Below are 56,430 nucleotides of genomic sequence, written 5' to 3'. Positions count from 1 at the left end.
TTCGGCAGCTACGCCGAATATCTCCACCGTGCCGCACGCGGCGTTGACGACCGCCCGGTGCGCGCCGATCGCGCCAGCAAGTCGGTGGGGGCGGAACGCACCTTCGACACCAACCTCACCGATCCGGCCGCGATCGACGCCGGGCTGGCGCGCGTCGCGGAGGCGGCCTGGGTGCGGATCGACCGGCACGCGACGCGCGGCCGCACCGTCACGCTGAAGCTGCGCCGCGCCGATTTCCAGACGATTACCCGCGCCCGCTCGCTCGCCGCCCCGGTCGTGGACCAGGCGCAGTTCCTCGACATTGGGCGCGCGCTGCTCGCCCCGCTGCTGCCGGTGATGGGAGGTATCCGGCTGCTGGGGCTGACGCTGTCGGGGATCGTCGCGGATGGTGAAGCGGTTCAGCCGACGCTGCCGCTGGGTTGACGCCGGCGCGGCACATCGAAAGGACGATGCGCATGAAACCCCCGATCGGCCCCGCCACCCGCCTGTGCATGTCGCTCGCCGCGCGCCCCGGCACCTTCGGCTCGCGCTTCCACAACCATCTCTACGCCGCGCTGGGGCTGGATTACGTGTACAAGGCGTTCACGACCACCGACCTGCCCGGCGCGATCACCGGCATCCGCGCACTGGGCATCCGCGGCTGCGCGGTGTCGATGCCGTTCAAGGAAGACGTGATCCCGCTGCTCGACGGCCTCGATCCGTCCGCCGCGGCGATCGACAGCGTCAATACGATCGTCAACGAAGACGGCGTTCTGCTGGGCTACAATACCGATTACACCGCCGTGCGCACGCTGACGGAGGCGCTCGATGCGGATCGCACCGCGCCGTTCCTGCTGCGCGGCAGCGGCGGCATGGCGAAGGCGGTGGCGACCGCGCTGGTCGATGCGCGCTTCACCAACGGCACGATCGCGGCGCGCAACCGGGCGAAGGGCGCGGCGCTGGCCGATCGCCTCGGCCTGGCACATGTCGCCGATCCGGCGGGGTTGGAGGCGGCGATGCTGGTCAACGTCACCCCGCTGGGGATGACCGGCGCGGACGCCGACGCGCTCGCCTTCACTCCCGATCAGATCGCGGCGGCCTCGGTCGTCGTCGATGTGGTCGCCAAACCCGTCGAAACCCCGCTGCTGCGTGCCGCGCGCGCTGCGGGCAAGACGGTGGTGACCGGCGCCGCGATCGCCAAATTGCAGGCGCTGGAGCAATTCGTCCTCTACACCGGCGTCACCCCCGACGACGAACAGGTCGCTGCCGCGGAGGCCTTCGCGCTGGCCGGTTGAGGGGTCACGCCGCCAGTGCGTGCTCCATCGGTGCGGCGGCCAGCGTCAGCGTCGCGGTTGCGCCCTGCCCCGGCCCGGCGCTGTCCAGCCGCAGCGATCCGTCCATCGCCGCCATCGAATTGGCGCACCAGTGCAGCCCCAGCCCGCCCGACTTGTGCGCGCGCGTCGAAAAGCCGCGCTGGAACAATGTCGCGCCGATCGCCGGATCGAACCCCTCGCCGTCGTCGGTGATGCGCAATTCCACCGTGTCGCCGCGCTCGGCCAGCGTGACCGTAATCGTGCCGCGCGCACGCCCCGAGGCGGCGATCGCCTCCGCGGCATTGGCGAACAGATTGCCGATCACCTGGCTCAGGATCACGCGATTGGCGCGCACCGCGCACGGCGTCGCCGGATAGCTGAACGCGATGTCCCCGCCCCCGCCCCCCGCACCCGCACCCGCACCCGCACCCGCACCCGCACCCGCACCCGCACCCGCACCCGCACCCGCGGCATAACGCGCGATCGCGGCATTCTGCGCGACGATCGCGGTCAGGTCGCACGGCGCCAGATGCGGGCGCTCATGCGCGGCCGCCTGCTGCGCGCCGATGATGTCCAGGACATGGCGCAGCGCGGTGCGGCCGATCGTCATCCGCGCCGCGTGGCCCCCGCGCGCTTCCTCCAGCGCGGTCACCGCCTGCGCGACGAACGCCGCCAGCCGCGCGCGCCGCTCCGCGGGCACGTCCTCCGCTAGTTCGCGCACCGCGCGCAGCACCGTCGCCGCGTCGACCGGCGCGCCGCGCGCATCGTCGTGGCTCAACACCGCGCTGACCGGCGACAGGGCGTTGCGGACATTGTGCATCACCGCCACCGCGCTTTCCGACCGGCCCAGCGCGAAGCTCTGCACCTCGTTCTGCTCGCGCAGGTCGTGCAGCTGGCGCAGCATCGCGTTGAAACTGCGCCCCAGCGCGCCGATCTCGTCGCGGCGGCCGTCGTCGCGCAGCGGCGCCAGCGATCCGCTGGCGCGCACCCGCTCCATATGCCGCTCGACCAGCGCCAGCGGGGCCAGCACCTGTTCGCCGATCATCCGGCGCAGCATCGTCAGCACCAGCAGCAGCAGCAGCACCGATCCCGCGATCGCCAGCAACAGGAGCCGGCGGCCCAGCGTGGTGATGTCGCGCGCCACGCCGAAGCGCACCCGCGCCACCGTGCGCCCGTCCGGTCCGGCCACCGCCACCGCGGCGGCCGGCGTACCGGGCGCGTCGTGGCGGGTATCGATCGTCACCGCCGCGCCCAGCCGGGCCGACAACCGCGCCGCGGTCAGCCGCCGCGCGATCACCACCTGCCCGCGCGCCGCGCCGCTGCCGTCGGCGCGCCGCACCGGGGCGATGCCCACCGCCACCACCGCGTCACCCATCCGCAGGTAGAAGCCGCGCCCCCCGCCGCGCGGCGCGACCGTCGCCAGCATCCGCGCCCAATCAGGCCGCCCCTGCGTGCGCAGCAGCCGGACGCCCCCGTCCGCGGCGATCACCGCCACGGCATCGGCATCCGTCCCGGCCGGCATAGCGGCGGGAAGCGCGCCGTGTGCGGCCCCCGGCGCCAGCGCGCGGTAAAGGGTGTCGGAACGGCCGCGATCCTGCGCGCCATGCTCCATCTGCTCCGCCAGATCGTCCAGCGCGGCGCGGACATGCGCGGCCTGCGTCTGCGTCGCCTGCCGCTCCAGCGTGCCGAAGCTGGGCACCAGCACGCTCGCCAGCAGCAGCGCGGCGCCCAGCGCGCCCGCGACGCCGACCGCGGTCAGCATCAGCACCAGCTTGGCGCCCAGCGACGCGGGCGCACGCCACGCGCGCACCGCCGCGCCCGCCATCAGCCCTGCGTCCCCGTCGCCACCGGGCGCACCGGCGACAGCCAGCGGCGATGCGCCAGGTCGAGCGCCGCCTCCGGCGTGACGGGGCGCGAGAAATGATAGCCCTGCAGATGGCTGGCGCCTGCGACGCGCAGCAGGTCGACCTGCGCGCGCGTCTCGACGCCCTCGGCGATCACCCCCAGACCCAGCGACTGCGCCAGATGGATGATCGAGCGCACGATCGCCATCGATTCGCGCTCGCGCGGCATCCCGTCGATGAAGCTGCGGTCGATCTTCAGCACGTCCAGCGCGAAGGTGCGGATGTTGTAGAGCGACGAATAGCCGGTGCCGAAATCGTCCAGCGCGATGCGGAACCCCAGCGCGCGCAACCGGTCCAGCGTCTCGGCCGCGCGATCGGCATCGTCGAAGATCGCGGTTTCGGTGATCTCGATCTGCACCCGTTCGGGCGCGATGCCGGCGGCCGCCACCTTCTGCGCGATATCGTCGACGAAATGCGGCCGGCGGAACTGCCGAGGGCTGAAATTGACCGACACATATTGCCCCGGCCATGTCGCAAGCGCCGCCAGGCTGCGCTCCAGCACCCAGTCGCCCAGCTCGTGGATCAGGTTGGTCTCCTCGGCGATCGGGACGAACACCGCCGGGCTGATCGGGCCGTGGTCCTCGGTCTGCCAGCGCAGCAGCGCCTCGAATCCGACGATCTCGTGCCGCGCACCGGTGACGATCGGCTGGTAGACCATCGACAGTTCGTCGCGCGCGATCGCCTGCGACAGCCCGGTCTCGATCCGGCGGCGCAGGCGGACGTCCTCGTCCAGCCGCGCGTCGAACGCGCAGGCACGGCCGCGCCCCTGCCGCTTGGCCTCGTACAGCGCCAGGTCGGCACGGCGCAGCAGGTCGCCCGGATCGCCGCGCCCCTCGGCCACCACCAGCCCGATCGACGCGGCCCCCTCGACGCAATGGCCGTAGATGGTCAGCGGGGTCGCGCAGGCCGCCACCAGCCGTTCCGCGACGGCCAGCGCCGCGCCCTGGTCGTCGGCCTCGAACAGCAGCCCGAATTCGTCGCCGCCCAGCCGCGCGACCATCCCGCCCGCCGGAATCCGCTCGTTCAGGATCGCGCAGATTTCGCGCAGCAATGCGTCGCCCGCCATATGACCCAGCGTGTCGTTGACCGCCTTGAACCGGTCGAGGTCCATCATCGCCACCGCGAACCCGGCCCCGCCCGCGCGCACCCGGTCGGCCAGCGCGCGCTGGAACGCGAATCGGTTGGGCGCGCCGGTCAGCGTGTCGTGGCTGGCGATGTGCAGCGCGCGGCTTTCCTTGGCGGCCAGTTCGATCGCCTGCTGTTCCAGCAGCAGTACGTGATGCGCCAGCGATGCGCGCGCCGCCGCCAGCGCGCGGTCGGTTTCCCACCGCTTGCCCAGCGCGGTCGCGGTCTGCACCACCTCGGCCACCTCGAACGGCTTGGCGATGTAGAAGATCTTGTCCGCCGGCCCCGCCACGCGGCTGATCTCCACCGGAGAGAAATCGGAATAGCCGGTAACGATCACCAGGTTGATGTCGGGGTCCAGCGCGCGGATGCGCCGCGCGGTCTCGCGCCCGTCGATGCCCGGCGGCATCCGGATGTCGATGAAGGCGACCTGGAACGGCGCGCCCGCCGCCACCGCCTGCTCGACCGCCGCCACCGCGTCCAGCCCCTGGACGTGATAGCTGACGTCGAACGCCGGCGGCGCGTCCTGCGCATCGCGCGCGGCGCGGTCCGCGAACAGGTCCGCGGCCATCGCCGACAACGCCCCTTGCGCCCCGGGCGTCGGCGCGAAGCTCAGCCGGTAGCTTTCATGGACCAGCGGCTCGTCGTCCACGATCAAGATGCGCATGTGTCCGCCGGCCCTCGCTACCACGGCCATGCGCCCCCCGCGCGGCCGGATGAACAGGGGGTAAGCGAGGAGGGTTAAGCGGACGTTAGCGAAGGAACTTGGCTCCAAAATGGAGCCGATCGATGCGTATCACCCTGAAAAATGGTGACAATAGACCAAAGTCTAAAGCGAATGGTAACGGGTGTTGACCCATTGTCGCGGTGAGAGGTGATCATGCCGCAACCCGACGAAGACAGCCGCATCGCGACGCTGAAGAATTATTCTGTGCTCGACACGCCGGCCGATCCCGTCATGGACCAGCTGGTACGGGACATCGCCGCCACGTTCCGCGTGCGCAGGGCAGTCATCTCGTTCATCGACGAACACCGCCAGTGGTACAAGGCGCGGGTCGGCGTCGCGGTCGATCACGTGCCGCGCGCCATGTCCTTCTGCACGCACAGCATCGCCACCGATGCGGTGACGGTGGTGCCCGATGCGCGGCTCGACCCGCGGTTCTGCGACAATCCCTTCGTCACCGATGGCGACGGCGTGCGCTTCTACGCCGCCGCGCCGATCAAGACGCTCAACCGCGCGCGGATCGGCACCGTCTGCGTGTTCGATAGCATGCCGCGCGACGGCCTCACCTCCCTGGAGACGCTGCGCCTGTCGGGCTATGCCGCGCGCGTCGCCGAGATTCTGGAACAGGACCGCGCCCGCGCGCGGGCGTCGGCGCCTCCCGCCCGCTGACCGGCCCGCCGATCGGTCTTGCGTCAGCCCGCGGCGATCGCCGCGGCGGAGCGCCGGTCCGCCAGCGCCATCTGTCCCAGCACCACCGCGCCCAGCGGCCCGGCATTGCCGCCCAGCGCCGCGGGCACGATGAACGTGTCCATGTCGGCGACCGCAGGCAGCGCGACATAGCCGTTGAGCGACGCCGCCGTCGCCGCGCGCAGCCGCGGCAGCAGGTGCGGATTGCCCACCATCACCCCGCCGCCCAGCACGATCCGCCGCGGCACGCCGGTCAGCGTCAGCGTCGCGAACAGCGTCGTCAGCGCGTGGACCACCGTGTCCCAGGCGGGATGGTCATGGGGCAGGTCCTCGCCCTTGATCCCGGTACGCGCCGCGATCGCGGGGCCGGACGCCAGCCCCTCCACGCACGCGCCGTGGAACGGGCACGCCCCCGGCCAGTCGTCGCCGGGCAGCCGCGGCGGGCGGATGTGCCCGAATTCGGAATGGGTCAGCCCGTCGACCGGGCGCCCATGCGCGATCATCCCCGCGCCCACGCCGGTGCCGACCGTGACATAGGCGAGCTCGCCCAGCCCGCGCCCCGCGCCCCAGCGCGCCTCCGCCATCGCCGCGCCGACGACATCGCTGTGGAACCCCACCGGCACCCCGTACCGCGCGCCCAGGCGGCGGGCGACGTCGGTATGCGCCCAGCCTGGCTTCGGCGTGGAGGTAATCTTGCCGTAATCGGCCGATTCGGGATCGATCGACACCGGGCCGAAACTGGCGATGCCGATGGCGGCGACCCCGCGCCAGCCGTCCAGCGCCGCTTCCAGCGCGGGCAGCGTCTCGTCAGGGTGGGTGGTCGGAACGCGGACCTCCTCCAGGATGCGATCCGGCCCGCTGGACAGGATCGCGATACACTTGGTCCCGCCCAGTTCCACCCCGGCGATCAGCGGCGCCTCTCCCGTCGTCGTCGTGGACACTCAGTCTTCCTCCTGCGCGGCAGCGTCGATCCGCCGCAGCATCTGCGTGAATTGTTCCAGCTCGGCGGCATCGAACCGGCCGAAGATGCGGCGCTCCAGCTCGATCGCCTTTGGCGCGATCTGCGCATACAGCGCCTGCCCCGCCTCGCTCAGCATCAGGTGGTGCGATCGCCGGTCGGCATGGTTGGGGCTGCGTTCCAGTAGCCCGCGCGCGGTCAGCGCGATCGCGGCGCGGCTGACCGTCACCTTGTCCATCCGGCTGCGCTCGCCCAGCTGCGCCTGGGTGATCGGCGCATGTTCGGCGATCAGCGCGATCAGCCGCCACTCCGGGATCGTCAGCCCGAACAGCGCGTCATAGGCGCGCGCGATCCGGTCGCTGACGCGGTTCGACGTGACCGACAACAGGTACGGCACGAAACGGTCGAGATGCAGGCGATCGGCCATGGGGGGCGAACCGCTATCACGAGTGGACGCGCAGCGGAACCGCCCCCGCAATGTTGCATTAAGATGACGTCGGGCAGATAGGTTCCTGCTGACCAGACGGAGGAGGCGATGGCGCGGGTTCACGCGAACGGGATCGAGATCGAGTATGAGGAAACCGGGCCGAAGGACGGGCCGGCGATGCTGCTCGTCATGGGTCTGGGCGCGCAGCTCGTGCGGTGGCCGCTGTCGATGGTGGAGGCGCTGGCCGAGCGCGGCTATCGCGTCATCCGCTTCGACAACCGCGACGTCGGCCTGTCGACGAAACTGGACGATGCCGGCGTCCCCAACATCATGTGGACCGCGATGCAGCGCCAGTTCGGGCGCGCGCCGGCGGTCCCCTATACGCTGACCGACATGGCCGCCGACACCGTCGGGCTGATGGATGCGCTGTCGATTCCGCGCGCGCATGTCGTCGGGGCGTCGATGGGCGGCATGATCGCGCAGCTGATCGCTGCCGGCTGGCGCGACCGCGTCGACACGCTCACCTCGATCATGTCGACCACGGGCCACCCGACCTGCTCGCGCCCGACGATGCGCACCACCGCGCTGTTGCTGCGCCATCCGCGTGGCGACGATCTGGAGGCGATCGTCGCGCACGGGACGCTGGCGGGCCGCGCGGTCGGCGGACGCTTCCCGATCGAGGATCGGCTGATGGCCGATCGCATCCGCAGCGAAACGCTGCGCAATCGCTGCCCCGGCGGCTTCGTTCGCCAGATGGCGGCGATCATCGCCGATGGCGATCGCACCGCGCGGCTGCGCACGATCACCACGCCGACGCTGGTGATCCATGGCACGGACGATCCCCTGGTGCCGTGCACCGGCGGGCGCCAGACCGCGCAGGCGATCCCCGGCGCGCGACTGATGGAGATCGACGGCATGGGCCACACCCTGCCGCCGCCGCTGATCGCGCCGATCGTCGATGCGATCGACACCCACGCCCGCTGCGCGCACGCTGCGCCGGTGGCACGCGCGGCGTGAGCGCGCCGGCGATCCGTCTTGATATCGTCTCCGACATCGTCTGCCCGTGGTGCGCGATCGGGCTGGCCGCGGTGGAACAGGCGATCGAGCGGCTGGACGGCGCGGCGGACGTGACGCTCGCCTTCCACCCGCTCGAGCTCAACCCCGGCCTGCCACCGGAGGGGGAGAAGATCGCCGACAATCTCGCGCGCAAATATGGCGCCGGCCCCGATCAGGCGCGCGCCGCCGGCGACCGGATCCGCACCGCCGCCGCCGAACTGGGCGTCGACATGCGCGGCCGGTCGGATCGGCTCTACGATACGTTCGATGCGCACCGCCTGCTCCATTGGGCGGGGACGATCGGCGACCAGCTGCCGCTCAAGAAGGCGCTGCTCGCGCGTTATTTCGCGGAAGGACAGAATGTGTCCGATCCCGACGTGCTGGCCGGTGCCGCCGCCGATGCCGGCCTGGATGCCGATGAAGCGCGCGCGGTGCTGGCCGACGGGCGCTTCGCCGGGGACGTGCGCGCCGCCGAACGTTACTGGCGCGACGAAGGCGTGCTGTCGGTGCCGACGCTGATCCTCGACGGCCGTTATGCCATCCCCGGCGCACAGAGCGTCGAGCGGCTGGAACGCGCGTTGCGACGCCGCATGACCGACGCCTGATCCCCCTTGCGGCATCGCCACGCGGCACGCCATGATCGGCACGCCGCGCCGATCCGACCGCGCGTCCTGGGGGACAAGATGACCATCAGCCGCTTTCTGATCGCCGCGCTGTGCGCGACCTGCCTCGTTCCCACCGCCGCCATCCCCGCCCCCGCCCCCGCCCCCGCCCCAACCCCCGCGCCGCTGTCGGAGGACGAACGCCCGGCGCAGCTGCGACCCGTTCCCGCCCCCGACGCCGACTTCACGCGCCGTACCGTCGAGATACCGATGCGCGACGGCGTGACGCTTCACACGGTCATCCTCATCCCCAATGGCGCGAAGGACGCGGGCATCCTGCTGACCCGCACCCCCTATGATGCGGAGGGGCTGACCCGCCATGCCGACAGCGGGCGGATGGCCAGCGTGCTGCAAGGGTATGACAATGCCGCCGACGTGATCGCGGCGGGCGGCTATATCCGCGTGGTGCAGGACGTGCGGGGCAAATACGGCTCGGGCGGCACGTACATGATGAACCGCGCGCTCGCCGGATCGATCGCCAATCCCACGGCGGTCGATCACGCCACCGACACGTACGACACGATCGACTGGCTGGTGAAGAACCTGCCGCAGTCGAACGGGCGCGTGGGAATGATCGGCATCAGCTACGACGGCTTCACGACGCTGATGGGGCTGGTGAACGCCCATCCCGCGCTGAAGGTCGCGGTCCCGATGAACCCGATGGTCGACGGCTGGCGCGGCGACGACTGGTTCCACAACGGCGCCTTCCGCCTCAACAGCCTGCCCTATTTCTTCAATCAGGAGGCATCGCGCGACGGCAGCGCGAAATGGCAATCCTCCACCTATGACGAATATGACGTGCAGATGCGTGCCGGCTCGGCGGGTCGGCTGGCGCTCGCGCACGGACTGGACCAGGTCGGCTTCTGGTGGAAGGTCGCCTCGCACCCGGCCTACGACAGCTTCTGGCACGATCAGGCGATGGACGAGGTGCTGGCGCTGCGCGGGTCCGACGTGCCGACCATGCTGGTCCACAGCCTGTGGGATCAGGAGGATATCTACGGCGCGATGGCGGTCTATCGCGCGCTGCGGACGAAACCGGCGATGCACGGCAAGCTGTTCCTGTCGATCGGGCCGTGGTTCCACGGGCAGGCGATCGGCGAAGGCAGCCGGCTCGGCGCGATCGACTGGGACGCCGACACCGCCAAGCAATGGCGCCGCGACGTGCTGGCCCCGTTCCTGGCGCATTACCTGAAGGATGCGGCGATGGACGTCGCGCCCATCACCGCCTTCCAGAGCGGGACCAACCGCTGGCAACGGCTCGCCGCATGGCCCACCGAGGAAGGGCGCACGCGGCTGTACCTGCGTCCGGGTATGACGCTGGGCTTCGATGCCGCGCCGGGGAAGGACGTCGCCGATTACGTCTCCGACCCCACCGTGCCGGTCACCTATCAACCGCGCCCGGTCCCCGCGCTCGGCTATGGCGACAACAATCCGTGGCCGACGTGGCTGACCGGGGACCAGCGCGCGGTGTCGGGGCGCCCCGACGTCCTCACCTTCACCGGCCCGGTCCTGACGCAGCCGCTGGCGATCGCGGGCGCGCCGGTCGTCCACCTCACCGCCGCGACCACCGGCACCGACAGCGACTGGGTGGTCAAGCTGATCGACGTCTATCCCGACGAAGTCCCCGAGAAGCCCGCGATGGGCGGCTATCAGCTGGCGGTGGCGATGGACATCTTCCGCGGCCGCTACCGTGAATCGCTGGCACAGCCGCGCGCGATCACGCCGGGCCGCGCGCTGCCCTATACGTTCGCGCTGCCGACCGCGAACCACGTCTTCCTGCCCGGCCACCGCATCATGGTGCAGGTCCAGTCCAGCTGGTTCCCGCTGTACGACCGCAACCCGCAGACGTTCGTGCCGAACATCTTCTTCGCCCGCCCCGGCGACTATCGGAAGGCGACGCAAAGCGTCACCATCGCCGGCGCGCAGGCCAGCTACATCAGCCTGCCGGTGGCGCCGGACTAACCTACCGTAGAATTGAGGCGTTTCGTTTCCGCAACATTTTTTCTTTTGTTTTCTGTATTTTAGCCTTTGGTAGAAACGCCGGCCGGCGCGCATTTCGTGGTTACGCCCGGTTAACCGCGCTGCGCTTTTTCGCTCGTGCACGACAATCCCGTCGTCCGGACGAATGCCTTGCGGTTCTCCCTCCCCCTCCCCCTGGCCGTCTCGGGCGCGCTTGTCGTGTCGCCCGCGGTGCGTGCGCAAAACGCCACGCCCGCGGGCACCGTCATCACCAACGTCGCGCGGCTGAACGTCGCCGCGCCGGACGGCAGCACGGCGCCCCCCATCGTCAGCAACAGCGTGTCGCTCACCCTGGCACAGCTGGTCGACGTGGCCGTCACCGCCGCGCTGGCGTCGCAGCCGGTCGTTCCCGATACCGCGGTGGCGGTCGCCTTCGACGTCACCAACACCGGAAATGCCGACGACGACTTCGCGCTGTCGGTCACGGTCGATGCCGCGCGCGCCACCTACATCGGCATCTCCGCCGACGGCGCGGACGGCGCCGCGCTCGCCACCCCGGCCGTGCGGCTGCGCGCGGGTGAGCGGCGGCGGGTCCACGTCCTGCTCGGCCCGGTCGCGGCGGGCGATCCGCTGCCGGTGCGCCTTGGCGCCGTCGCGCAAAGCGCCAGTGGCACGCCCGGTGCGGTAAGGCCCGGGGCCGGGCCGAACGGCGCCGATCTGGTCGTCGGCAGCGGCGGCGCGCGCGCGGAGGCGGTGACACTGCTCGGCACCGATGCCGCCGCCGCCACCGACGCCGCGACGCTGGCGAAATCGCAATCGGTGCGCGCACCCGACGGGTCGACGCGCGCGGTTCCCGGCGCGGTCGTCACCTATCGTCTCGTCGCCCGCTTCACCGCGCCGGCGCTCGCCGCGCTGGTGGAGGACGCGGTGCCCCCCGGCACACGCTACGTCGCCGGCAGCCTCAGCGTCGATGCGCGCGCGGTCTCCGATGCCGACGACGACGATGCCGGCCGGTTCGACGGCACGGCGATCCACGTGGCGCTCGGCGACGTGCCCGCCGCCGCCACCCGCACCATCCGGTTCCAGGTCACGATCCAGTGAGGAGTTGCGTCATGTTCCGTTCCCCCTTCCCGCTCACAGCGGTCGCGCTCGCCGCGGTCGCGCTGCCCGCCGCCGCCGCCGCGGCGCCCGGTCCGCTCCAGATCAGCTCGCGCGTGATGGTCGAAACCAGGGCGCGCGCCGCCGACGGCACCACCCGCCTCGCGCTGGCGCCCGCACGCCGTGTCGTGCCGGGCGACCGCGTTACCGTCGTGCTGGCCTATCGCAACACCGGCGCACAGCCGCTGGCGGGCGTCACGCTCGACAATCCCATCCCTCGCGGGCTGGTCTATCGCGCGCCCGCGCCCGGATCGGCCGCACCGGCGGTATCGCTCGACGGGCGTCGCTACGCCGCGCTGGATCAGCTGCGCGTCGCGCTTCCCGGCGGCGGCACCCGCGCCGCCCTTCCCGATGATGTCACCCACGTACGGTGGCGCCTCGACCGCCCGTTGACGGCCGGCGGTGGGGGTGAATTCGCGTTCCAGGCCGTCCTCCACTGATCCCCTCGACTTCGTCACGCACCGAAAAAGGAAGGATAACCACGTCATGTTCGTGAAAAGGGCGCTCGCCGTCATGTTGGCGGGCACCGGTACGCTCGCGCTCGCCACGGCGGCGCAGGCGCAAAGCGCCGCGTCCGAAACCACCGCCGGCACGTCGATCAGCAACACCGCATCGGCGACCTACACCGTCAACGGCGCACCGCAGACCGCGACGTCGACCACCGCGACGTTCGTGGTCGACCGGAAAGTGAACTTCACCGTCGTCACCACGCAGACCGGCTTCACGCAGGTCAACCTGGGGCAGCAGGACGCGGTCACCACCTTCCGCGTCACCAACCTGACCAACGGGGTACAGGATTTCCTGCTCGATCCCGATCAGCAGAACATCTCGGTCGGGATCCTGCCGGGGACCGACAATTTCGACCTGACGAACCTGCGCGCGTTCGTCGATTCGAACAACAACGGCATCTACGATCCGGGCGTCGATACCGCGACCTGGATCGACGAACTGGCCCCCGATGCCAGCGTGACGGTGTTTATCGTCGGCAACGTCCCCAACCAGGCCGGGGCACAGCTGGCGTTCGATTCGCTGCACGTCACCGCCGCCGCCGGCGGCTCGACGGCGGTGAAGGGCACCGCGCTGGTGGCCACCGACCTCAACCTCGGCAATGCCGACAATACGGTCGACATCGTCTTCGCCGACGATGACAGCGACGGACTGCTGTACCTGGGCGACGTCGCACGCAACGGCCAGGGCCGCGCCTATGCCGGCTATCAGGTCGTCACCACCAACGTCGCGCTCAGCGTGATGAAATCGGTGCGCGTGCTCGACGACGGAGTGAACACCCTCAATCCGAAGGCGATACCCGGCGCCACGCTGGAATATTGCCTGCGGGTAGTGAATGCCACGCTGACGACACCGGCCGATGCGGTGACGCTGACCGATATCGTGCCGACGCACACCACCTACGTCCCCGGTTCGATCTCGATCGGCACGCCGGGCGTGCTGGGCATCGCCTGTGTCGCCAGCGGCTCGCCCGAGGATGACGACGCCGACGACAGCGGCGACAGCGACGGTGCCATCGCCAACTACGATGCCGGAACGAAGACGCTCACCGCGCGGCTTGATCGCGTGGCCGGCGGCGGGAGCACCGCGGTCTCGTTCAAGGTCAAGATCGACTAATCCACCCTCTTGTCCGGGAGCAGCGCCCCTCCGGCGTGCGGGTTCGCCCGCGCGCCGGGGATCGACCCGTCATGCCCATCGTCCGCCGCCTTTCGCTGGCGCTTGCCGCCGCCCTTGCGATGCTGGTCGTCGCCCCCGCCCGTGCCGACGATGTCGCGCGCGTCACCAACGTCGCCACGCTGTCGCTCGGGGCGCCCGATGCACGGGTGCAGGTGCGTTCGAACGCCGTGACGCTCGACGTCGACCGGACGAAGCACCCGACGACGCTCGGCTTTCGGTTGCTGCCACCCGGCTATGCGCTCTTGGGCGAACGCTGCGAAACGACGCCCGCGCTGCGCTACATTCCCGCGCCGATCGACGCCGATACGCTGTCGCGCGCCGCCCCGGTCGCGGCGCTAGACCGGCGCACGCCGGTGATCCTGGTGCTCGACAATCCCGGCAGCAACCACGACCCCGCGGTGCGCGAAGGCGCGACGATCCACATGACCACCGATGGCTATGACGGCCCGGTGACGCTGCTCGAAACCGGGCCCGACACCGGCAGTTTCGCCGGCGGCGTGTCGTTGGGCGGCAACGATCCGGCGGCCGAGGCGTGCGACGTGGCCCTCGAACGCGGCGGGCGGATGCGGCTCTCGTTCACCGAGGACCCGTACAGCTTCGGCTCGGTCGCCGAAATGCTGATCGACCCCGCCGGCGAGATCTTCGATTCGGTCACCGGCACGCCGGTCGATGGCGCGCAGGTGACCCTGCTCGACGAAGGCGGCCACCCCGCCACCGTCTTCGGCGACGACGGCGTCAGCCGCTACCCGGCCACCGTCACCAGCGGCGGAACCGTGCGAGACGCCTCGGGCCGCACCTACGTCCAGCCCCCCGGCCGCTATCGATTCCCGCTCGTGGCCCCCGGGCGCTACCATCTGCACGTGGAGCCGCCCGCCGGCTATACCGCGCCGTCCACCCGCTCCCCAAACGATCTGGCGCCGTTGCGCAATCCGGGGGGACGAGCGTTCATCATCAACGATGCCTCGTTCGGCGGCACCTTCGTCCTGAGCAAGCCGGACCCCTTCTACGCCGACGTGCCGGTCGACCGTGCCGGCCCGTCCGCGCTGCTGCTCACCAAGACGGCATCGGTGCGCGAGGCATCGCCCGGCGACATCGTGCAATATCGCGTCACTCTGGCCAATCGCACCGCCGTCGACGCGCGCAACGTGCGGGTCACCGACCTGCTGCCCCTCGGGCTGCGCTATCAGCCCGGCTCGACGCGTGGGGCGGACGAACCGCGCGTCGCCGCCGACGGGCGCACGCTGTCGTTCGCGATACCCGTGCTGCGCGCACGCGCCACCATCGGCCTTCGCTACGTCGTCACCGTCACCCCCGGCGCGCCGCCGGGGGAAGCGGTCAACCGCGTGCTGGCATCGGGCAGCGCCGGTGCGACCGGTAACGAGGCGGCCGCCTCCGTCCGGCTGCGCCCGCTGCTGTTCAGCGACGGCTTTACCGTGATCGGCCGCGTGACCGAGGGGGCGTGCGGCGATCCGGCGCGCCGTCGCAAGGGTGTGGCGGGCGTGCGCATCCTGCTGGAGGACGGCACCTTCGTCGTCACCGACCGCGACGGCCTGTACCACCTCGAGGGCATCCGCCCCGGCCGCCACGTCGTCCAGCTCGATCGCCACGGCATTCCCGCCACGCACCGCGCGGTCGCGTGCGATGCCGATACCCGCGCGGCGGGCGACGCGCTGTCCCGCTTCGTGGACAGCGACGGCGGGCTGCTGAAGCGGGTCGATTTTCAGCTGGCGCCGACCGGTCGCACGGCGGATGCCGCCACGGCGCTGCCGATCGCCGTCGCGCCCGATGCGATCGCCGCGGGCAATCGCGACTGGTTCGAGGGCCAGGCGCCGGGCGTCGCCATGCTGTTCCCGCTGGCCGACCACAATCCCCGCGCCCCCGCGGTGCGCGTCGTGTTCAAGCATCTGTCGGAACAGCGCGTCGCGCTGACGGTGAACGGCGTACAGAGCGATCCCGTCGCGTTCGACGGGACGGAGGCGCGCGCCACCGGCGTCGCGATCTCGCGCTGGAGCGGCATTGCGCTGGCGGACGGCGACAACCGGATCGAGGCGCGCGTGCTCGCCGCCGACGGCGCGGTCGTCACCGTCATCACGCGCATCGTCCATTCCTCGGGCACGCCGGCACATGCCGTCGCGGTGCCGCAGGCCAGCCGCCTCATCGCCGACGGCGTCACCCGCCCGCTGGTCGCGGTGCGGCTGACCGATCGTGCCGGCCGCCCGGTGCGCGCGGGCACCAGCGTGCCCGTGCGGGTGGAGGCGCCCTATGCCCCCGCGCTCGACGTCGCGCTCGACCAGCGCCGCCGCGCGACCGCCGCCTCGCCGGCCTCGCCCGCCGCCCCCGCCCCCGCCCCCGTCCCCGCCCCGATCGCGCGTGTCGTCGGCGACGACGGCATCGCCTTCATCGAACTGCAACCCACGACGCAGGCGGGCGCGGTACGCGCCACCGTCACGCTGGCGGATGCGCAGGCGTCGCACGACGAACCGGTCCGCGCGTGGCTGGCCCCCGGCGCCGCGGGCTGGACGATCGTCGGCTTCGGCGCGGGCACGATCGGGCATGACATCCTGTCGCGTCGCGGCACGGTGCTGCCCGCCGATCGCGATGGCACGATCCTGGACGGCCAGCTCGCGCTCTATGCGAAGGGGCGGATCAAGGGGTCATGGCTCGCCACCATCGCCTATGACAGCAAGCGGACGCGCGATCGCACCCGCGGGCTGCTCGGCACGATCGACCCGGATCGCTATTACACCGTCTACGGCGATGCCACGCGCCAGGGCTATGACGCCGCCACCGCGGGCAAGCTGTACCTGCGACTGGAACGGCGCGAGGTCGTGGCGCTGCTCGGCGATTACGAAACCGGGCTGCGCGACACGCAGCTGGGCCGCTACAGCCGCACGCTGACCGGCGCGAAGATCGCCTATGAGGGCGACCGCGTCACCGTCACCGCCTTCACCGCGCATACCGACGAACTGTATGGCCGCGACGAGATCCAGGGCAACGGCCTGTCCGGTCCCTATCGCCTGTCGGCGCGCGACATCGTGCCCAATAGCGACCGGCTGCGGATCGAGGTGCGCGACCGGCTGCGCCCCGAACTGATCGTGTCGTCCACGCCGATGACGCGGCATATCGACTATGACATCGATCCGCTCGCCGGGACGATCCGCTTCCGCCAGCCGGTGCTGGGCCGCGACGCAGGCCGCAATCCGGTCTTCATCGTGGTCGACTACGAAAGCTGGGGCAGCGTCCGCAAGGCGGTGGGGGGCGCCCGCGCGGCGGTGCGGATCGCGCGCGGCGCGGTCGAACTGGGCGCCACCGCGCTGCGCGACCGGACGGTCGGCGATGCGGCGCTGCTGGCGGTCGACGCGCGCGCGCGCCTGTCGGCCGACACGCAGCTGCGCGCGGAGGCCGCGACCGGCGGCGCGCACGGACTGCGCGCCGGCACCGCCTGGCTTGCGGAGGCGGAGCATCACGGCCCCGCGCTCGACCTGACGGCCTATGCGCGCCAGCAGGACGCCGGGTTCGGCCTGGGCCAGCAGAATGCGGTCGAACGCGGCACGCGCAAGATCGGGCTGGACGGGCGGCTGGCGCTGACCGACCGGCTGTCGCTGACCGGCACCGCCTGGCACCAGCAGCAGTTGCTGGACGGCGCGTCGCGCGTCGCCGGCGATGCGCGCCTCGAATGGCAGCGTGCGCACGGCACGCTGTTCGCGGGCGCCCAGCTGGCGCGGGATCGCGGGCTGGCGGGCGGCGTGGATCGTTCCTCGCGCCTGCTGACGCTGGGCGGCACGCAGGCGCTGGCCGGCGATCGCATCACGCTGGAAGCGCAGACGCAGGTCGCGCCGGACGGCGCAAAGGCGAGCGTCGATTTCCCGATCCGCCATCAACTGACCGCCGGCTGGCGCGTGGGCCCGGGCATCCGGCTGATCGGCGGCTATGAGATCGCGGAAGGCCGCGGCTTCACCGCGCAGACCGCGCAGATCGGCTTCGACGTCGCGCCCTGGACGGGGGCGAAATGGACCAGCACGCTGAACCGCCAGGCGGCGATGCGGCCGGTCGGCGGGGAGAACGGCCAGCGCACCTATGCGCAATACGGCCTCAACCAGTCGCTGCCGATCGGCCGGCGCTGGACCATCGACGCGACGCTCGACGCCAGCAGCACGCTGCGCGGACAGCTGCCGGCCGGGGCGGCGATCAACGCCTTCCACCCGGTGGCGGCCGGCGGGTCGCTGGCGCAGGACGGCGCGAACGACGATCATGCGGCGGTGACGCTGGGCGCGGCCTATCGCGCGGATCGCTGGTCGTGGAACGGCCGCGCCGAATATCGCACCAGCGACAGCAACACCCGCTACGGCCTGACCACCAACGTCCTGCGCGCGCTGGGCGAAGGGCGCACGCTGGCGTCCGCAGTGCGCGGCTATGCGGTGCGCGATCGCGACGGCGCGCTCGCCCTGTCGCTCAGCGCCGACGTCGCGCTGGCGTGGCGCCCGCTCGACAGCGACTGGTCGGTGCTGGAACGGCTGCAACTGCGCCACGAACGCGCCGATCCGGGCTTCACCGATCGCAACGTGCTGGGCGTACCGGCGTTCGCGGGCGGCTATCAGGCGACGCTGCGCGCGATCAACAATCTGGCGCTCCACTATCGCTCCGGGCCGGAGGGTGAGGGCCATGGCTGGGACGCGACGCTGTATCACGGGCTGAAATGGGTGCGCGGCAGCTTCGACGCGGACGATTACACCGGGCTGACCGATGCGATCGGCGTCGACGTGCGGCGCGATCTGGGGCGACGCGTCGACATCGGGGCGCAGGCGTCGGTGCAGCACGGCTGGACCAACCGCACCGTCGCGTTCAGCGCGGGGCCGACGCTCGGCCTGTCGCCGGCGCGCGACGTGTGGATCACCGCCGGCTACAATATCGCCGGCTATCGCGACCGCGACTTCGCGCAGGATCGCTATACGCGAAAGGGGGCATTCGTGACGCTGCGGATGAAATTCGATCCCGATACGCTCGCCGGTGCCGGACGGATGCTGGGGATCGGGCGATGACGGCCGCCCGGATGCTCCCCGTCGCCCTGGCGGCGATGCTGGCCGGCGCGCCCGCCGCCGCCGATCCGCTGGTCCTGACCAAAAGCGTGACGACCGTGTCCGATCCGCTCGGCAACGCCGTGCCGCGCGCACTGCCCGGTTCGGTCGCCGACTATCGCACGCTCGCCAGCAATCCGCTCGCCAATCTCGCGCGGCCGGTGCGCAGCGTGGTGCTGGTCGAGCCCCTGCCCGCCAACGTCATCCTCTACGTCCGCGATCTGGCGGGCGCGGGCAAGGGACCGATCGAGTTCGCCGACGGCAGCCTGCTGGGCACCGGCCTGGTATCGAGCGGCCTGTCACTGTCCTATTCCGCCGCCGCGCCCGCCGGCGACGGGCTCGAATTCTCCGACGGATCGAGCTGGAGCTATCAGCCGGTGGCCGATGCGCTGGGGTACGACGCGCGGGTGCGTGCGATCCGGCTGACGCTGTCGGGCACGTTCGCGACCAATACGTCGTTCCAGCTGCGCTACCGCGTCAGGATTCGCTAGCCGCCATCAACCCGCGGATGCGGTCGGCCAGCGTCAGCGGGTCGAACGGCTTGACGATCACCCCCGCCGCGCCCGCCGCGTGATAGCGGTCCAGGTCGGCCTGTCGCCCGCGCGCGGTCATGAACACCACCGGCACCGTCGCGGTCGCGGGCCGTTCGCGCAATCGCTCCAGCAGCGCCAGCCCGTCCATCCCCGGCATCATCATGTCGACCAGCACGACCTGCGGCGGGGGGGCGCCATCGTCGATCACCGCCAGCGCCTCCTCGCCCGATGCCGCGGCGCGGATCTGCAACGACGGGTCCAGCGCCAGCGACAGTTCGACGATGTGGCGGATGTCGGGATCGTCGTCGACGTACAATATCCTGGTCGGTATCATCCCGCCTGCTCCTCGGCTGCTCGCCCCACGCCACCCGCCTCCCTGGCCGCACCCGCGGCGCGCGCACGCACCAGCCGGCGGACCGTCGCCTTCAGATCGGCCAGCGATTCGCCCGACTTGACCAGTACCGCATCGACCAGCGCGGCGGCGTCGTCGGTGATGTCCTGCGCTGAATGGACGATCACCGGGATCGCGATGCCGCGCGCGTCGACCAGATAGGGCAGCAGGTCCAGCCCCGACGCGCCCTGCAGGTGAAGATCCAGCACCGCCACGTCGGGCGGATCGCTGGCCACGATCGCGCGCGCCTGGTCGATCGTGGCGGCGCGACAGATGCGCACCTCCGGCTCCAGCGTCTCCGCCATGACCTGCAGCATGTCCGCATCGTCGTCCAGGCACAGGATCACCGGCACCGGCCGCGCCGCCCGCGCGATCGCGGTCCGCAGCGCCACCGTCAGCCGCCGGTTCGCGCCGGGCCGGTCGATCTAGTCGACGACGTCGAGCGACGCCGGCAACGGCTCGTCCCCGCGCGCCTCGGGCGCGACCAGGATCGCGGCCGGCGCGGCCAGCGTCGTGTCGGCGCGCGCCTGCCGTACCAGTTCGATGCCGCCCCCGCCCGGCAGCGCCAGCGCGACCAGCGCCGCATCGTACCGCCGCCCGCGCATCGCCGCGAGCGCCTCGGCAAGCGTGGCGACGCGGTCGTGCACGCATCCCTCCACCGCGATCACCTGCGCCAGCGCCGCCGCGGCCGCATCGTCGGCCTCGCACAACAGAATGCGCGGCGCGGCGGGATCGGCCGCGCCGTCATCGGCCGGCGCGGGCGGCAATTCCACCACGAACCGCGTGCCGCCCCCGTCGCGATCCTCGAACCGGATATCGCCGCCGTGCCGCCGCACGATCTCGCGCGAGATCGCCAGCCCCAGTCCCGCGCCGGTCGCGGTATCGCGCGCATCGGCCCGCTCGAAACGGCCGAAGATGCGCTCGCGAAATGCCGGTGCGATCCCCGGCCCGCGATCCTCGACGGTCAGGATCGCGCGCGCCCCGCCGTCGGCGCCATCCGGCGTCAGCGCGACCGCGATGTCGACCGCGGCACCCTCCGGCGACACGCGCGTCGCGTTCGACAACAGGTTCGTCACCACCTGCAGCAGCCGGTCGGCGTCGCCGATCACCGGCACCGGCGCCGGCACCTCGGCGCAGTTCAGCCGGATATGACGCTCGCGCGCCAGCCCCTCGCTGCCGATGCATGCCCGCTGCATCACGTCGCGCAGGTCGATCCGCTCGCTCGCCAGCCGCAGCCGCTCGGTTTCGATCCGGTCGATATCCAGCATATCGTTGATGAGGCGGATCAGTCGCCGCGAATTGTTCTCCGCGATATCGACCAGGCGCTGCGCCTGGGGCGGAAGCGTGCCGGTCGTCCCCGCGCGCAACAGCCCCAGCGATCCGATCACCGAGGTCAGCGGCGTGCGCAGTTCGTGGCTGACGGTGGAAATCAGGTCGTCCTTCACCTGCTCCAGGCGCTTGCGCTCGGATACGTCGCGCAACGACACGATCACGTGCCGGCCGCGCGGCAGGTCCATCACCCCCAGCGCGACGTCGACCGCAATGCCGCGGCCGTCGCGGTGATGCGCGATACGATCGGTCAGGAACGGCCGTCGCAGCCTGCCGTCGATCAGCCCGACCCGGCTGTGGAAACTGCCGCTGCCCGGCGCGATGTCGATCACCGTGGCAATGTCACGCCGTTCCAGCTCGCCCGGCTCGTATCCCAGCATCCGCGTCGCGGCCGGGTTCATCATCTCCACGGTGCCGCTGGGGTTCAGGATCAGCAGCGCGTCGATCGTCGCGTCGAAGATGGTGGCGTTGCGCTCGGCCGCGTCGACCGCGCGGACCAGCGCGGCATGGCGCTGCACGCGCGCGCGCCAGATCATCGCCAGCACCGCCAGCGACAACAGCGTCAACACCACGACGCTGCCCAGGATTCCGCGCGCAAGCCGCTGGCGCTGGGCAAGGAAGCGTTGCAACGCCGCATCGGCGACGGCGCGGTCGTCGCGCACTATCGTGGCCACCACATCGCGCAACCGGTCCATCACCCGTTTGCCGGCCCCCTCGCGAACGATCGCGCGCGCCTGATCCTCGCGGCCGGCGCGGACCAGCGCGATCGTGCGGTCCAGTTCCTCGAATTTGCTTTCGACCAGGATGTGCAGCGTGTGCATCCATGGGGCCGCGCCGTGCTGCTCCGGCCTATCCATCCGGTGCAGGTAGTCGATGATCTCGCGCCGCGACGGCGCATAGGGTTCTAGGAACGTCTCGTCGCCGGTCAGGATGAAGCCCCGCTGCGCGGTTTCGGCATCCTTCAGTTCCGACAGAAGCGCCACCGCCGCGATCCGGCGGTCGAACGAATCCGCCGCGGCGCGACGTAGCGATTCCGATCGCTGGAATTCGTGCCACAATCCCAGCGTCAGCAGCCCGAACGCCAGCGGGATGGCCACGGTCACCGCGATGAAGGCGCGCGCGCTGGGCCGACGCATCGCGGCGGGCGCCTGCTTCACCCCCCCTGCCCCGACGCGGGGTCTTCCAGCAGCGGGCGGATCGCTAGCAGCGCCTGCGTGCGGTTCGTCACCCTCAGCTTGCGGAACACCGCGGTCAGATGCGCCTTCACCGTCGCCTCGGTCACCGACAGGTCATAGGCGATCTGCTTGTTCGATCGCCCGTCCGCCAGCGCCAGCAGCACGGCATGTTGCGCGCGCGACAGTCCGGCGATTCGCTCCCGCGCGGCGGCGAGCGGCGCGGCGGGGGCGAGCGCCTCGGGGAAATATCGCTGCCCCGACAGCACCTTGCGCAGGATCCCTGAAATTTCATCGAGCGGCAGCGTCTTCGGCAGGAAACCCGCCGCGCCCAGCGCCATCGCCCCTTCGGCCAGCCCGGGGCGATCCGATGCGGTGACGATCAGCACCGGCACCCCGTCCGCGACGTGGAGCACGCGCATCAGGCCGCGAAATCCCTCCGAATCGGGTAGGGCATAATCCAGCAGGATCAATCGGATCGTCGAGCGGCTTTGCAGCGCCGCCACCGCTTCTCCCACCGTACCGACACCGATCGCCTGCGCGCCCGGAAAGGCCGCTCGTGCGGCCAGCGACAACCCTTCCCGCGTCAGCGGGTGATCGTCGGCGATCAATAGTCTGTCCCCGTTCAAGCCGCACCCATGCCACAGCCAAGAACTTATTGTTTTACATCGAAATCTGTTAATACCACTTCCGCGTTTCCGTTCTCCCGTCAAGTGTTGGTGTCCGAAATGGATAAATCGCGGATCGATGATCTCGGTATCATAACCGATCGCGATACGGTCGCCACCACGACGGACGCATGGGCGCGCGACGGCTGGCGCGTCACGCACATGGCCAGCGACGCGATCCCCCCGACCGATGCGCACGCGCTGCTGCTGGTTGCGCTGCCGCCCGGCGCGGCGGATGCGTGGCTGGCACGATGGAAACGCGACACGGCGCCCGCCGCATCGGTGGTCGTGGCGCTGTCGCCGGACACTGCGGTCGATCCATGGGCGATGATCCGGCGTGGCTGGGACGATGCGGCGCCGCTGGACGATGCGGTCGCCGCCGCGGCGCGCTGGCGTCCGCGCACATGTGCCCTGCCCCGGCTGGAAGAGGTATTCGGCGTCACGGAGGTGGCGCGACTGTCGCTGGGCCTGCGCGACCGACTGGCCGCCGCGCTGGCGATACTGCGTATGTGCGATCCCGCCGATCGCGCCACGCTGGCGGAAACCGCGCACCGGCTGGCGGGTATCTGCGGGATCCTCGGCTTCGACGATGCCGGCAATCTGTGGCGCGCGCTGGCGGAGGCGCGCGACGTGGCGCTGCCGGACGTCTATCGCGCGACGCGGCTGGCGGTCGCCGCGATCGACCGCCACCACGCGCCGCGATAACCTCGACCGTCCCGGCGCGCCCTCACCGCCTTACCAGCCCGCGCCAGCGACCCGCGCCTGAAGCCGGTGGACCGGCGACGCGGCGGCCGAGGCCTCTCCCTCCACCAGCCTGAACCGCCGGATCTCGCGCTTCAGCGCTTCCGCCTCGTCCGACAGGCTGCGCGCGGCGGCGGTTGCTTCCTCGACCATCGCGGCGTTCTGCTGCGTCACGCCGTCCATCTCGGCGACCGCGGTATTGACCTGCTGCAATCCGGTGGACTGCTGCTCCGCCGACGACGCGATGTCGGACATCAGCGCGCTGATCTCGTTGATGCGCGCGATGATGCGGGTCAGCGCCTCGCCGGTCTGCGATACCAGCGCCGCGCCCAGTTCGACCTGCTCGCTCGACGCGGTGATGCGCGTCTTGACGTCCTTGGCGGCGTCGGCGGAGCGCTGCGCCAGCGCGCGCACTTCCGATGCGACGACCGCGAAGCCCTTGCCCGCGTCGCCCGCGCGCGCCGCCTCGACGCCCGCGTTCAGCGCCAGCAGGTTGGTCTGGAACGCGATCCCGTCGATCACCGCGATGATCTCGCTGATCTCCGCCGACGACGCCTCGATCCCGTGCATCGCCTCGACCGCGCGCCGCACCACCGATCCCGACGCCTCGGCATCCTCGCGCGTCGCGCTGACCACGCCGTTGGCGCGCGCCGCGCCGACCGCGGTCTCGCGCACGGTCTCGGTGATCTCGTGCATCGCGGCGGCGGTTTCCTCCAGGCTCGCGGCCTGCTGCTCGGTGCGCTGCGACAGATCGTCGGATGCCTGGCGGATGTCGCCGGCGCCATTGGCGATATTGTCCGCGGTGGCGGTGACCGACACCATCGTCTGCGCCACCGCGTCCATCGCGCGATTGAAATCGGCCTTCAGCTTGGCGAACGGCCCGGTCAGCTCGGCATCGATCCGCGCGGTCAGGTCGCCTTGCGCCAGCGCGTCCAGCCCCGAACCGACGCTGTCGACGATCAGCGTCGCCTGCGCTTCCTTCGCGGCCTCCGCGGCGACCAACTGGTCGCGCAGCGTCGCGACCGAGCGGGTCAGGCCGCCGATCTCGTCGCGACGGTCGTCGCGGCTCAGCGCGACGTCCAGCTGCCCGGCCGCGATCCGGTCGATCGTGCCCGCCAGCGCGCCCAGCGGCTGCGACACCAGCCGCACCATCACCGCCAGCGTCGCCGCGACCAACCCCAGCGCGGCCAGCACCGCCAGCGCGATCATCCAGCGCGCGGACGTATAGTCGGCGGCGGTCTCGGCCTTGGCCTTGTCCTCCTGCGCGTCGAAGATCCGGCGCAATGCGCGCAGGTCGGCGTCGATCGCCTTGGTCTGCTGGCGCGTCTCGACCAGCATCGCGGTCGCGGCATCGTCCTGGTTCGCACGCGACAGCGCCAGGACGCGCTCGTCGTTGCGATACACGATCGGCAGCTGCTCGCGGACGCTGTTGAGCGCGGCGATCGCCTCCGGCGCGGTCAGCATCGGCGCCAAGCTCGCGATGCCCTTGTCCAGCGTCGCCCGCGCATCGGCCACCGCGCGGTCGCGCTGCCCGTCTGCCGGGCCGCTCGCGATATGGCGATACAGGCTGAGCCGATAGCCGGTGAAGGCGCCCTTCAGTTCGCCCAGCGCCACCGCCTTGGGCAGGCGATTGTCGGCGAACGTGGCGACCGCGTCGTTCATCACGCCCAGCTTGAGCAGCGACACGCCGCTCAACATCAGCATGATCGCGATACAGGCACCGAACGCCGCCGTGAGCTTCACCGAGAAGGACCAGTTCTTCATGTGCGCACCGCCAGAGATGAAAAAGACAGTTCTCTTCCGATGCGGTAACCGGGTTTCGTAAACACCGGCCTAACGCTGTCTCATCAGGTGCGCGTCACGATTCCCAGCGCGTGGCCGCCGTCGCATCGCCCGCGCGCGCCTCCACCCAGCGCGCGGCGCCGCCGACCGTCTCGCGCTTCCAGAACGGCGCATCGGTCTTCAGCCGGTCGATCAGATAGGCACAGGCCTCCAGCGCGGCGGCGCGGTGCGCGCTGGCGGTGCCGACGAACACGATCCGCTCGCCCGGCGTCATCGCGCCGACGCGGTGGACGATCGTCGCCGCCGCCAGCGGCCAGCGCGCGCACGCGCTCCGCGCCAGCTGCTCCAGCGCGCGCTCGGTGGCGCCGGGATAATGTTCCAGCTCCAGCGTCTCGACCCCGTCGTCGCCGCGCACCAGCCCGGTGAACGTCGCCACCGCGCCCGCCCCGTCGGTCTCCAGCCGCGCCAGTTCGGCGGCGACGTCGATCGGATCGGGGGAAACGGTGATGCGGATCATCCGCCCGTCACCGGGGGGAAGATCGCCACCTCGCGCGCGCCGGCGACCGGCGCGTCCAGCGCGACGAACGCCTGGTCGACCGCGGCGCGCAGCCGCGCCGGATCGGCGAAGGCGGCGCGATGCCCGTCGCTGCGCGTCGCCAGCCAATCGATCAGCGCGGCGACATCGGCCACGTCGGCGGGCGGCGTCACCTCTTCCTCGGCCACGCCCACCCGCTCGCGGACCCAGGCGAAATACAGGATCCTCACCGCGCTCAATCCATATGCTTCAGGCCGACGCGCAGGTAATCCCAGCCCGTCACCACCGTCAGCGCCGCCGCCCCCCACAGGCTGGCCAGGCTCGCGATCTTGATCCACGCCTCGCCCGGCAGCGCGCCGGACAGGATCAGACCGCCCAGCGCGACCATCTGCAGCGTGGTCTTCCACTTGGCCAGCTTCGACACCGGCAGCGACACCTGCAACCCCGCCAGGAACTCGCGCAGCCCGCTGACCGCGATCTCGCGCAGCAGGATGACCAGCGCGGCGATGATATGGATGCCGGTGATCGCCGCGACGTCATTGTGGCGCGTGCCCACCAGCATCAGGATGACCGCCGCGACCATGATCTTGTCCGCGATCGGGTCCAGGAACACGCCCAGCTTCGATACCGCCCCCTGCGCGCGCGCCAGATAGCCGTCGAAATAATCGGTGATGCCCATCAGGCAATAGAGCGCGAAGGCGATGCCGAACCCCGCCTGCCAGCTGGGCCACCACAGGAAGGCGACCAGCAACGGCACGGCGACGATGCGCGACAGCGTCAACAGATTGGGCAGCGACAGCATGATAGCGGTCAAGTGGACCGCCCGCGCGGGCGGCGCAAGCGGCAAGCGGCGGACGGGCGGGTGAAAAACGGATTTGGATGATCGGGCGGCACCCGCTATGCCCCCGCTCGCCTGCTAACAATCGGGGGCGACGTCCCACGTCATGATCAATGCCCTCGGGCTCCTCAAGCGGCGCCGGTTCCTGCCGCTGTTCTCCACGCAGTTCCTCGGCGCCTTCAACGACAATCTGTTCAAGACCTCGATGGTGCTGTTCGCCACCTATGAGATCTTTGCCGACGAAACGCAGGAAAGCTTCTTCAACGCGCTCGCCGCGGCGCTGTTCATCGTGCCGTTCTTCCTGCTCTCCGCGCTCGCGGGGCAGCTGGCGGACAGCATGGACAAGGCGCGCATCATCCGCATCGTGAAGACGGCGGAGATCGCGATCATGGCGGTCGGCGCGGGCGGGCTGATGCTGGCGCGCACCGGCGCGGTCACCGCGCCACTGGTGCTGATGCTGGTCGCGGTGGTCGGGCTGGGGGTTCATTCGACCTTCTTCGGCCCGATCAAATACGCGATCCTGCCCCAGCATCTGGAGGAGGACGACGTGCTCGGCGGCACCGGCCTCGTCGAAGCGGGGACGTATCTGTCGATCCTGCTTGGCACGATCGTCGCCGGGTTCATCTATCATTCGACCACCCTGGTCGCCGCGCTCACCTTCGCGGTGGCGGTGACCGGCTGGCTGACCGCGCGCGCGGTCCCCCCCGCCCCGCGGCTGGGGCCGAAGCTGGAGCTGGACTGGAACCCGGTGCGCGCGTCGTGGCGGCTGGTGGCGGGGACGATGCACATCCCGCGGCTGTTCCTGGCGATCTGCGCGATCAGCTTCTTCTGGACGATCGGCTCGGTGCTCATCATCATCTTCCCGCCGCTGGTGAAGAACGTGCTGACCGCCGACGCCAGCGTCGCCAGCCTGGTGCTGGCGGTGTTCTCGATCGGCGTCGCGATCGGATCGGTCATCATCAATCTGCTGCTCAAGGGGCAGATTTCGGCGCGCTTCGCGCCGGCCTCGGTGATCGCGATGGGCGGGGCGGTGCTGGCGTTCCGCTGGACCGTCGGGCTGTGGACGCCCGCCGCCGACGGCCTGTACGACATGGCGCAGTTCATGGCGCAGCCGAATGCGTGGCTGGTGCTCGCCGCGCTGCTGGGGGTGGCGATCTTCGGCGGCATGTTCGTCGTGCCGCTCTACGCCTTCCTGACCACCACCGTGACCAAGGACCAGACCGCGCGCACCGTCGCGGCGAACAACGTGGTCAATGCGGGCGCGATGACGTTCGGCTCGCTCGCGGTCGCGGGGGTCACCGCGGCGGGGGTCACGCCGGGCGAGATGCTGCTGCTGGTGGTGGCGATGTGCGGCGTATCGGCGCTGATCGCGCAGCGCCTGCACCGCGCCTGCGACTGATCGCGGCGCGGCGCACGCGCGGGATTATGCAATCATCGTGTAGAAGCAGATGAAGAACGCCGCGAAGCTCAGGAAGAACAGCTTCCAGTCGTCCTCCCCGCGCTTCGCCCGCGCGATCGCCGCCGCTTCGTCCATCGATACGGGCATCGGCGGCAGCGACCGGCGAAACGGGTGGCGGGCGGCTTCGTTGGTGAGGACAAGGCGTCGCGTCATGGCAAGGTGTTAACGCGCCGCTAACCATTTTGGGTATCGATTTATTGACGATATGCCCGTCCCGGGCCGGGACGTCCGGGACGCGACCGGGATCAGGGGGAGGAACACGCCAATGCCGCTTTACGCCTTCAAGGACCATCGCCCCACCCGCCACCCCGATGCCTGGGTCGCCCCCAGCGCCGACGTGATCGGCGACGTGCGGCTGGCGGAGGGGGTCAGCGTCTGGTTCGGCGCGGTGATTCGCGGCGACAACACGCCGATCCCGATCGGCGCGCGCAGCAATGTTCAGGAAGGCGCGATGCTCCATTCCGATCCCGGCGCACCGCTGACCGTCGGCGAAGACTGCACGATCGGGCATCACGCCATCCTCCACGGCTGCACGATCGGCGACCGGGTGCTGATCGGCATGGGCGCGATCGTCCTCAACCGCGCGGTGATTCCCGACGATTGCATCGTCGGCGCCGGCGCGCTGGTGACGGAGGGAAAGACCTTTCCCCCGCGCAGCCTGATCGTCGGCAGCCCGGCGCGCGCGGTCCGGGAACTGGATGACGCTGCGGTCGCCGCGCTGAAGGTGTCGGCGGCGCACTACGTCGCCAACGGCCGCGCGGCCGCGGCGGGGCTGGAACGAATCGAATAACGGGTACGGTCGCCGCGGCCGGGCTCTGGCTCTGCCCCTTGCAACGTCGCGGCGCGTTCCACATAACCCGCGTTATGTCGATTCCTCCGATCCTCTCCCGCCTGCGCCTGCCGGTCATCGGCTCGCCGCTGTTCATCATCTCCGGCCCCGAACTGGTGATCGCGCAGTGCAAGGCGGGGATCGTCGGCTCTTTCCCCGCGCTCAACGCGCGGCCGCAGACGCTGCTCGACGAATGGCTGCACCGGATCACGGAGGAACTGGCCGCGCACAACCGCGCGCATCCCGATCGCCCGGCCGCGCCCTTCGCGGTGAACCAGATCGTTCATAAATCGAACGACCGGCTGGAACAGGACCTGGCCACCTGCGCCAAATGGCAGGTGCCGATCACCATCACCTCGCTGGGCGCGCGGGAGGAGGTGAACCGCGCGGCGCACGCATGGGGCGGGATCGTCCTGCACGACATCATCGACGACCGGTTCGCGCGCAAGGCGATCGAAAAGGGCGCCGACGGGCTGATCGCGGTCGCCGCGGGTGCGGGCGGCCATGCGGGGCGGCTGTCGCCGTTCGCGCTGATCCAGGAAATCCGCCAGTGGTTCGACGGCCCGCTGGCGCTGTCCGGGTCGATCGCGACCGGCGATGCGGTGCTGGCGGCGCAGGCGATGGGCGCCGATTTCGCCTATATCGGCAGCGCCTTCATCGCAACCGAGGAAGCCAATGCCGATGCCCGCTACAAGCAGGGGATCGTCGACGGGCGCGCCGCCGACATCGTCTATTCCGACCTGTTCACCGGGGTGCACGGCAATTACCTGCGCGGCTCGATCGTCGCGGCGGGGCTGGACCCGGACGATCTGCCCAAGGGCGATTACAAGACGATGGACTTCGGCACCGGCGACAATGGCGGGACGAAGGCGAAGGCGTGGCGCGACATCTGGGGATCGGGCCAGGGCATCGGCGCGGTGGAGGCGATCGAAACCGTCGCCACGCGCGTCGACCGCATGGAAGCGCAATACCGCGCCGCCCGCACCCGCATCGGCGCCGCCTGACCACACAGTCGGGCGAACGTCGTCCGGTCGCCGACCGCCCCCCTCGCCCCATCGAAGGCTGGGGCCTCCCGAAAGAGCGACCACCCCCGCCCCAGGGGCGAACGGCATGCCGTCAGAACGAGGTCGCCAGCCGGTCCAGCATCGATCGCGCGGGGCTTTCCATCGGCTCGTCCGCCACCTGCGCGGCGTCCAGTCGCTCGACGCGGCGGTGCAGGTCGATGCTGCCGGCCACCATCGCGCGCGCCTGTTCGGGCAGGGTCGCGACGATCGCCTCCTCGCTGACCGGCGCGGTGCCGAGCCGCCGCGCGCTGTCCTGCGCCTGCGCGGGGGTCAGTTCGCCCGCGATCACCGCACGCTGCGTCAGCAGCCAGGCGATGACATGCATCAGCCGCGTCGTCACCTTCAGCGATTCGCAACTGAACGCCACCCGGTCCATCGGCGACAGCGCCTCGCGCTCCGCACGGCCGCCTTCGTCGAAGTAGCTGCGCGCCTCGTCGGCCAGCACCATCGCCTCCACGTAGAAGGCGTCGATCAGGCGGATATGAAGGCGGGGATCGGTCAGCAGGTCGGCCATTCGCCCGCTCTGCCACGCGCCGCGCGCCGCTGCCAGAGCCGCCCGCGCGCGTTAACCGCGAATGCGTGCCACGGCGTGACGGTCACGCGATGATATCGGGAATCAGCTGATCCTCGATCTGCTGGATCTCGTCGCGCAGCTTCAGCTTGCGCTTCTTCAGCCGCATCAGCTGCAACTGGTCGGGGGCGCCCGACGCGCCCAGCGCGACGATCGCCGAATCGAGGTCGCGATGCTCCAGCCGCAGCAGGTTGAGCCGCGCCAGAATGTCCGTCCCGCCCTCGATCACGTCCACCGCAGCCACCCCCCAGTGCCCTGCACGCTCGTGGTGCGGGCAGCGGCTCCGCCCTTAGCGCAACGGCCGTGGCCGCTGCCATCCCTTTTACGCGCGGCGCAACCATGGTGGCTCGTCGCAGCATCGGCGCGGGCCGTCGCGGGCAAGGAAATGACACGCGACAATCCGCCGCGTTCGTGGTTCACTGATCGACCCTTGGTTCAACCACGAAGGAGGTAACTGCCATGCAGACCGCGCACATCACGGCCCTTGAGGCCAAGCATGCGTCGCTCGACCAGCGAATCGTCGCCGAGTCGCAGCGCCCCATGCCCGATACGGTGGCGATCGCGGAACTGAAGAAGCAGAAACTGAGGCTCAAGGAGGAGATCGCCTCCGCGCATTGACGCGGGCGATGCCACGGGTCCGGCGGGCGAACCGCCGGGCCTTTTCTCACGCCGCGACGATCCGCAACTGCGGATAACGCGCCAGCCACGCCTTCCCCGTCACCCGCGCATCGAAGATCGCGCGCTTCTCCACCGCGAAACGCGCCGTCGGCCGCACCAGCAGCGCGAACAGGTCGTCCAGACCGTACGGCGCGGCGACCTCCACCATCCCCGCCGAATCGATCCGCACCGCCACCGCGGTCGCGGTTTCCGGCCAGTGGCGCATCGCGTCGGCCACATCGCGATAGGGCGCGTCGCCGTTGCGCGCGTGCATCCGCGCCTGGTTCTTCACCGACCAGTCGACGCCCGGACAGGCCGCGCCCAGCGCCGCCTGCGCATCGGCGTCGCGCGCGGCGCCCTCGCCCGGCGCGTGCCACAGCACGTCGACATCGCCCGCAGGCGGCGCCGGCGCGCGATCGTGCAGCCGGTCCCACACCGCATCGCGCACGAACCCCGCGCCGATCCACGCGCCCGGCGGCCCGGCGTCGCGCACCGCGATCATCGCGCGGCACCGCCAGGCATCGCCCGCCAGCACCGCCACGACCCGCTCCGTCGTCAGAACTTCATCTGCCTGGCGATCGACGCCTGCGTCGCCTTGCCATAGGGCGGCTTCAGCCCGGCCAGCTTCATCACGTCGACCTTCGGCTGGCGATAGACCGACTTGGCGTGGCTGAACGTGCGGAACCCGTCCAGCCCGTGATAGCTGCCCATCCCCGATGGCCCGATCCCGCCGAACGGCAGGTCTTCCATCGACACGTGGAAGATCACGTCGTTGACCGTCGCCCCACCGGAAATGGTGCGGTCCAGCACGCGGCGTTCCTCGTCCTTGTCCTCACCGAAATAATAGACGGCAAGCGGCCGGTCGCGCGCATTGACCTGCGCGATCGCGCTGTCGACCCCGCCCGAATAGCGCCGGATCGGCAGCACCGGGCCGAAGATCTCTTCCTGCATCAGCGTCATGTCGTCGGTCACGTCGGTGACGATCGTCAGCGGCATCTTGCGGCTGTTCGACGCGCCGAAATCCTCGTTCGCGGGGTTCACGACGTCGATCGTCGCGCCCTTCGCGCGCGCATCCTCGATCCAGTCGGTCAGCCGCTGGTGATGCCGGTCGTTGATGACGGAGGTATAGTCCGGGTTCGACAGCAATGTCGGGTACATCGCGGTCGCCGCCTGCTTCAGCCCCGCGACCACCGCGCCTTCCTGCGCCTCGGGCACCAGCATGTAGTCGGGCGCGAGGCAGATCTGCCCGGCGTTCAGCATCTTGCCGGTCGCGACGCGCGTGGTGGTGCGCGCGATATCGGCGCTCTGCCCGACGATCACCGGGGACTTGCCGCCCAGTTCCAGCGTCACCGGCACCAGATGGTCGGCGGCGGCGTGCAGGATGTGCTTGGCGATCCCGGTCGCGCCGGTGAAGATCAGGTGATCGAACGGCAACTCGGCAAACGCCTTGCCCACATCCGGCCCGCCCGACACGAACGCCAGCTCGTCGGCGGCGAAATATTTCGGCGCCACGTCCTCGAACAGCGCGCTGGTCACCGGCGTGAACTCGCTGGTCTTCACCATCGCGCGATTGCCCGCGGCGAAGATGCCCGCCAGCGGCGACATCACCAGGTTCACCGGGAAATTCCACGGCGCGATCACGCCCACCACGCCCTTGGGCTGGTATTCGACCCGCGCCTTCGCGCCCAGCAGCCCCAGTGGAAACTCCACCTTGCGCCGTTCGGGCCGCGCCCACCGGTCGAGATGCTTCATCGCATGGCGGATCGGCGCGATCGACCCGCCGATATCGGTGACCATCGACTGTTCGCGGCTGCGGTGCCCGAAATCCTCGCTCAGCGCGTCGCAGAAGCGCGCGGCATTCTCGGCGATCATCGTCGCCGCGCGCCGCAACCGGTCCTTGCGCACCGACAATGGCTCGGGCAGCGCCGCCATGAACGCCCCGCGCTGTGTCTCCAGAATGTCCCTCATGCCCCGCTCCTCCGTTTATCGTTGTTGGTCGTCCGGTCCTATGTGCGGCACCCCAGCAGCCCGGCCAGCGGCATCGCGATCGAATCCTGCCCGGCGCGGTCCAGCCGCAGCGTCGCGATCGGCACCGCCGCCCCGGCGGTCAGCGTCGCGCGCTGCTCGATCGTCAGCGTCAGCGTCGCGGTCACCCCGCCCGCGGCATAGGTGGCGGCCGGTGTCAGCCCCAGCGTCGCATTGCCCTCCGCGCCGGTGCGCGGCAGATCGGTGACGCGCCCGTCCAGCATCAGCCGCAGCGATCCCGGATCGGCGGTCGCCACCACCGCCAGCGCGCGAGTCTGCCCGGTGGAGAACAGATAGGCCGCGCACCCCCTGGCCGGCAGGTCCTGCGCCGGCAGCACGCCCAGCGGCAGGCCGTCGATCGAGGGCGCAGCGGGAACGGCAGGCGCCGTCGCCTGCATCCCCGCCAGCAAGATCGCAGCCCGCATCGTCATCCCGCCGATCCTATCATGACGATCCATGCCGGGTAAGCCGCCACCGCCATCAATGTGCCCAGCGGCAGCGCATCGTCGGCCGCCATCGTCCGGCCGCGCCAGTGCTGGAACGCGATCCACCCCAGCCCGACCAGCCCCGCGATCACCAGCACCGCCGGCAGCAATCGCCAGCCCAGCCACAGGCCGATCGCGCCGAACAACTTGGGGTCGCCCCCGCCCATCCCCTCGCGCCCGCGCCAGCGCCGGTATCCCGCCGCCACCAGCCACAGCAGCGCGAAGCCGCCGACGCCGCCGATCAGCCGGTCGGGCCAGTCGGGCGCGACCCACCACGCGCTCGCCACCCCGCCGATCGCCAACGCTGCGGTCAGTTCGTCGGGCAGCCAGAAATCATGCGCGTCCATCACCGCCAGCGTCAGCAGCAGCCAGCCGAACAGCGCCCCCGCCGCCCCGGCGACGCCCGGCGCGGCATAACCCGCCGCGATCCCCGCCAGCGCGCACCCCGCCTCGATCAGCGGGTGGCGCGGGTCGATCGGCGCACTGCACGCGCCGCACCGCCCGCGCGCCGCGGCCCAGCTCAGCATCGGCACCAGATCGCGCGCGGTCAGCACCCGCCCGCACCCGTCGCAGGCGGATCGCCCGCGCGCGACGCTGCGCTCCATCGGCCAACGCACCGCGATCGTCGCCAGGAAGCTCCCGGCGATCGCCCCCAACAGTCCCAGCGCTGCGGCCCAGATGATCGCGTCAGTCACGTCGCCGGATAAGATAGCGATAGACGCCGAAGCTGTTGACCCCCAGCAGCACCGCATTTTGCACGCCCAGCGGATGATCCCCCGACAGCACCGCCCCGCTGATCCACGCCATCGAGGAGGTGACGAACAGCGCCATCCCCCACCCGGTCACGCGCCGCCCCGAATCGAGCGAGACCATGAAGGCCGCGATCGTGCCGCTGATCGCGGCATACCATTTGAGCGTCAGCAGCAACGTTTCCACCCGTCCGCGCTACGCGACCGCGCCGGCACCGCCTATGACGCCGATCAAGCGCGCTGCGCACGGGGATTTGTCATGCCGCCCGCGACGTCTTATGTGCAGCGCAACATTCAGAGAGAGGAAGCATCATGGCCACCGATCCCGTCGTCATCCTGTCCTATGCGCGCACCCCGATGGGCGGGATGCAGGGCGCGCTGGCCGATGTGGCCGCGACCGATCTGGGCGCCACGGCGGTGAAGGCCGCGGTCGAGCGTGCCGGGATCGACGGCGCCGATGTCGAGCGCCTCTACATGGGCTGCGTGCTGCCTGCCGGCCTGGGTCAGGCGCCCGCGCGCCAGGCCGCGATCAAGGCCGGGCTGCCCAAGTCGGTGCAGGCGACCACCGTCAACAAGGTGTGCGGTTCGGGGATGCAGACCGTCATCATGGGCGCGGAGGCGATCGCCGCCGGCTCGGCCGACGTCATCGTCGCGGGCGGCATGGAAAGCATGACCAACGCGCCGTACATCCTCAAGAAGCATCGCTCGGGCGCGCGGATCGGCCATGACACCGCCTATGACCATATGTTCCTCGACGGGCTGGAGGACGCCTATGAGGCCGGCCGCGCGATGGGCACCTTCGCGCAGGAAACCGCCAACGAATATCAGCTGACCCGCCAGGCGCAGGACGAGTATGCGCTCGAATCGCTGCGCCGCGCGAAGGACGCGATCGCCACCGGCGCGTTCGCGGACGAAATCGTCGCCGTCACCGTCGCGACGCGCAAGGGCGACGTGACCGTCGACACCGACGAACAGCCCGGCAAGGGCCTGCCCGACAAGATCCCGACGCTCAAGCCCGCCTTCGCCAAGGACGGGACGATCACCGCCGCGACCAGCTCGTCGATCTCCGACGGCGCCGCCGCCCTGGTGCTGGCGCGCGAAAGCGTCGCCGCGGCCAAGGGGCAGAAGCCGGTCGCGCGGATCGTCGCGCACGCCGCCCATGCGCAGGAACCCGCCGCTTTCACCACCGCCCCCGTCGGCGCGATCCAGTCGCTGCTGAAGAAGGCCGGCTGGTCGATCGACGATGTCGACCTGTTCGAGATCAACGAGGCGTTCGCCTGCGTCGCGATGTTCGCGATGCGCGACCTGGGCATCCCGCACGACAAGATCAACGTCCATGGCGGCGCGACCGCGCTCGGCCATCCGATCGGCGCGTCCGGCGCGCGCATCGTCACCACGCTGATCGCCGCGCTGAAGCGCCACGGCAAGAAGCGCGGCGTCGCCTCGCTGTGCATCGGCGGCGGCGAGGCCACCGCGCTGGCGATCGAACTGGTCGACTGATCGCGAGCGGGGGGCACGGGATACCCGTCGCCCCCCCCTCATCCGCAAACATCTCAGCAATAGCCACCGTGCTCCCGCGCAGGCAGGAGCATTAGCTGGCACAGTCGATCCGCGCGACGTTCGCTTGGGCTGCCACTACCGCGGGATACCGGGGCGCGCTCGATCGTATGCCCTTCATCGACGGGAGCGCATGATGGGCAAGATGATCGACGGCGTATGGCACGCCGGCAAGGTGACCGAGGACAGCAAGGACGGCAGCTTCCAGCGGCAGGATGCGGGTTTCCGCGACTGGATCACCGCCGACGGCGCACCGGGGCCGGACGGTCAGGCCGGGCGCCCGGCCGCGGCGGGGCGCTATCACCTCTACGTCAGCTATGCCTGTCCGTGGGCGCATCGGGCGCTGGTGGTCCGCGCGCTCAAGCGGCTGGAGCCGCTGATCGACGTGTCGGTGGTCGATCCGGTGATGCTGGACGACGGCTGGACCTTCGCCACCGGCAATGGCGGCACCGGCGATCCGCTGCATGGCGCCGATTTCCTGTGGCAGCTCTACGCCCGCGCCCGTCCCGGCTATACCGGCAAGGTCACGGTGCCGGTGCTGTGGGACCGAGAGACCGGTACGATCGTCAGCAACGAATCGGCGGAGATCATCCGCATGATGAACACCGCCTTCGATCATCTCAGCGCCGCGCCGGGCGACTTCTACCCCGCGGCGCTGCGGGCGGAGATCGATGCGGTCAACGCGCCCGTCTATGACGAGGTCAACAACGGCGTCTACAAGGCCGGTTTCGCGACGACGCAGGACGCTTACGAAGCCGCCGCGACCCCGCTTTTCGCGCGTCTGGACGCGCTCGACTCGCGACTCACCGACGCGGATTGGCTCGTCGGGGGGGTCCTGACCGAAGCGGATATCCGCCTTTTCACGACATTGGTGCGCTTCGACGCGGTCTATCACGGTCATTTCAAGTGCAACAAGCGCCGGATTCAGGACTTTCCCGCGCTTGAACGTCATCTCGAACGCCTGCTGACCCTGCCCGAGGTCGCCGCCACCGTGCATCTCGACCACATCAGGACGCATTATTACGCCAGCCACCGCGATCTGAACCCGCACGGTATCGTGCCGATCGGCCCCGATCTGCCGTGGTCGGGGCTGGTAAAGGGGGCCTGACGCCCCCTTATTTGCCCATCAGTTCGCGGCGCAGGAACGCGTCCAGCAGCGCCGCACGCCGCGCGTCCTCGGCATGATCCGCGCCCACGGAATGCCCGCCCTCCAGATATTCGTGGAAATAAACGCGGTTTCCGTTGGCTTTCAGCAGCGCCGCCAGCTTGCGCGCGTGCCCCGGATGCACCCGGTCGTCCTTGGTCGACAGGTAGAACAGCACCGGCGGATACCGCACCCCCGCCTTCACGTTCTGATAGGGCGAATATTTGCGGATGAATGCCCAGTCGGCGGGCTTGTCCGGGTCGCCATATTCGTCGATCCACGACGCACCCGCCGACAGATGCGTGTACGTCTTCATGTCCTCCAGCGGCGATCCGGCGATCACCGCACCGTACAGATCGGGGCGCTGCTGCATCGCCACGCCGACCAGCAGGCCGCCGTTCGAGCGCCCCGAAATGCCGATCTTCCCCTTCGCCGACACGCCGGTTTTCACCAGATCCTCGGCGACGGCATGAAGGTCGTCGAACACGTTCTGCCGCTTCTCGCGCAGCCCCGCCTGGTGCCAGCGCGGGCCATATTCCCCCCCGCCACGCAGGTTCGCCAGCACATAGGCGCCACCCTGCTCGACCCAGAACAGCCCCAGCGGCCCCGCGCGATACGGCTGGTCGGTCAGATAGGTCGGCGTCTGCGCGTTCTTGAACCCGCCGTAAGCGTGGATCAGCGCCGGCGCCGGCCGCGCCGCGCCCTTCTTCGTCACCAGGAAATAGGGCACGCGCGTCCCGTCGCGCGACGTCGCGAACCGCTGCACGACATCGAACTGCGCCGCATCGAACCGCGCCGGCAACGCCTGCACCGCGCACGGCGCGGCGCCCCGTTCCACCGCATAGAGCGTCGGCGGGGTCAGCATCCCTTCCACCGTCGCGAACGCGATGTCCTGCCGCCCCGCGGCCGCCGCCAGATGCACCGTGCTGTTCGCAGGTAGCGCCACCGGCGCCGACGTCCACCTGCCGTCATCACCGCGCGACAGCGCCACCAGCCGCCCCTGCACGTCGTCCAGCAGCTTCACCCACAGCACATGGTCGCTCGCCGACACCTCCTCGATCGCCTGTCGCGCGTTCGGCGCCAGCACCAGTTCCGGCGCGGGCGTGCGCCCCTGCGCCAGATCGACCAGCGAATAGGCGACCAGCGCCCCCGCCGGGATGCGCCCCGATGCGCGGTTCAGCTTCACGATCACGCGCCCGTCGATCACGTCCTGCAGGTCGCTTCCCGCCGGCGCCGGCAGCTTGGCCAGCCCGCCACCCGGCAGCAGCAGGCGATATTCATGCTCGAAGAAGGTCCGCCCGACGTCGACGAACGACCAGCGCCGCGCGCCATCGGCGTATCCCCAGACGTCGGCCTCGACGATACTGGCCGGCGCCTCGAACACCGTCGTCGCCTGCGCCAGCGGGGTGCCGCGCCGCCAGACCTTGACGATCCGCGGGTAACCCGACGTCGTCAGCGATCCCGCGCCCCAGTCGGTCGCGACCAGCAACGTGTCGCGATCGATCCAGGTCGCGCGGCTCTTCGCCTCCGGCAGGACGAAGCCGCCGTCGACGAACCGCCCGCTCGCCAGATCGAACTCGCGCACCACCTGCGCATCCGTCCCGCCGGGGCTGAGCCGCACCAGGCAGCGCGCATAATCGGGCGCCAGGCAGCTGGCGCCATGCCACACCCAGCTTTGGCCTTCCCGGCGGCCTAGCGCATCGACGTCGATCACCGTCCGCCACTGCGGCTCGCCCGCCAGATAGCCGGACAGGTCGGCGATCCGCCACAGCCCGCGTGGGTTGGTCGCATCGCGCCACAGGTTGACGACGCGGTCGCCCAGCACCTCGTCGGGCATCGCGATCTGCGCCTCGTCGTCGAGGATCGCCCGTGCGCGCTGCACATCGCTGGCGTAGCGCGGGTCCCTGGTCAGCGCCGCCTCGGTCTCGGCGTTCCACGCCTTCACCTGTCCCAGCGCCCGCGCACCCTCGATATCCTCCAGCCAGGCATAGGGGTCGGCGACCGGTGCGGCGGCGATGGTCATCAGCGGGGCGAGCGGCAACATGGTTGCGGCGAGGAAACGTTTCATGCCTTTATGCGTAGCTTCGGCAACGAATGCCCACAAGTTGATCGAAAGGCACGCGATTGGCCAAGCACCCGGAAGACGACGACGCGCTCCAGCTCGGACTGGTGCGGATGCAGCAGGCGATGGCCGCGGACGGCAGCCGCGCGGTCGTGGTGCTGGAGGGCCGCGACGCGGCCGGCAAGGACGGTACGATCCGCGCCGTCACCCGCCACCTGTCAGTGCGCAACACCCGCGTCGTCGCGCTGCCCAAGCCCAACGACCGCGAGCGGACGCAATGGTTCTTCCAGCGTTATATCGCGCATCTGCCGTCGGCGGGCGAGCTCGTGATCTTCAACCGCAGCTGGTACAATCGCGCCGGGGTGGAAGTGGTCAACGGCTTCTCCACGCCGGAGGAACAGGCGCAATTCCTGCGCGATGCGCCCGATTTCGAACGGATGCTGGTGGAAAGCGGCATCCGGCTGGTCAAGCTGTGGCTCGATATCGGCCGCAAGGAGCAGAAGAAGCGGCTCGACGCGCGCCGCACCGATCCGCTCAAGGCGCTGAAACTGTCGAACCTCGACGCGATCGCGCAGAAGAAGTGGCGCGAATATTCGGCCGCGCGCGACACGATGCTGGACCGCACCCACACGCCCGTCGCGCCCTGGACGTGCGTCCATGCCGACCACAAGAAGCCCGCCCGCGCCGCGATCATCCGCCACCTGCTCCACACGCTCGCCCCGGCGGACGTGGCGGGGGAGATCGACCTGCCCGACCCGGATATCCTGTTCCCCTACGATCCCGAAACGGCGCAGGACCGGCTGGCGCGCTGAGCGGCGCTCAGCCGCCCGGCTTGCCGACCAGCGGGACGATCGCGGCGGCGATGTTCACGCCGACGTGGCGGTCATAGGCAAGCCAGGCGGTGGTCACCGCGATCGCCCACAACAGGCTGAACAGCGACCCGACGAGGAAATATTCGGCGGGCAATTGCTTATCCAGTTCCTTGAAACGCGCGATCGTCTTCAGCGCGATCACCGCCGCCACCGCTTCCCAGCTGTGGACGATCAGCCCGATCGCGATCACCATCCGCTCCAGCGCGCCGATGTAGCGGCCCGCCGCCGCCGTCGATTGCGCCACCCCCGCCATCGCATCGCGCAGGCCGATCAGGTTGACCATCAGGCGGCACGCCCAGTTGCCGGTCATCGTCAGCAGCAACAGCGCGGCCGCGCTATAGGCGAGTGCATGCAGGGCCGCCCCGGTCACGGCCGGTCCTCCCAGCCAAAATCGATCGACGACAGGGTGTTGTGGATCGCCTCCCACAGCAGTTGATAGGCATCGCTCTGCCCCGCGGTGCGCACCTTGTAGACGCTATGCGTCGACACGCCGCGCCGCGCCGCGATGTCCTCCACGCTGCTGCCGTCCAGCGTGGCGACGATGTCCTCGCGCTGGCGCGCGGTCCAGCGCCGCTCGATCGCGGTCAGCCCGGCGCCCATCGCCAGCAGGTTCAGTTCGTCCTTGGGCCGACGGTTGAGCGCGAACAGGTACAGGCTGGTGTCGCGCTTGCGGTCCAGCATCGCGCGCGCACGCGATAGCCCGTCGCCCATCATGTTCCATGCGCGCTCGGGGTTGACCGGGGTGTCGATCGCCACTTCGCCCACCAGCACGCGGCAGGCGACATCCTGCGCCATCAACGCGAAGCGAACGCGGCGGGCGATGCGGATCGCATCCGCCAGCGTGTCGGCCAGCCCCTGGAATTCGTCCCCCAGCGTGATCGTCAGCGGGGAGACGAGCGTGGCGCGCTGCGCCGCATTCACCTCGTCGATGGCGGCGTTAAATACGCGGTGCAGCGCGCGCCGCGACGTCGCGGCTTCGCTGGCGACCAGATCGCCCATGACGACGGCATAGGTGCGCGCTTCCACCCGGCCAATCTATGGGGGCGACGCCAAAATTCAACCAAATTCGGGTCATTTCAGAAAATGACCCATTGGCGGGTCAATCGCCCGTCACCTTCGCAGGGCCAAGATCACCCTGCCCCACCGTGCCCCCGGCCATCGCCAGCATCGCGTCGAGGCTGTTCTTCGCGCGCAGGCGCAGGTCTTCCTCGATCTCGATCCGCGGGGTCAGGTCGCGCAGTGCGACGTACAGCTTTTCCAGCGTGTTCAGCGCCATGTACGGGCAGATGTTGCAGTTGCAATTGCCGTCGGCGCCCGGTGCGCCGATGAACGTCTTGTCCGGCAACGCCTTTTCCATCTGGTGGATGATGTGCGGCTCGGTCGCGACGATCAGCGTGTCGCCGGTCATCGCATAGGCATATTCCAGGATGCCGCGCGTCGAACCGACGTAATCGGCATGGTCCAGGATCACCGCCGGGCATTCCGGGTGCGCCGCGATCGGCGCGTCGGGGTGCTGCGCGCGCAGCTTGAGCAGCTCGGTCTCGCTGAACGCCTCGTGCACGATGCACACGCCCGGCCACAGGATCAGGTCGCGCCCGGTCTTGCGCGCCAGATAGCCGCCGAGATTGCGGTCGGGACCGAAGATGATCGGCTTGTCCGCCGGGATCTGGCTCAGGATCTTCTCCGCGGAGGAGGAGGTGACGATCACGTCCGACAGCGCCTTCACCGCCGCCGAGCAGTTGATGTACGTCAGCGCGATCGCATCAGGATGCTGCGCGCGGAACGCGGCGAATTGTTCGGGCGGGCAGCTGTCCTCCAGCGAACAGCCGGCGTCCATGTCGGGCAGCACCACGGTCTTGTGCGGCGACAGGATCTTGGCCGTTTCCGCCATGAACCGCACCCCGCAAAAGGCGATGACGTCGGCATCGGTCGCCTGCGCCTTGCGGCTGAGGTCCAGGCTGTCGCCGACGAAATCGGCCAGGTCCTGGATCTCGGGCTTCTGATAATAATGCGCGAGGATCACCGCATTGCGCTCCTTGCGGAGGCGGTCGATCTCGGCACGCAGGTCGAGGCCCTTGAGGCTGGTCGGCTGTTCCATCGCTGTCAGATGGACACCTTTGGTGACGCGATCAAGGCAATGTGCGTCACGGCAGCGGCGGGAACGGCGGATAGGCGAGCGGATCGACCGCCGCACCGGGCGTTCCGGCGGCGATGGCGATGGTCGCCGCCACCCCCGGCGCGCCGCGTCCGCACAGCTCGATCAGCAGGTGAGTCAGCGTCAGCGCGCCGATCCCCCACCACCATGCGGGATGCACCGCACCGCGCGTCCGCCGATCGTAGATCGCGCCCGCCACCGGGATCGCCAGCAGCGTCGGGAACACCGCCAGCCCGGCGAAGGGGATCAGCAACGGCAGCGGCAGCAGACGCCCGAACGCCGGCCCCATGATCGCCGACATCGCGCTCGCCATCAGCCGGCGGTGCCATTCGGTGCGCCGCCGCATCCGCACCGCCGTGCCGGCCAGCGCCAGAAAGGTGACCAGCGCCAGCAGGTCCATCGCCACAAAATAGGCCGGGGTGAAGAAGAACGGCACCCGCCCGGCGCGAACCAGCATCGCGACGGTGATCGGCCCGACCACCGCCATTCCCGCCATCCACCCGACCGCGACCCAGCCGAGCGTGCGGTGCCAGCGTAGCGCGCCGGTGGCGACCAGCACGTTCTGGCACAGGTACAACATCACCCAGCCGAAGAAGACGATCGCGTGCAGATGGACATGCCACGGCTGCGCGAAGTTGGACCGCCCCAGCGCCGCCTGCATCGAGAAGGCGGCGACGTTGATCACCGTCACCACGATCGCGATCGTCAGGAAGAAGCGATGGTCCTGCAACGGCCGCCGCCGTGCGGGTGCCGCGACATGCACGTCGGAAACATCGGTCGCCATCGGACAAGCCCCCCAGCCGTCGTCGATACCCGCCTTCTACACCCTCCGGCCGCGCCGCTCAATCCGCGACATCACTCCGCGTTGCCCAGCACCTCCTCCAGCGACCGGGTCAGGTTCCAGCGCGTCTCGTCAGCCCCGCGCGGTTCGCCGGCGAAGCGCACCGTCACCGCCACCGGCAGCCCCGCGGCGCGCAGCGTGCCGCCGAACAGCTGCGCCAGCGCGGCACGGCCGTTCTCGCGCGCCTTGCGCATGTTCTCGGGCGACCGCGCGGATGCCGTGACGCTGCGCGCGGCGGACACGGAGGCGCGCCGCTGCAACTCGGTCATCGCGGCGCGCGACACGAACAGCCCGCTGGTCTGGTCGATCGTGACGTTCGCCTCGTCCACATTGGGACGGCCGATGGTGACGTCGGGCACCTCGACCAGCAGCGTCCGCGCCTTGGCGTCATAGCGGAAATCGGACGGATCGAGTGCGCGCAGGTCGACGAAGTAATCGACCTCGAACGGCGCCTTCACCACCCGGCTCGACGGCAGCCAGCCCCACAGCCGGCTGGTCGAGCCGGTCGCCTGCACCGTGCCCGACAGCCGGCTGACGCGCAATTCGCTGCTGCCGTACAGCCGCCCCGCGACTACCCGCGCCACCGCGACGCCATTGTCGTCGGTCGTGACGGTATAATCGCGGGTGAACCGCCGATAGGCCGCCATCGATCCCAGCACGATCGCCACCGCCACCGCTGCGCCGATCAGCAGCCGCCCCAGCCCGGTCAGATGCGTGTTCACGCCGCCATGCCCCGCCACGCCTCACCGTCCGCAGCGACCAGTCCGCGGCGTTCCAGGTCGATCAGATGTGCCAGCACCGATCGTTCCGCCGCGCCGAACAGCCGCGGGTCCAGCCCGGCGTACATCCGCTCGACCATCGCCGGGATCGCGCGGGGGCCCTCGCCCAGCAGCCGCAGGATCTGCCCCTCGCGCTGCTTGCGATGCCCCAGCATCCCGCGCACCAGCCGTTCCGGCCGATCGATCTCCAGCCCGTGGCCGGGGTAATAGACGCGGTCGTCGCGCCCGATCAGCTTTTCCAGGCTGGCCATGTAATCGGTCATGTCGCCGTCGGGCGGCGACACCACGCTGGTCGACCAACCCATCACATGATCGCCCGAAAACAGCGCGCGCGTCTCGGGCAGCGCAAAGGCGAGGTGGTTCTTCGTATGCCCCGGCGTCGCGATCGCGGTCAGCGTCCAGCCGGTGCCCGTCACGCTGTCGCCCTCCGCCATCACCCGGTCAGGCGCGTAATCGGGATCGAAGGCATCGTCCGCGCGCGGGCCGTCGTCGGTGAGCGCGAAGGGCGCGGCCCCGACGATCGGCGCGCCGGTCGCCGCCTTCAGCGCGCGCGCGCCGGGCGAATGGTCGCGGTGATGATGGGTGATGACGATCGCCACCACCGGCCGCCCCGCGATCACCGCCATCAACGCATCGTGGTGCGCCGGATCGGCAGGGCCGGGATCGATGATCGCCACGTCGTCGATCCCGACGATATGCGTCTGCGTGCCGGTATAGGTATAGGGCGACGCATTGGGCGCCAGCACCCGCGTCACCAGCGGCTCCAGCGTCATCGGCACGCCGGCGGGGGGATCCTTTGCCATCGCGTCCGACATGGCGAACCCGCCCCCCGCGCGCAAGGGCGTGGGGGACGGGCGGCTATCGCCGGCCGTACGAGGGTCAAGCACGGCCGGCGGAAGACCTCAGTCGCGCGCGGCGACCTCGGCCCTCAACTCTGTGATCGCTTCGTCGATGCCCGACACCGCCAGCCGGCGCTGCTCGGCGCTCAGCGCGCGATTGGCGAACAACCCGGCACGGGCTTGGTACAGGCTGGCGATCGCGGTGCGCTTCGCGTCGCGCTCGATATGCTTGGTATCGCCCGCGATCCGTTCGGCGTCGGCGGTCGCCCGCTCGGCGACGCGGCGCGCCATCTCGTCGACACGGTTGGTGCAGACGGTCATCACGCGCTTGTCGCCATCGCGCGGCATCATCAGGATCATCCGCGAGTCCGTTCCGCCCTCCCCCGGCGCGCAGCTACGCTCGACGACCTGCGGCACGTCGCCGGTACGGATGACCATCACCGGTTTCGTCGCAGGAGACGGGGGAACGGGCGGCATCGGCGGCGCGGGCAGCGGGTGGGCGGCACGCCAGGCGTCGGCCTCCACACCGTCATAGACGGTCCGCTTGCCGTTCTCGACCACGACGACGTGATTGCTGTCGTGCTGCCCAGTCTCCGGCGGCGTCGGCGCGGCCGGGACGGGCGGCACGGCGGGCACGTCCGGTACCACCGGCGCCGCCTCGCCCGAGGGCAGATCCGGCGCCACCGGGGCGATCGGCGCCACCGCCGCGTGGAACGCGGCGACCGGCGCCAACCGGGCGATCTCGACGCCGGTGGCGGTTTCCACCTTGATGCGCATCCGCTCGGCCGCCTGCGTTCCCGATGCGGTCATCGCCAGCGTGCCCAGCGCCAGCGCGCCGGCTGCCCCCGCCCCCATTGCCACGCGACCGCGCGACACGTTCTTCCGCCCCAGCATACGCAATCTCCCCTTCAGATCCTTGACGGTGTTGAGGTGGCAGGCCGGCGATACGGCGCGTCCGTGCGCCGCCTTGACGATCGCGCAGCCATAGGCGTGGCGCGCCGCCGCGCCGCATTTGGAAAGGACATAGGCGTCGTTGGCCATTTCCTGATCGGCGCGGAATGCGCGAAAGGCGATCCAGGCGAGCGGGTTGAACCAGTGGACCGCCAGCACCGCCAGCGCGACCCAATTGGCGATCAGGTCGCCGCGCGCGTGATGGCCAAGCTCATGCTCCAGCGCGAGCGCCTGCTCCTCCACGTCGAAGCGCGCCGCGAAATCGCGCGGAAAGGCGACCACGCGGTCGAACACCCCGAACGCCAGCGGCCCCGTCGCCGCCGCGCTGCGCACCACCGTCACCGACCGCACGCGGTCGACCGCGATGCCGTGATGCAGCACCCGGTGACGGAAGCGCGCATAATGCAGCACCTGCCACACCAGCAGCGCCGCCGCACCCACACCCCACAGCAGGAGCGCCGCTTCTGCCCAGCCGATCCCGCCCGGCACCGGCGTCGCCGCCGGCAACGCCGCGGCCGGCGCGCCGATGATGACCGTCAGCGGATCGCCTGCCGGCAGGTCCGGCATCGCCCCGCCCCGCCACGGCGCAGGCAGGTGCGGCAACATGCCCGCACGCCATCCGGCCGGCAACGGCGGCAGCAGCAGTCGAAGCACCGGGATCGCCCACAGCGCATAGGCGACATGCGGGCCGAACGCCGCGCGCACCGGCCCGCGCGCCGCCAGCACCACCACCATCAGCAATGCCGATGCCAGCAGCGCCTCGATCGCCCAGCCGATCATTGTTTCAACGCCTTCAGCAGCGCCTCGATCTCGGCGATATCCTGATCGGAAATCGCGTCGCGCTCCGCCAGATGCGCGACCAGCGGGGTCAGCTTGCCGCCGAACAGCCGGTCGATCAGCCGACGCGATTCGCCTGCGACATAATCCTCCCGCGCCACCGCCGGGCGGTACAGATACCGCCGCCCGTCGACATCATGCGCCACCGCTTCCTTGGCCAGCAGCCGACCGAGCAACGTCTTGACCGTCGCCGCGCTCCACCCGCGCGTCGGATCGACCCGTTCGGCCACATCCTGCGCGGTCAGCGGGCTGTCATCCCACAGGACCTCCATCACCGCATGTTCGGCTTCGCTGATACGTTCGGCCACGACTCGCCTCCTATCGACTACGCATGTAATCTTATTGATTACGCCTGTAGTCAATAGTGGCCGCGGAGCGCCTGTCGGTTCTTTTTACAATTTCAACAGGCCGTTGACGCGCGTTAACCAACGCAACCGCGCAAAACCGTCGATCCGATGAACTGGCACGCGCGGTGCAAGGTATGACACGCACCGAGCGTGGATACGCTTCAGCCGGGCGGGGCGTCGCTACTTCGATCTCGCGACCCCCGCCCGTACCCGGTGCCTTCCCGATACACGTCAGACGGCACCACGAAAAAGGCCCACACCCGACCGGCGGGCATGGGCCTTTCTACACCGTCAACGGCGCGCGCTTACTTGGCGGCGGCGCCCGCATTCTGGAACAGCTCGGCCAGCTCGCCCGCCTCGTACATCTCCATCATGATGTCCGATCCGCCGACGAATTCGCCGCCGACATACAGCTGCGGAATGGTCGGCCAGTCCGAATAGGCCTTGATCCCCTGCCGCACCGCCTGATCCTGCAATACGTCGACGCTTTCGAAATCGACGCCCAGCCGCTCCAGGATCGCGACCGCGCGGCTGGAAAACCCGCATTGCGGGAACAGCGGCGTCCCCTTCATGAACAGCACCACCGCGTTGTTCTTCACCACCGCGTCGATGCGGGCCTGGGCGTCATCGGTCATCGTCATCGTCACTTTCTGTCGGAACCTGTCGCCTACTTCGGGACGGCGGTGGTCAACTGCAAGGCATGGAGCACGCCGCCCATCCGCCCACCCAGCGCAGCATAGACCGCCTGATGCTGTTTCACGCGCGGCATTCCGGCAAAGGACGCGGCGGTTACCCGGGCGGCCCAATGATCGTTGTCGCCGGCCAGATCGGTCATCTCGACCTCGGCATCCGGAATGCCCGCCTTGATCAGCGCCGCGATCTCCTCGCCTGCCATCGGCATCGCGTGCTTACTCCGGCTGCATCAGCTGGCGGCGCGCCTCGACCAGCTTCTCGTCCAGCATGCGGCGGACGGTCCCCTCCTCGACGTCGAGGCCGGCTGCGGTCAGGTCGCCGAACAGCTTGCGCACGACGTCCTCGTCGCCCGCTTCCTCGAAATCGGCCTGCACCACCGCCTTGGCATAGGCATCCGCCTCCGCCGGGGTCAGCTTCAGCAGGTCGGCGGCCCATTGCGCAGCCAGCCGGTTGCGGCGTGCCGTGATGCGGAACGCGTTTTCCTCGTCGCGCGCGAACTTCGCTTCGAAGGCCCGCTCGCGATCGTCGAAGGTGGTCATGTCGGCTCCCGTCGTGCTGTTCGCCGCGACTTAGGGCGGCACGGCGCAACACGCAACGCTTCACGCCGCCCACCGCGCCGCCCATCAGTCGGCGACGCGCACCACCAGCTTTCCGATCGCGCCGCGCGCGGCCATCTTGGCGATTGCGTCGCCGCCCCGCTCGAACGGGAACACCTCTGTCACGCGCGGCGCGATCTTCCCCTGCTGCCACAGGTCGAACAGCTGGCGGATGTTGCCACGGTTGCGCTCTGGCTCGCGCGCCGCGAACGCGCCCCAGAACACGCCGCACACGTCGCAGCTCTTCAACAGCGTCAGGTTCAGCGGCAGCTTAGGGATGCCGGCGGGGAAGCCGATCACCAGATAGCGCCCCTCCCACCCGATCGAGCGCAGCGCCGGTTCGGCATAGTCGCCGCCGACCGCGTCATAGACCAGCTGGAAGCCCTCGCGCCCGCCCTTCTCCTTGAACTGTTCCGCCAGCGCCTTCGATTCGTCCTTCGAAAAGGGCGCGCGGCCATAGATGATGACGTCGTCGGCGCCCGCATCGCGCACCGCCTGCGCCTTCTCCTCGCTCGACACCGCGCCGACCACGCGCGCGCCGAACGCCTTGCCCAGCTCCACCGCGGCCAGCCCGACGCCGCCCGCCGCGCCCAGCACCAGCAGGTTGTCGGCGGCCTTGATATGGCCGCGATCGACCAGTGCGTGGATCGTCGTGCCATAGGTCAGCAGCATCGACGCGCCTTCCTCGAACGATCGCTCGTCGGGGATCGGGTAGATGTTGTCCGCCCTGGCGACCAGCCGCTCGACCAGCCCGCCCATGCCGGTATTGCCCATCACGCGGTCGCCGGGCCTGAACGCGGTCACGCCCTCGCCCACGCTCTCGACCACGCCGGAAAACTCGCCGCCCGGCGCGAACGGGCGCGGCGGCTTGAACTGGTATTTGTCCTCGATCACCAGCACGTCGGGATAGTTGATCGCGCAGGCCTTGACCGACACCAGCACCTCGCCCGCCGCCGCGACGGGTTCGGGCAGGTCGCCGATCTCCAGAGTTTCAGGTCCGCCCGGTGCCCTCGACAGCAACGCCCGCATATCCGCTCTCTCCCTTGATCCAGGGCCGCTCGTGATCGAGCCGCTCCTCGAATTTCGAAATCACGGTATCCTTTGCCAGCGTCAGGCCGACTTCGTCCAGCCCCTCCATCAGGCAGCGGCGGCGAAACGGGTCGAGTTCGAAGGCGAAGCGGTCCTGAAACGGGGTGGTCACCGTCATCGTTTCCAGGTCGACGGTGACCGGCTGGTCCCTCGCCACCTCCAGCAGCCGGTCGACCGCCTCCTGTGGCAGGACGACCGGGACGATGCCGTTCTTGAACGCATTGCCCGAAAAGATGTCCGAGAAGCTCGGCGCGATCACCGCGCGGATGCCCATGTCGGCCAGCGCCCAGGCGGCATGTTCGCGGCTGGAGCCGCAGCCGAAATTGTCGCCCGCGATCAGGATCGGCGCCCCGGCGTAGGCGGGATCGTCGAAGATGTTGCCCGGCTGCGCGCGTACCGTCTCGAACGCGCCGCGGCCCAGCCCCGAACGCTTGATCGTCTTCAGCCAGTGCGCGGGGATGATGACGTCGGTATCGACGTTCTTCGCCCCCCACGGATAGGCCGTGCCCGAAACCTCGCTGACCGGCTGCATCGGCGTCAGCGTGTCGGGCGCGTGGCCGGGAAGGTCGGTTTGGCGATCGCGGCATAGGCCGCCACGCCGCTCAGCACCGAACCGGCGATCAGGAATACCAGAACCTTCTTCATCGCGACGTCTCCCTGCGTTCTTTCGTGTCGCTCAACGATCCATCAACTCGCGCACGTCGGCCAGCCGCCCGGTCACCGCCGCCGCCGCCGCCATCGCGGGCGACAGCAGGTGGGTACGTGCGCCCGGTCCCTGCCGGCCGACGAAATTGCGGTTGCTGGTCGACGCGCACCGCTCCCCCGCCGGCACCTTGTCCGGGTTCATCGCCAGGCACATCGAACAGCCCGGCTCGCGCCATTCGAACCCCGCGGCGGTGAAGATGCGGTCCAGCCCCTCGGCCTCCGCCTGGCGCTTCACCAGCCCCGATCCGGGCACCACCATCGCACGCACCCCGGCGGCGACGCGGCGCCCGTCGGCGACGCTGGCGGCGGCGCGCAGATCCTCGATCCGGCTGTTGGTGCAGCTGCCGATGAAGACGTGCTGGACGGGCACGTCCTGCATCCGCATCCCCGGCGCCAGCCCCATGTAATCCAGCGACTTGCGCGCCGCCTCCTGCTTCGACGGATCGGCGAAGCTGTCCGGCGCCGGGACCACGCCGGTGATCGGCACGACGTCCTCCGGGCTGGTGCCCCAGGTCAGCACCGGTGCGATATTGGCCGCGTCCAGCACGACCGTCTTGTCATAGCGGGCACCCGCGTCGCTGGGCAGCGTCCGCCACCATTCGACCGCGCGGTCCCAGTCCGCGCCTTGCGGCGCCATCGGCCGGCCCTTCAGATATGCGAAGGTGTTCTCGTCCGGCGCGATCATTCCCGCGCGCGCGCCACCTTCGATCGACATGTTGGCGATCGTCAGCCGTCCCTCGATCGACAGGTTGCGGATCACCTCGCCGGTGAATTCGATGACATGGCCGGTGCCGCCCGCCGCGCCGATCCTCCCGATGATCGCCAGCACGACGTCCTTGGCGCTGACGCCGAAGCCCAGCGTGCCGTCGACGCGCACCTCCATCGTCTTCGACGGCGACAGGATCAGCGTCTGCGTGGCAAGTACGTGCTCGACCTCGCTGGTGCCGATCCCGAACGCCAGCGCGCCCAGCGCGCCATGCGCCGACGTATGGCTGTCGCCGCACACCATCGTCGTGCCCGGCAGGGTGAAGCCCTGTTCCGGCCCCACGACATGGACGATCCCCTGCTTCGCCGACAGCGCGTCGATATAGGGGACGCCGAATTCCGCGACATTGGCACGCAGCGCGCCCAGCTGTTCCGCGCTTTCGCGGTCGGCGATCGGCAGTTCGCGCCCCTCGGCATCGACGCGCGCGGTCGTCGGCAGGTTGTGATCGGGCACCGCCAGCGTCAGGTCGGGGCGCCGCACGCGGCGGCCGGCACTGCGCAGGCCCTCGAACGCCTGCGGGCTGGTGACTTCATGAACCAGATGACGGTCGATATAGATCAGGCAGGAGCCGTCGTCGCGACGCTCCACGACATGGGCGTCCCAGACCTTCTCGTACAACGTGCGCGGTGCGTTCGACATGATGACCCGCGTTAACCCAGTTGCGGCGCGACGCGAACCCGCAAAATCGCACGATTCGTGCGCGACACGCCCCCGCCGCGCGCGCAACCGGTCGCCGGGACACCTTTGCCGCTAACCGACGTTAACGTGGCCGCCGCCGCCGTGCCGGAGAAATGCCTTGGCCCCACCTGCCCGAACCCCCGGCGACCGTGCGCTCGACTGGGTCAATTTCTTCCTGGCGGACGTGCGTGACGGGCTGGGGCCGTATCTGGCGATCTACCTCACCTCGGTGCGAGGGCCGACGCACGGTTGGAACGAGGCGACGACCGGCATGGTGATGACCATCGCCGGACTCGCCGGGCTGCTCGCCACCGCGCCGGCGGGGGCGCTGGTCGACCGGCTGCGCGCCAAGCGCGCGCTGCTGGTGGTCGCCGCGATCCTGGTCACCGCCGCGTCGCTGGCGCTGCCGTTCGTCACCGGTTTCACCGCGGTCGCCGCGACGCAGGCGCTGGCCGCGGTCGCCGGCGCCGCCTTCGCCCCCGCGATCACCGGCATCACGCTGGGGCTGGTCGGCGCACGTGCCTTCACCGCGCGGGTCGGCCGGAACGAGGCGTTCAATCACGGCGGCAATGCGGTGTCCGCCGCGCTCGCCGGGCTGCTGGCGTGGCGTTTCGGGCCGCAGGTGGTGTTCTGGCTGATGGCGCTGCTGGCGGTCGCGTCGATCGGCGCGACGCTGGCCATTCCCGGCGACCGCATCGACCATGACGTCGCGCGCGGCCTGTGCGCCGACGACGACGAGGAACCCTGCGACGCCCCGCCGCAATCGATGTGGCATGTGCTGCGCCATACGCGCGGGCTGGCGGTGTTCGCTGCCGCCGCCTTCACCTTCCACCTCGCCAATGCCGCGATGCTGCCGTCGGTGGGCCAGTTGCTCGCGCATCGCGTCGGCGCGGGCACCGCCACGTCGCTGATGTCGGCATGCATTGTCGGCGCACAGCTGGTGATGGTCCCGGTCGCGATCGTCGTGGGCCGCCATGCCGATCGCTGGGGGCACAAGCCGATCTTCTTAGCCGGCTTCGCGATCCTCGCCGCACGCGGCCTGCTCTATACCGTGTCCGACGCCGCGCCGTGGCTGCTGGCGGTGCAGTTGCTCGACGGGGTCGGCGCCGGCATCTTCGGCGCGCTGTTCCCGGTGGTGGTCGCAGCGCTCACGCGCGGCAGCGGGCGGTTCAACGTCGCGCAAGGCGCCGTCGCCACCGTACAGGGGCTGGGCGGCGCGATCAGCGCGTCGCTGGCGGGCCGGTTGATCGTCGCTGGCGGATACGACCTGGCCTTCCTGGTGCTGGCGGCGATCGCGGGCGTGGGGCTGGCACTGTATCTAGCCGCAATGCCGGAAACCGCCGCTGTTGCCGGAGCGCCGCGGCCGGGATTGTAACGCAACCGTCACCAAACTTCCCCCGTCACGTCATGAAAACACGCCATGCGGCGCACACCGGGCAGCGCCATCAGGCGCCCCGACAGCGTTCTTTGGGGGAACAACATGCACCACGCCCGTCACGGCGCCCGCGCGATCGCGGGTGTCTCGCTCATCGCCCTTGCCGTCGCCGCCCAGCCCGCGCACGCGAGCGCCGACGCCGCCCCTTCGGCCACGGTCGAGGCGGTCGCCGGCCCGAGCGTGTCGGGCCATGTCTACGACGTGACGGGCGTCGCGCTGCCGGGCGCGCGCATCGTGGTGGAGGGCACCGGCGCGCAGGCGACCACCGACCTGCAGGGCAGCTTCACCATCGCGACCCCCGATGCCAGCAGCGCGGTGACGCTGCTGGTCGACTATCTCGGTCGCCCGCCCTTCTCGATCACCGTCACCCCGGAACAGCGCGCCCGCGACGTCGAAGTGACGATGCCCGGCGCCAGCGACAATGCCGGCGACATCGTCGTCGTCGGCGCCTCGCTGCTCGACAATACCGCCCGCGCGCTCAACCAGCAGCGACAGGCCGACAATACTGTTACGATCATCTCCGCCGACGCGATCGGCCGCTTCCCCGATCCCAACATCGCCGAGGCGCTGCAGCGCGCGCCCGGCGTCGGGATCGAGCGCGACCAGGGCGAGGGCCGCTACATCAATGTTCGCGGCGCGCCGTCGGAATGGTCGGCGATCTCGGTCGACGGCGTGCAGATCCCGTCGGTCGATCCCACCACCCGCGCGGTCGATCTGGATACGCTGCCGTCGGACATCGTCGCGAACCTGGAGGTCACCAAGTCGCTGGTCCCCAGCCAGGATGCCGATTCGATCGCGGGCGCGGTCAACATCAGCACGCGCTCGCCCTTCGATCGCAAGGGGTTCGCGCTGACCGGCATGGCCGGTGCCAGCTACAACCAGTTCGGCAAGGGCAGCGACTATCGCGCATCGGGTGCGGTCAGCGATCGCTTCGGTGCGGATCGGCAGTTCGGCGTGCTCGTGTCGGGCAGCTATTCGCGCACGCACCGCCGCCCCGACAATGTCGAGAACACCTGGTCGATCCTTGGGTCCGGCCCGCGTGTCACCGAAACGCTGTTCAAGGATTACGATACCAAGCGCGAGCGGATCGCCGGCACCGCCGCGTTCGAATGGCGTCCCACCGACGCCACGCGCACCTGGGTGCGCGGCACCTACGCCCGGTTCGAGGATAACGAGTTCCGCGACCGCATCGGCATCACCTGGAACGCGGGCAATGCCGCGCCGGTCGCCGGATCAACCGACACCGCCGCGACCTGGGCCAACACCCGCATCGAAAAGCAGGTGCGCCACCGCGTGCAGGTGAACGAGATCAAGACCGTCACCGGCGGGATCGAGCAGCAGCTGGGCGAAGGCCAGGTGCGCGCCGACGTCGCCTACAGCGAAACGTCGCAGACCTATCCGCGCCGTGACGAGCTGCTGTTCCGCTCCACGCTGCGCCCGACGCTGTCCTACGATTTCGGGCGCGACAGCGATCTGCCGACCTATTCGCTGTTCACCAGCAAGGAGCATCTCCAGACCGGCACCTACGGCTTCCGCGAGAACACCTACCGGTCGAACACCACGCTGAACGACGAATTCACCGCACAGATCCGCATGGACATTCCGCAGCCGCTCGGCAACGGCACCGCGACCCTGTCGGCCGGTGGCAAGTATCGCGCGCGCAACATCACCGCGGACGAGGAGCGGTTGCGCGACCAGCGGTCCTCCGCTGCGCCGTCCCGGACGCTCGCCGGGATGCTGTCGGACGAGGATTCGCGCAATTTCGACTATGACCTGGGTAAGCGGTTCGACACCGGGCTGGCCGACGCCTATTTCGACGCAACCAAGGCCGCGTCGCAGCGCCGCCTGCCGCAGTCGGTGACCGCCGACTATCGCGCGACGGAAAAGATTCTGGGCATGTTCGGCATGGGCAAGTTCCAGTTCGGCGACACCACGCTGATCGCGGGCCTGCGCGTCGAGGTCACCGATTTCCGCAGCGAGGCGCCCAGCGTCGCGCGCAACGGCGCGATCACCACCGCGCGCGGCGACAACAATTACACCGATTTCTTCCCCAATCTGACGCTGCGCCAGGCGTTCACCCCCAACCTGATCGGGCGCGTCGCGCTGACCCGCGCGATCAATCGCCCGAACTTCCCGCAGATCGCACCGCGCGTCCTCGAAACGACCGAGGGCAGCACGATCCGCGTCGAATTCGGCAACCCCAATCTGCGCCCGACGCTGTCGAACAACGTCGATGCGGGGCTGGAATATTACATCCGCCCGCTCGGCATCATCGCGGTCAACGGCTTCTACAAGGATTTGACCGACTATCGCTACAACGTGAACGGCACCGGCACCTACAACGGCGTCGCCGGCGCGATCCTCAGCCGCCCGGTCAACGCGCGCGAGGGCAAGCTGTACGGCGTCGAGGTGAACTGGCAGCAGCAGTTGTCGTTCCTGCCGGGCATGCTGGGCGGGTTCGGCGTCTTCGCCAATTACACCTATACCGACGGCGATGCGCGCTTCGACGCGCCGTTCGGCGGGCGCACCCGCTTCCGCCTGCCCGGCCAGTCGAAGCATATGTGGAACGCCTCGCTGTTCTACGAACGCGGCCCGGTGAACCTGCGCGTCGCCTATACCAAGCGCAGCGATTACCTGGACGAGATCAACGCCGACGACGCGCGGCTCGACCTCTATTGGGAGGGCCGCGGGCAGCTCGACGCGACCGGCAGCTTCCAGCTGACCAAGGCGCTGAACCTGTTCGTCGAGGGCAAGAACCTGACCAACACCGCCGGCGTGCGCTATTTCGGCGAGCGGCAGCGCGTCTATGAATATGAGAAGTTCGGCTACACGATCTTCGGCGGCGTGCGGGTGAAGCTGTGAGGGTCGCGCTCCTCACCTCCACGATCGCGCTGACCGCGTGCGCGACGGTTCCCCCCGTCGCCACCCCGGCGGCCCCGACCGTCGCCGCCAGTGCGGAGACCGATCCGGTCGATACCGCGGCGGATGCGGCGGACGATCCGGCAATCTGGCGCAATCCGCGCGACCCGGCGAAGAGCCTGGTGATCGGCACCGACAAGCAGGCCGGCATCCACGTCTACGACCTGACCGGCAAGCGCGTGTCGTTCACCGCCGCGGCGCGGCTCAACAACGTCGACCTGCGGGATCTGGGCGGGCGCGTGATCGTCGCCGCCAGCGACCGCGCGGACGTGACGCAGGGGCATGTCGCGCTGTTCACGCTCGACACCGCCACCGCGCGGCTGGTGCCGATGGGCCGCTATCCCTCGGGCGCGGGCGAGGCCTATGGCATGTGCCTGTGGCACCGCGCGAAGGACGGCGCGCTGTTCGGCTTCGTCGTGATGAAGGACGGGCGGATCGACCAGGTCGCGATCGACCTGGCCGCGCCGACGCCCAAGGTCACCGCCGTCCGCTCGATGAAGCTGGGTACGCAGGCCGAGGGCTGCGTCGTCGACGACCGCACCGGGCTGCTTTACGTCGCGGAGGAGGACGTCGGCCTGTGGCGCTTCGCCGCCGACCCCGCCGCCCCGACCACCGCGACCGCGATCG

The 56,430-nt window shown here is 70.1% G+C and carries 57 protein-coding genes (2 of these 57 running past the window's edge); 22 read left to right on the top strand and 35 right to left on the bottom strand.

Translation table 11 applies throughout. The annotated features are described in order from the left end of the window. Together dinB and COA17_RS03370 are read left to right on the top strand one after the other, a co-directional pair. Positions 1–423, top strand: partial view of a DNA polymerase IV gene (dinB, locus tag COA17_RS03375; RefSeq protein WP_425442670.1) — the final stretch only. It extends 615 nt beyond the left edge of the window; the window shows 423 of its 1,038 coding nt (coding positions 616–1,038); its start codon lies off the left edge, out of view; it ends in the stop codon at positions 421–423. A 26-nt stretch (positions 424–449) separates the two neighbouring features. Further along, on the top strand, positions 450–1,274 hold the full coding sequence (locus COA17_RS03370) for a shikimate 5-dehydrogenase (protein WP_096610769.1): 825 nt from the start codon (positions 450–452) through the stop codon (positions 1,272–1,274). Between the two features lie 4 nt (positions 1,275–1,278). Here the strand turns inward: COA17_RS03370 and COA17_RS03365 are convergent, their stop codons facing one another. Both COA17_RS03365 and COA17_RS03360 read right to left on the bottom strand, forming a co-directional pair. Beyond that, positions 1,279–3,117, bottom strand: coding sequence for an ATP-binding protein (locus COA17_RS03365; RefSeq protein ID WP_096610153.1), 1,839 nt, complete (start codon positions 3,115–3,117; stop codon positions 1,279–1,281). Beyond that, positions 3,117–4,988 carry a putative bifunctional diguanylate cyclase/phosphodiesterase gene (locus tag COA17_RS03360; protein WP_096610151.1) on the bottom strand — a complete coding sequence of 624 codons (1,872 nt, stop codon included), beginning with the start codon at positions 4,986–4,988 and terminating at the stop codon, positions 3,117–3,119. The genes COA17_RS03365 and COA17_RS03360 overlap by 1 nt, the downstream gene beginning before the upstream one ends. Before the next feature lie 213 nt (positions 4,989–5,201). On the opposite strand from COA17_RS03360, the gene COA17_RS03355 reads away from it, so the two are divergent. Beyond that, a complete protein-coding gene (locus tag COA17_RS03355) occupies positions 5,202–5,714 on the top strand; it encodes a GAF domain-containing protein (RefSeq protein ID WP_096610149.1) in 513 nt (170 codons plus the stop codon). A 23-nt stretch (positions 5,715–5,737) separates the two neighbouring features. On the opposite strand, the gene COA17_RS03350 is transcribed toward COA17_RS03355, so the two are convergent. Together COA17_RS03350 and COA17_RS03345 are read right to left on the bottom strand one after the other, a co-directional pair. Then, positions 5,738–6,673: an ROK family protein gene (locus COA17_RS03350; protein ID WP_245857378.1), complete on the bottom strand. Its 936-nt coding sequence runs from the start codon at positions 6,671–6,673 to the stop codon at positions 5,738–5,740. Beyond that, a complete protein-coding gene (locus tag COA17_RS03345) occupies positions 6,674–7,117 on the bottom strand; it encodes a MarR family winged helix-turn-helix transcriptional regulator (RefSeq protein ID WP_066486059.1) in 444 nt (147 codons plus the stop codon). It lies immediately after the preceding gene. 108 nt (positions 7,118–7,225) lie between these two features. On the opposite strand from COA17_RS03345, the gene COA17_RS03340 reads away from it, so the two are divergent. The 8 genes from COA17_RS03340 to COA17_RS03305 all read left to right on the top strand — a co-directional run bounded on the left by COA17_RS03340 (position 7,226) and on the right by COA17_RS03305 (position 19,201). Continuing rightward, positions 7,226–8,134: an alpha/beta fold hydrolase gene (locus COA17_RS03340; protein WP_066486061.1), complete on the top strand. Its 909-nt coding sequence runs from the start codon at positions 7,226–7,228 to the stop codon at positions 8,132–8,134. After that, positions 8,131–8,778, top strand: coding sequence for a DsbA family oxidoreductase (locus COA17_RS03335; RefSeq protein ID WP_096610147.1), 648 nt, complete (start codon positions 8,131–8,133; stop codon positions 8,776–8,778). Before COA17_RS03340 ends, COA17_RS03335 begins: the two co-directional genes overlap by 4 nt. Positions 8,779–8,856: 78 nt before the next feature. Beyond that, positions 8,857–10,797, top strand: coding sequence for a CocE/NonD family hydrolase (locus COA17_RS03330; RefSeq protein WP_096610765.1), 1,941 nt, complete (start codon positions 8,857–8,859; stop codon positions 10,795–10,797). Between the two features lie 228 nt (positions 10,798–11,025). Further along, positions 11,026–11,895, top strand: a complete 870-nt coding sequence (locus tag COA17_RS03325; RefSeq protein WP_141397019.1) for a hypothetical protein — start codon at positions 11,026–11,028, stop codon at positions 11,893–11,895. A gap of 11 nt (positions 11,896–11,906) precedes the next feature. Then, entirely contained in the window at positions 11,907–12,392 is a 486-nt protein-coding gene (locus COA17_RS03320) for a hypothetical protein (RefSeq protein WP_096610143.1), read from the top strand. Positions 12,393–12,438: 46 nt separating this feature from the next. Then, positions 12,439–13,575, top strand: coding sequence for a hypothetical protein (locus tag COA17_RS03315; protein WP_245857377.1), 1,137 nt, complete (start codon positions 12,439–12,441; stop codon positions 13,573–13,575). 71 nt (positions 13,576–13,646) lie between these two features. Beyond that, positions 13,647–18,674: a DUF11 domain-containing protein gene (locus tag COA17_RS03310; RefSeq protein WP_096610141.1), complete on the top strand. Its 5,028-nt coding sequence runs from the start codon at positions 13,647–13,649 to the stop codon at positions 18,672–18,674. An 11-nt stretch (positions 18,675–18,685) separates the two neighbouring features. After that, positions 18,686–19,201, top strand: coding sequence for a hypothetical protein (locus COA17_RS03305; protein WP_141397018.1), 516 nt, complete (start codon positions 18,686–18,688; stop codon positions 19,199–19,201). Here COA17_RS03305 and COA17_RS03300 read toward each other — a convergent pair. The 4 genes from COA17_RS03300 to COA17_RS03285 are packed head-to-tail and all read right to left on the bottom strand — an operon-like array spanning position 19,188 to position 22,764. After that, positions 19,188–19,577 carry a response regulator gene (locus tag COA17_RS03300; RefSeq protein WP_066489978.1) on the bottom strand — a complete coding sequence of 130 codons (390 nt, stop codon included), beginning with the start codon at positions 19,575–19,577 and terminating at the stop codon, positions 19,188–19,190. The genes COA17_RS03305 and COA17_RS03300 overlap by 14 nt on opposite strands. Beyond that, entirely contained in the window at positions 19,574–20,026 is a 453-nt protein-coding gene (locus COA17_RS03295) for a response regulator (RefSeq protein WP_096610137.1), read from the bottom strand. The genes COA17_RS03300 and COA17_RS03295 overlap by 4 nt, the downstream gene beginning before the upstream one ends. 33 nt (positions 20,027–20,059) lie before the next feature. Further along, on the bottom strand, positions 20,060–22,099 hold the full coding sequence (locus COA17_RS03290) for an ATP-binding protein (RefSeq protein ID WP_141397017.1): 2,040 nt from the start codon (positions 22,097–22,099) through the stop codon (positions 20,060–20,062). A 17-nt stretch (positions 22,100–22,116) separates the two neighbouring features. Further along, a complete protein-coding gene (locus COA17_RS03285) occupies positions 22,117–22,764 on the bottom strand; it encodes a response regulator transcription factor (RefSeq protein WP_070321843.1) in 648 nt (215 codons plus the stop codon). Between the two features lie 99 nt (positions 22,765–22,863). Between COA17_RS03285 and COA17_RS03280 the strand changes: the two genes are divergently transcribed. Next, entirely contained in the window at positions 22,864–23,508 is a 645-nt protein-coding gene (locus tag COA17_RS03280; protein WP_066491539.1) for an Hpt domain-containing protein, read from the top strand. Between the two features lie 30 nt (positions 23,509–23,538). On the opposite strand, the gene COA17_RS03275 is transcribed toward COA17_RS03280, so the two are convergent. From COA17_RS03275 to pgsA, 4 genes are all read right to left on the bottom strand, one after another. Beyond that, on the bottom strand, positions 23,539–25,308 hold the full coding sequence (locus COA17_RS03275; RefSeq protein WP_096610133.1) for a methyl-accepting chemotaxis protein: 1,770 nt from the start codon (positions 25,306–25,308) through the stop codon (positions 23,539–23,541). 94 nt (positions 25,309–25,402) lie between these two features. Next, positions 25,403–25,843, bottom strand: coding sequence for a molybdenum cofactor biosynthesis protein MoaE (locus tag COA17_RS03270; RefSeq protein WP_096610131.1), 441 nt, complete (start codon positions 25,841–25,843; stop codon positions 25,403–25,405). Continuing rightward, positions 25,840–26,091 carry a molybdopterin converting factor subunit 1 gene (moaD, locus tag COA17_RS03265; RefSeq protein ID WP_082740999.1) on the bottom strand — a complete coding sequence of 84 codons (252 nt, stop codon included), beginning with the start codon at positions 26,089–26,091 and terminating at the stop codon, positions 25,840–25,842. Before moaD ends, COA17_RS03270 begins: the two co-directional genes overlap by 4 nt. 5 nt (positions 26,092–26,096) lie before the next feature. Next, positions 26,097–26,663, bottom strand: coding sequence for a CDP-diacylglycerol--glycerol-3-phosphate 3-phosphatidyltransferase (gene pgsA, locus COA17_RS03260; protein ID WP_066489996.1), 567 nt, complete (start codon positions 26,661–26,663; stop codon positions 26,097–26,099). A gap of 142 nt (positions 26,664–26,805) precedes the next feature. Here pgsA and COA17_RS03255 point away from each other — a divergent pair, with 142 nt between their 5' ends. Further along, complete coding sequence (locus COA17_RS03255; RefSeq protein ID WP_066489990.1) at positions 26,806–28,098, top strand: MFS transporter; 1,293 nt, start codon at positions 26,806–26,808, stop codon at positions 28,096–28,098. Between the two features lie 24 nt (positions 28,099–28,122). On the opposite strand, the gene COA17_RS03250 is transcribed toward COA17_RS03255, so the two are convergent. Continuing rightward, positions 28,123–28,311: a hypothetical protein gene (locus COA17_RS03250; RefSeq protein ID WP_066489992.1), complete on the bottom strand. Its 189-nt coding sequence runs from the start codon at positions 28,309–28,311 to the stop codon at positions 28,123–28,125. A gap of 112 nt (positions 28,312–28,423) precedes the next feature. Here COA17_RS03250 and COA17_RS03245 point away from each other — a divergent pair, with 112 nt between their 5' ends. Both COA17_RS03245 and COA17_RS03240 read left to right on the top strand, forming a co-directional pair. Beyond that, positions 28,424–28,948 carry a gamma carbonic anhydrase family protein gene (locus COA17_RS03245; protein WP_070321530.1) on the top strand — a complete coding sequence of 175 codons (525 nt, stop codon included), beginning with the start codon at positions 28,424–28,426 and terminating at the stop codon, positions 28,946–28,948. Between the two features lie 74 nt (positions 28,949–29,022). Further along, the gene (locus tag COA17_RS03240; protein ID WP_066489908.1) at positions 29,023–29,991 is read left to right on the top strand and encodes an NAD(P)H-dependent flavin oxidoreductase; all 969 of its coding nucleotides are present in this window, start codon (positions 29,023–29,025) and stop codon (positions 29,989–29,991) included. Between the two features lie 112 nt (positions 29,992–30,103). Here COA17_RS03240 and COA17_RS03235 read toward each other — a convergent pair whose 3' ends face one another. Both COA17_RS03235 and COA17_RS03230 read right to left on the bottom strand, forming a co-directional pair. Further along, complete coding sequence (locus COA17_RS03235) at positions 30,104–30,565, bottom strand: DUF1465 family protein (RefSeq protein ID WP_066489911.1); 462 nt, start codon at positions 30,563–30,565, stop codon at positions 30,104–30,106. 82 nt (positions 30,566–30,647) lie between these two features. Beyond that, positions 30,648–30,866: a YdcH family protein gene (locus tag COA17_RS03230; RefSeq protein WP_231738897.1), complete on the bottom strand. Its 219-nt coding sequence runs from the start codon at positions 30,864–30,866 to the stop codon at positions 30,648–30,650. Positions 30,867–31,081: 215 nt separating this feature from the next. Between COA17_RS03230 and COA17_RS03225 the strand changes: the two genes are divergently transcribed. After that, a complete protein-coding gene (locus COA17_RS03225) occupies positions 31,082–31,240 on the top strand; it encodes a YdcH family protein (RefSeq protein WP_082740988.1) in 159 nt (52 codons plus the stop codon). A gap of 46 nt (positions 31,241–31,286) precedes the next feature. On the opposite strand, the gene COA17_RS03220 is transcribed toward COA17_RS03225, so the two are convergent. Genes COA17_RS03220 through COA17_RS03200 form a run of 5 tightly spaced genes read right to left on the bottom strand, consistent with a single transcriptional unit; the run spans position 31,287 to position 34,725 of the window. After that, the gene (locus tag COA17_RS03220; RefSeq protein WP_217990985.1) at positions 31,287–31,820 is read right to left on the bottom strand and encodes a nucleotidyltransferase family protein; all 534 of its coding nucleotides are present in this window, start codon (positions 31,818–31,820) and stop codon (positions 31,287–31,289) included. A gap of 14 nt (positions 31,821–31,834) precedes the next feature. Then, positions 31,835–33,247, bottom strand: a complete 1,413-nt coding sequence (locus COA17_RS03215; protein WP_096610129.1) for a coniferyl aldehyde dehydrogenase — start codon at positions 33,245–33,247, stop codon at positions 31,835–31,837. A 38-nt stretch (positions 33,248–33,285) separates the two neighbouring features. Next, positions 33,286–33,735: a hypothetical protein gene (locus tag COA17_RS03210; protein ID WP_096610127.1), complete on the bottom strand. Its 450-nt coding sequence runs from the start codon at positions 33,733–33,735 to the stop codon at positions 33,286–33,288. Beyond that, positions 33,732–34,484 carry a prepilin peptidase gene (locus tag COA17_RS03205; protein WP_245857376.1) on the bottom strand — a complete coding sequence of 251 codons (753 nt, stop codon included), beginning with the start codon at positions 34,482–34,484 and terminating at the stop codon, positions 33,732–33,734. Before COA17_RS03205 ends, COA17_RS03210 begins: the two co-directional genes overlap by 4 nt. Then, positions 34,477–34,725, bottom strand: coding sequence for a hypothetical protein (locus tag COA17_RS03200; protein WP_176484781.1), 249 nt, complete (start codon positions 34,723–34,725; stop codon positions 34,477–34,479). Before COA17_RS03200 ends, COA17_RS03205 begins: the two co-directional genes overlap by 8 nt. Before the next feature lie 125 nt (positions 34,726–34,850). Here COA17_RS03200 and COA17_RS03195 point away from each other — a divergent pair, with 125 nt between their 5' ends. Then, positions 34,851–36,038, top strand: coding sequence for a thiolase family protein (locus COA17_RS03195; RefSeq protein ID WP_066488952.1), 1,188 nt, complete (start codon positions 34,851–34,853; stop codon positions 36,036–36,038). Positions 36,039–36,231: 193 nt separating this feature from the next. Further along, the gene (locus COA17_RS03190) at positions 36,232–37,203 is read left to right on the top strand and encodes a glutathione S-transferase family protein (RefSeq protein WP_096610757.1); all 972 of its coding nucleotides are present in this window, start codon (positions 36,232–36,234) and stop codon (positions 37,201–37,203) included. Positions 37,204–37,210: 7 nt separating this feature from the next. Here the strand turns inward: COA17_RS03190 and COA17_RS03185 are convergent, their stop codons facing one another. Further along, positions 37,211–39,307, bottom strand: a complete 2,097-nt coding sequence (locus COA17_RS03185) for a prolyl oligopeptidase family serine peptidase (RefSeq protein ID WP_096610123.1) — start codon at positions 39,305–39,307, stop codon at positions 37,211–37,213. Between the two features lie 56 nt (positions 39,308–39,363). On the opposite strand from COA17_RS03185, the gene ppk2 reads away from it, so the two are divergent. Next, on the top strand, positions 39,364–40,113 hold the full coding sequence (ppk2, locus tag COA17_RS03180; RefSeq protein ID WP_096610121.1) for a polyphosphate kinase 2: 750 nt from the start codon (positions 39,364–39,366) through the stop codon (positions 40,111–40,113). 7 nt (positions 40,114–40,120) lie between these two features. Here the strand turns inward: ppk2 and COA17_RS03175 are convergent, their stop codons facing one another. From COA17_RS03175 to leuC, 14 genes are all read right to left on the bottom strand, one after another. Continuing rightward, positions 40,121–40,543: a hypothetical protein gene (locus COA17_RS03175; protein WP_082740850.1), complete on the bottom strand. Its 423-nt coding sequence runs from the start codon at positions 40,541–40,543 to the stop codon at positions 40,121–40,123. Further along, positions 40,540–41,199, bottom strand: coding sequence for a SatD family protein (locus COA17_RS03170; RefSeq protein ID WP_245857375.1), 660 nt, complete (start codon positions 41,197–41,199; stop codon positions 40,540–40,542). Before COA17_RS03170 ends, COA17_RS03175 begins: the two co-directional genes overlap by 4 nt. 73 nt (positions 41,200–41,272) lie before the next feature. Continuing rightward, positions 41,273–42,271 carry a quinolinate synthase NadA gene (gene nadA, locus COA17_RS03165; RefSeq protein WP_096610119.1) on the bottom strand — a complete coding sequence of 333 codons (999 nt, stop codon included), beginning with the start codon at positions 42,269–42,271 and terminating at the stop codon, positions 41,273–41,275. A 46-nt stretch (positions 42,272–42,317) separates the two neighbouring features. Next, positions 42,318–43,112, bottom strand: a complete 795-nt coding sequence (locus tag COA17_RS03160) for a hypothetical protein (RefSeq protein WP_096610117.1) — start codon at positions 43,110–43,112, stop codon at positions 42,318–42,320. 71 nt (positions 43,113–43,183) lie between these two features. Then, positions 43,184–43,891: a DUF4230 domain-containing protein gene (locus tag COA17_RS03155; RefSeq protein ID WP_141397015.1), complete on the bottom strand. Its 708-nt coding sequence runs from the start codon at positions 43,889–43,891 to the stop codon at positions 43,184–43,186. Beyond that, positions 43,888–44,751 carry an MBL fold metallo-hydrolase gene (locus COA17_RS03150; RefSeq protein ID WP_096610753.1) on the bottom strand — a complete coding sequence of 288 codons (864 nt, stop codon included), beginning with the start codon at positions 44,749–44,751 and terminating at the stop codon, positions 43,888–43,890. The genes COA17_RS03155 and COA17_RS03150 overlap by 4 nt, the downstream gene beginning before the upstream one ends. A 99-nt stretch (positions 44,752–44,850) precedes the next feature. Continuing rightward, on the bottom strand, positions 44,851–46,518 hold the full coding sequence (locus tag COA17_RS03145; RefSeq protein ID WP_096610113.1) for a M56 family metallopeptidase: 1,668 nt from the start codon (positions 46,516–46,518) through the stop codon (positions 44,851–44,853). Further along, positions 46,515–46,883 carry a BlaI/MecI/CopY family transcriptional regulator gene (locus COA17_RS03140; RefSeq protein ID WP_066490505.1) on the bottom strand — a complete coding sequence of 123 codons (369 nt, stop codon included), beginning with the start codon at positions 46,881–46,883 and terminating at the stop codon, positions 46,515–46,517. Before COA17_RS03140 ends, COA17_RS03145 begins: the two co-directional genes overlap by 4 nt. A 344-nt stretch (positions 46,884–47,227) precedes the next feature. Then, positions 47,228–47,557: a Grx4 family monothiol glutaredoxin gene (gene grxD / locus COA17_RS03135; protein WP_066490521.1), complete on the bottom strand. Its 330-nt coding sequence runs from the start codon at positions 47,555–47,557 to the stop codon at positions 47,228–47,230. A 32-nt stretch (positions 47,558–47,589) separates the two neighbouring features. Further along, positions 47,590–47,823, bottom strand: a complete 234-nt coding sequence (locus COA17_RS03130) for a BolA/IbaG family iron-sulfur metabolism protein (RefSeq protein ID WP_066490504.1) — start codon at positions 47,821–47,823, stop codon at positions 47,590–47,592. A 7-nt stretch (positions 47,824–47,830) separates the two neighbouring features. After that, entirely contained in the window at positions 47,831–48,154 is a 324-nt protein-coding gene (locus COA17_RS03125) for a DUF1476 domain-containing protein (RefSeq protein ID WP_066490502.1), read from the bottom strand. Positions 48,155–48,238: 84 nt separating this feature from the next. Further along, positions 48,239–49,240, bottom strand: coding sequence for an NADPH:quinone oxidoreductase family protein (locus COA17_RS03120; RefSeq protein ID WP_096610111.1), 1,002 nt, complete (start codon positions 49,238–49,240; stop codon positions 48,239–48,241). After that, positions 49,203–49,832 (bottom strand): 3-isopropylmalate dehydratase small subunit, encoded by a 630-nt coding sequence (leuD, locus tag COA17_RS03115; protein WP_096610109.1) that lies wholly within the window; start codon positions 49,830–49,832, stop codon positions 49,203–49,205. Before leuD ends, COA17_RS03120 begins: the two co-directional genes overlap by 38 nt. Positions 49,833–49,976: 144 nt before the next feature. After that, a complete protein-coding gene (gene leuC / locus COA17_RS03110; RefSeq protein ID WP_066491626.1) occupies positions 49,977–51,410 on the bottom strand; it encodes a 3-isopropylmalate dehydratase large subunit in 1,434 nt (477 codons plus the stop codon). Between the two features lie 157 nt (positions 51,411–51,567). Between leuC and COA17_RS03105 the strand changes: the two genes are divergently transcribed. The 3 genes from COA17_RS03105 to COA17_RS03095 all read left to right on the top strand — a co-directional run. After that, positions 51,568–52,824, top strand: a complete 1,257-nt coding sequence (locus tag COA17_RS03105; RefSeq protein WP_066491635.1) for an MFS transporter — start codon at positions 51,568–51,570, stop codon at positions 52,822–52,824. Between the two features lie 105 nt (positions 52,825–52,929). Continuing rightward, positions 52,930–55,746, top strand: a complete 2,817-nt coding sequence (locus tag COA17_RS03100; RefSeq protein ID WP_096610107.1) for a TonB-dependent receptor — start codon at positions 52,930–52,932, stop codon at positions 55,744–55,746. Beyond that, positions 55,743–56,430, top strand: the 5' portion of a protein-coding gene (locus tag COA17_RS03095) for a phytase (protein WP_096610105.1). 338 nt of this gene lie beyond the right edge of the window; 688 of the gene's 1,026 nt are visible here — the first part of the coding sequence; it begins with the start codon at positions 55,743–55,745; its stop codon lies beyond the right edge, outside the window. Before COA17_RS03100 ends, COA17_RS03095 begins: the two co-directional genes overlap by 4 nt.

It is taken from the genome of Sphingomonas ginsenosidimutans (genome assembly GCF_002374835.1).
Classification (GTDB): Bacteria; Pseudomonadota; Alphaproteobacteria; order Sphingomonadales; family Sphingomonadaceae; genus Sphingomonas; species Sphingomonas ginsenosidimutans.
Note: the sequence above shows the minus strand (reverse complement) of the source record. Positions and strands in the feature narration are given on the sequence as shown.

What these genes read in the sequence shown, in the direction of transcription:
- COA17_RS03100 (WP_096610107.1), top strand. Translation starts at nt 52,930, where the DNA reads ATGCACCACGCCCGTCACGGCGCCCGCGCGATCGCGGGTGTCTCGCTC.
- COA17_RS03290 (WP_141397017.1), bottom strand. Translation starts at nt 22,099, where the DNA reads ATGCGTCGGCCCAGCGCGCGCGCCTTCATCGCGGTGACCGTGGCCATC.
- COA17_RS03240 (WP_066489908.1), top strand. Translation starts at nt 29,023, where the DNA reads ATGTCGATTCCTCCGATCCTCTCCCGCCTGCGCCTGCCGGTCATCGGC.
- COA17_RS03305 (WP_141397018.1), top strand. Translation starts at nt 18,686, where the DNA reads ATGCTCCCCGTCGCCCTGGCGGCGATGCTGGCCGGCGCGCCCGCCGCC.
- COA17_RS03235 (WP_066489911.1), bottom strand. Translation starts at nt 30,565, where the DNA reads ATGGCCGACCTGCTGACCGATCCCCGCCTTCATATCCGCCTGATCGAC.
- COA17_RS03130 (WP_066490504.1), bottom strand. Translation starts at nt 47,823, where the DNA reads ATGCCGATGGCAGGCGAGGAGATCGCGGCGCTGATCAAGGCGGGCATT.
- COA17_RS03185 (WP_096610123.1), bottom strand. Translation starts at nt 39,307, where the DNA reads ATGAAACGTTTCCTCGCCGCAACCATGTTGCCGCTCGCCCCGCTGATG.
- COA17_RS03365 (WP_096610153.1), bottom strand. Translation starts at nt 3,117, where the DNA reads ATGGCGGGCGCGGCGGTGCGCGCGTGGCGTGCGCCCGCGTCGCTGGGC.
- COA17_RS03370 (WP_096610769.1), top strand. Translation starts at nt 450, where the DNA reads ATGCGCATGAAACCCCCGATCGGCCCCGCCACCCGCCTGTGCATGTCG.
- COA17_RS03270 (WP_096610131.1), bottom strand. Translation starts at nt 25,843, where the DNA reads ATGATCCGCATCACCGTTTCCCCCGATCCGATCGACGTCGCCGCCGAA.
- leuD (WP_096610109.1), bottom strand. Translation starts at nt 49,832, where the DNA reads ATGCAGCCGGTCAGCGAGGTTTCGGGCACGGCCTATCCGTGGGGGGCG.
- COA17_RS03320 (WP_096610143.1), top strand. Translation starts at nt 11,907, where the DNA reads ATGTTCCGTTCCCCCTTCCCGCTCACAGCGGTCGCGCTCGCCGCGGTC.
- COA17_RS03255 (WP_066489990.1), top strand. Translation starts at nt 26,806, where the DNA reads ATGATCAATGCCCTCGGGCTCCTCAAGCGGCGCCGGTTCCTGCCGCTG.
- COA17_RS03190 (WP_096610757.1), top strand. Translation starts at nt 36,232, where the DNA reads ATGGGCAAGATGATCGACGGCGTATGGCACGCCGGCAAGGTGACCGAG.
- nadA (WP_096610119.1), bottom strand. Translation starts at nt 42,271, where the DNA reads ATGGAACAGCCGACCAGCCTCAAGGGCCTCGACCTGCGTGCCGAGATC.
- COA17_RS03250 (WP_066489992.1), bottom strand. Translation starts at nt 28,311, where the DNA reads ATGACGCGACGCCTTGTCCTCACCAACGAAGCCGCCCGCCACCCGTTT.
- pgsA (WP_066489996.1), bottom strand. Translation starts at nt 26,663, where the DNA reads ATGCTGTCGCTGCCCAATCTGTTGACGCTGTCGCGCATCGTCGCCGTG.
- leuC (WP_066491626.1), bottom strand. Translation starts at nt 51,410, where the DNA reads ATGTCGAACGCACCGCGCACGTTGTACGAGAAGGTCTGGGACGCCCAT.
- COA17_RS03275 (WP_096610133.1), bottom strand. Translation starts at nt 25,308, where the DNA reads ATGAAGAACTGGTCCTTCTCGGTGAAGCTCACGGCGGCGTTCGGTGCC.
- COA17_RS03345 (WP_066486059.1), bottom strand. Translation starts at nt 7,117, where the DNA reads ATGGCCGATCGCCTGCATCTCGACCGTTTCGTGCCGTACCTGTTGTCG.
- COA17_RS03355 (WP_096610149.1), top strand. Translation starts at nt 5,202, where the DNA reads ATGCCGCAACCCGACGAAGACAGCCGCATCGCGACGCTGAAGAATTAT.
- grxD (WP_066490521.1), bottom strand. Translation starts at nt 47,557, where the DNA reads ATGACCGATGACGCCCAGGCCCGCATCGACGCGGTGGTGAAGAACAAC.
- COA17_RS03340 (WP_066486061.1), top strand. Translation starts at nt 7,226, where the DNA reads ATGGCGCGGGTTCACGCGAACGGGATCGAGATCGAGTATGAGGAAACC.
- COA17_RS03225 (WP_082740988.1), top strand. Translation starts at nt 31,082, where the DNA reads ATGCAGACCGCGCACATCACGGCCCTTGAGGCCAAGCATGCGTCGCTC.
- COA17_RS03150 (WP_096610753.1), bottom strand. Translation starts at nt 44,751, where the DNA reads ATGGCAAAGGATCCCCCCGCCGGCGTGCCGATGACGCTGGAGCCGCTG.
- COA17_RS03315 (WP_245857377.1), top strand. Translation starts at nt 12,439, where the DNA reads ATGTTCGTGAAAAGGGCGCTCGCCGTCATGTTGGCGGGCACCGGTACG.
- COA17_RS03215 (WP_096610129.1), bottom strand. Translation starts at nt 33,247, where the DNA reads ATGAGGGACATTCTGGAGACACAGCGCGGGGCGTTCATGGCGGCGCTG.
- COA17_RS03245 (WP_070321530.1), top strand. Translation starts at nt 28,424, where the DNA reads ATGCCGCTTTACGCCTTCAAGGACCATCGCCCCACCCGCCACCCCGAT.
- COA17_RS03360 (WP_096610151.1), bottom strand. Translation starts at nt 4,988, where the DNA reads ATGCGCATCTTGATCGTGGACGACGAGCCGCTGGTCCATGAAAGCTAC.
- COA17_RS03120 (WP_096610111.1), bottom strand. Translation starts at nt 49,240, where the DNA reads ATGCGGGCGTTGCTGTCGAGGGCACCGGGCGGACCTGAAACTCTGGAG.
- COA17_RS03145 (WP_096610113.1), bottom strand. Translation starts at nt 46,518, where the DNA reads ATGATCGGCTGGGCGATCGAGGCGCTGCTGGCATCGGCATTGCTGATG.
- COA17_RS03125 (WP_066490502.1), bottom strand. Translation starts at nt 48,154, where the DNA reads ATGACCACCTTCGACGATCGCGAGCGGGCCTTCGAAGCGAAGTTCGCG.
- COA17_RS03195 (WP_066488952.1), top strand. Translation starts at nt 34,851, where the DNA reads ATGGCCACCGATCCCGTCGTCATCCTGTCCTATGCGCGCACCCCGATG.
- COA17_RS03300 (WP_066489978.1), bottom strand. Translation starts at nt 19,577, where the DNA reads ATGATACCGACCAGGATATTGTACGTCGACGACGATCCCGACATCCGC.
- COA17_RS03280 (WP_066491539.1), top strand. Translation starts at nt 22,864, where the DNA reads ATGGATAAATCGCGGATCGATGATCTCGGTATCATAACCGATCGCGAT.
- COA17_RS03310 (WP_096610141.1), top strand. Translation starts at nt 13,647, where the DNA reads ATGCCCATCGTCCGCCGCCTTTCGCTGGCGCTTGCCGCCGCCCTTGCG.
- COA17_RS03330 (WP_096610765.1), top strand. Translation starts at nt 8,857, where the DNA reads ATGACCATCAGCCGCTTTCTGATCGCCGCGCTGTGCGCGACCTGCCTC.
- COA17_RS03210 (WP_096610127.1), bottom strand. Translation starts at nt 33,735, where the DNA reads ATGACGATGCGGGCTGCGATCTTGCTGGCGGGGATGCAGGCGACGGCG.
- COA17_RS03160 (WP_096610117.1), bottom strand. Translation starts at nt 43,112, where the DNA reads ATGGCGACCGATGTTTCCGACGTGCATGTCGCGGCACCCGCACGGCGG.